This window comes from Amycolatopsis sp. NPDC059657, assembly GCF_042734395.1.
Classification (GTDB): domain Bacteria; phylum Actinomycetota; class Actinomycetes; order Mycobacteriales; family Pseudonocardiaceae; genus Amycolatopsis.
Window position 1 is genome coordinate 57672 of record NZ_JBHWEB010000026.1, and the last position, 41444, is coordinate 99115.

Annotated in this window: 47 protein-coding genes and 1 tRNA gene (1 of these 48 only partly in view); 25 read left to right on the plus strand and 23 right to left on the minus strand. The window is 64.0% G+C overall.

Annotated elements, in window-relative coordinates; translation table 11 throughout:
- Positions 1-336, plus strand: partial view of a toll/interleukin-1 receptor domain-containing protein gene (locus ACFV15_RS16860; RefSeq protein WP_378351369.1) — the 3' portion only. The gene continues 87 nt to the left of window position 1, outside the view; only the last 336 of its 423 coding nucleotides appear in the window; its start codon lies beyond the left edge, outside the window; it ends in the stop codon at positions 334-336.
- 270 nt (positions 337-606) lie between these two features.
- On the opposite strand, the gene ACFV15_RS16865 is transcribed toward ACFV15_RS16860, so the two are convergent.
- The 4 genes from ACFV15_RS16865 to ACFV15_RS16880 form a co-directional block, all read right to left on the minus strand.
- Entirely contained in the window at positions 607-1602 is a 996-nt protein-coding gene (locus ACFV15_RS16865; protein ID WP_378351370.1) for an abortive infection family protein, read from the minus strand.
- A 31-nt stretch (positions 1603-1633) separates the two neighbouring features.
- Positions 1634-2608 carry a restriction endonuclease gene (locus ACFV15_RS16870; RefSeq protein WP_378351371.1) on the minus strand — a complete coding sequence of 325 codons (975 nt, stop codon included), beginning with the start codon at positions 2606-2608 and terminating at the stop codon, positions 1634-1636.
- Positions 2609-2630: 22 nt separating this feature from the next.
- Entirely contained in the window at positions 2631-2882 is a 252-nt protein-coding gene (locus tag ACFV15_RS16875) for a helix-turn-helix domain-containing protein (protein WP_378351372.1), read from the minus strand.
- A 632-nt stretch (positions 2883-3514) separates the two neighbouring features.
- Complete coding sequence (locus ACFV15_RS16880; protein ID WP_378351373.1) at positions 3515-4699, minus strand: substrate-binding domain-containing protein; 1185 nt, start codon at positions 4697-4699, stop codon at positions 3515-3517.
- Positions 4700-4880: 181 nt separating this feature from the next.
- On the opposite strand from ACFV15_RS16880, the gene ACFV15_RS16885 reads away from it, so the two are divergent.
- The gene (locus ACFV15_RS16885; protein ID WP_378351374.1) at positions 4881-5327 is read left to right on the plus strand and encodes a hypothetical protein; all 447 of its coding nucleotides are present in this window, start codon (positions 4881-4883) and stop codon (positions 5325-5327) included.
- Between the two features lie 490 nt (positions 5328-5817).
- On the opposite strand, the gene ACFV15_RS16890 is transcribed toward ACFV15_RS16885, so the two are convergent.
- Positions 5818-6123: a hypothetical protein gene (locus tag ACFV15_RS16890; RefSeq protein WP_378351375.1), complete on the minus strand. Its 306-nt coding sequence runs from the start codon at positions 6121-6123 to the stop codon at positions 5818-5820.
- Positions 6124-6269: 146 nt separating this feature from the next.
- Between ACFV15_RS16890 and ACFV15_RS16895 the strand changes: the two genes are divergently transcribed.
- A complete protein-coding gene (locus ACFV15_RS16895) occupies positions 6270-6392 on the plus strand; it encodes a hypothetical protein (RefSeq protein WP_378351376.1) in 123 nt (40 codons plus the stop codon).
- Here ACFV15_RS16895 and ACFV15_RS16900 read toward each other — a convergent pair whose 3' ends face one another.
- Together ACFV15_RS16900 and ACFV15_RS16905 are read right to left on the minus strand one after the other, a co-directional pair.
- Complete coding sequence (locus ACFV15_RS16900) at positions 6393-7025, minus strand: hypothetical protein (protein WP_378351377.1); 633 nt, start codon at positions 7023-7025, stop codon at positions 6393-6395. It abuts the gene before it with no gap.
- A 47-nt stretch (positions 7026-7072) separates the two neighbouring features.
- Positions 7073-8083 carry a hypothetical protein gene (locus tag ACFV15_RS16905; RefSeq protein ID WP_378351378.1) on the minus strand — a complete coding sequence of 337 codons (1011 nt, stop codon included), beginning with the start codon at positions 8081-8083 and terminating at the stop codon, positions 7073-7075.
- Between the two features lie 493 nt (positions 8084-8576).
- Here ACFV15_RS16905 and ACFV15_RS16910 point away from each other — a divergent pair, with 493 nt between their 5' ends.
- The 3 genes from ACFV15_RS16910 to ACFV15_RS16920 all read left to right on the plus strand — a co-directional run bounded on the left by ACFV15_RS16910 (position 8577) and on the right by ACFV15_RS16920 (position 11157).
- Positions 8577-9422 (plus strand): hypothetical protein, encoded by an 846-nt coding sequence (locus ACFV15_RS16910; RefSeq protein WP_378351379.1) that lies wholly within the window; start codon positions 8577-8579, stop codon positions 9420-9422.
- Positions 9423-9628: 206 nt separating this feature from the next.
- The gene (locus ACFV15_RS16915) at positions 9629-10171 is read left to right on the plus strand and encodes a hypothetical protein (protein ID WP_378351380.1); all 543 of its coding nucleotides are present in this window, start codon (positions 9629-9631) and stop codon (positions 10169-10171) included.
- A gap of 665 nt (positions 10172-10836) precedes the next feature.
- On the plus strand, positions 10837-11157 hold the full coding sequence (locus tag ACFV15_RS16920) for a tyrosine-type recombinase/integrase (protein WP_378351381.1): 321 nt from the start codon (positions 10837-10839) through the stop codon (positions 11155-11157).
- A 43-nt stretch (positions 11158-11200) separates the two neighbouring features.
- On the opposite strand, the gene ACFV15_RS16925 is transcribed toward ACFV15_RS16920, so the two are convergent.
- Positions 11201-11273 (minus strand) — tRNA-Lys (locus ACFV15_RS16925).
- Positions 11274-11715: 442 nt separating this feature from the next.
- Here ACFV15_RS16925 and ACFV15_RS16930 point away from each other — a divergent pair.
- From ACFV15_RS16930 to ACFV15_RS16940, 3 genes are all read left to right on the plus strand, one after another.
- Positions 11716-12033, plus strand: coding sequence for a hypothetical protein (locus tag ACFV15_RS16930; RefSeq protein WP_378351382.1), 318 nt, complete (start codon positions 11716-11718; stop codon positions 12031-12033).
- Between the two features lie 50 nt (positions 12034-12083).
- The gene (locus ACFV15_RS16935; RefSeq protein WP_378351383.1) at positions 12084-12713 is read left to right on the plus strand and encodes a DUF3558 domain-containing protein; all 630 of its coding nucleotides are present in this window, start codon (positions 12084-12086) and stop codon (positions 12711-12713) included.
- A 164-nt stretch (positions 12714-12877) separates the two neighbouring features.
- Entirely contained in the window at positions 12878-13468 is a 591-nt protein-coding gene (locus ACFV15_RS16940; protein ID WP_378351384.1) for a DUF3558 domain-containing protein, read from the plus strand.
- 93 nt (positions 13469-13561) lie between these two features.
- Here ACFV15_RS16940 and ACFV15_RS16945 read toward each other — a convergent pair whose 3' ends face one another.
- The 7 genes from ACFV15_RS16945 to ACFV15_RS16975 form a co-directional block, all read right to left on the minus strand.
- Positions 13562-13861, minus strand: coding sequence for a hypothetical protein (locus tag ACFV15_RS16945; protein ID WP_378351385.1), 300 nt, complete (start codon positions 13859-13861; stop codon positions 13562-13564).
- A 26-nt stretch (positions 13862-13887) separates the two neighbouring features.
- Positions 13888-14523 (minus strand): hypothetical protein, encoded by a 636-nt coding sequence (locus ACFV15_RS16950; RefSeq protein ID WP_378351386.1) that lies wholly within the window; start codon positions 14521-14523, stop codon positions 13888-13890.
- A gap of 44 nt (positions 14524-14567) precedes the next feature.
- On the minus strand, positions 14568-15692 hold the full coding sequence (locus ACFV15_RS16955; protein WP_378351387.1) for a hypothetical protein: 1125 nt from the start codon (positions 15690-15692) through the stop codon (positions 14568-14570).
- On the minus strand, positions 15689-16027 hold the full coding sequence (locus ACFV15_RS16960; protein WP_378351388.1) for a hypothetical protein: 339 nt from the start codon (positions 16025-16027) through the stop codon (positions 15689-15691). The genes ACFV15_RS16955 and ACFV15_RS16960 overlap by 4 nt, the downstream gene beginning before the upstream one ends.
- Before the next feature lie 27 nt (positions 16028-16054).
- Positions 16055-16549, minus strand: coding sequence for a YbaB/EbfC family nucleoid-associated protein (locus tag ACFV15_RS16965; RefSeq protein ID WP_378351389.1), 495 nt, complete (start codon positions 16547-16549; stop codon positions 16055-16057).
- 184 nt (positions 16550-16733) lie between these two features.
- Positions 16734-17396, minus strand: a complete 663-nt coding sequence (locus tag ACFV15_RS16970; protein ID WP_378351390.1) for a hypothetical protein — start codon at positions 17394-17396, stop codon at positions 16734-16736.
- Between the two features lie 196 nt (positions 17397-17592).
- On the minus strand, positions 17593-17907 hold the full coding sequence (locus ACFV15_RS16975) for a hypothetical protein (protein ID WP_378351391.1): 315 nt from the start codon (positions 17905-17907) through the stop codon (positions 17593-17595).
- A gap of 449 nt (positions 17908-18356) precedes the next feature.
- On the opposite strand from ACFV15_RS16975, the gene ACFV15_RS16980 reads away from it, so the two are divergent.
- From ACFV15_RS16980 to ACFV15_RS16995, 4 genes are read left to right on the plus strand one after another with little or no spacing between them, the layout of a single operon-like run.
- Complete coding sequence (locus tag ACFV15_RS16980) at positions 18357-18860, plus strand: hypothetical protein (protein ID WP_378351392.1); 504 nt, start codon at positions 18357-18359, stop codon at positions 18858-18860.
- Complete coding sequence (locus tag ACFV15_RS16985; RefSeq protein ID WP_378351393.1) at positions 18860-19453, plus strand: DUF3558 domain-containing protein; 594 nt, start codon at positions 18860-18862, stop codon at positions 19451-19453. The genes ACFV15_RS16980 and ACFV15_RS16985 overlap by 1 nt, the downstream gene beginning before the upstream one ends.
- Positions 19393-20643, plus strand: a complete 1251-nt coding sequence (locus ACFV15_RS16990; protein ID WP_378351394.1) for a hypothetical protein — start codon at positions 19393-19395, stop codon at positions 20641-20643. The genes ACFV15_RS16985 and ACFV15_RS16990 overlap by 61 nt, the downstream gene beginning before the upstream one ends.
- A gap of 10 nt (positions 20644-20653) precedes the next feature.
- On the plus strand, positions 20654-21418 hold the full coding sequence (locus tag ACFV15_RS16995) for an ESX secretion-associated protein EspG (protein ID WP_378351395.1): 765 nt from the start codon (positions 20654-20656) through the stop codon (positions 21416-21418).
- A gap of 127 nt (positions 21419-21545) precedes the next feature.
- On the opposite strand, the gene ACFV15_RS17000 is transcribed toward ACFV15_RS16995, so the two are convergent.
- The 3 genes from ACFV15_RS17000 to ACFV15_RS17010 are packed head-to-tail and all read right to left on the minus strand — an operon-like array spanning position 21546 to position 23949.
- Positions 21546-22409: a helix-turn-helix domain-containing protein gene (locus tag ACFV15_RS17000; RefSeq protein WP_378351396.1), complete on the minus strand. Its 864-nt coding sequence runs from the start codon at positions 22407-22409 to the stop codon at positions 21546-21548.
- An 8-nt stretch (positions 22410-22417) separates the two neighbouring features.
- Complete coding sequence (locus ACFV15_RS17005; RefSeq protein ID WP_378351397.1) at positions 22418-23362, minus strand: hypothetical protein; 945 nt, start codon at positions 23360-23362, stop codon at positions 22418-22420.
- Entirely contained in the window at positions 23359-23949 is a 591-nt protein-coding gene (locus ACFV15_RS17010) for a hypothetical protein (protein WP_378351398.1), read from the minus strand. The genes ACFV15_RS17005 and ACFV15_RS17010 overlap by 4 nt, the downstream gene beginning before the upstream one ends.
- 408 nt (positions 23950-24357) lie before the next feature.
- Here ACFV15_RS17010 and ACFV15_RS17015 point away from each other — a divergent pair, with 408 nt between their 5' ends.
- Both ACFV15_RS17015 and ACFV15_RS17020 read left to right on the plus strand, forming a co-directional pair.
- Positions 24358-25614 (plus strand): hypothetical protein, encoded by a 1257-nt coding sequence (locus ACFV15_RS17015; protein ID WP_378351399.1) that lies wholly within the window; start codon positions 24358-24360, stop codon positions 25612-25614.
- Positions 25614-26489: a phosphotransferase family protein gene (locus ACFV15_RS17020; RefSeq protein WP_378351400.1), complete on the plus strand. Its 876-nt coding sequence runs from the start codon at positions 25614-25616 to the stop codon at positions 26487-26489. Before ACFV15_RS17015 ends, ACFV15_RS17020 begins: the two co-directional genes overlap by 1 nt.
- A gap of 40 nt (positions 26490-26529) precedes the next feature.
- On the opposite strand, the gene ACFV15_RS17025 is transcribed toward ACFV15_RS17020, so the two are convergent.
- Entirely contained in the window at positions 26530-26694 is a 165-nt protein-coding gene (locus ACFV15_RS17025; protein ID WP_378351401.1) for a hypothetical protein, read from the minus strand.
- 9 nt (positions 26695-26703) lie between these two features.
- On the opposite strand from ACFV15_RS17025, the gene ACFV15_RS17030 reads away from it, so the two are divergent.
- On the plus strand, positions 26704-27408 hold the full coding sequence (locus tag ACFV15_RS17030) for a haloacid dehalogenase-like hydrolase (RefSeq protein WP_378351402.1): 705 nt from the start codon (positions 26704-26706) through the stop codon (positions 27406-27408).
- A gap of 510 nt (positions 27409-27918) precedes the next feature.
- Positions 27919-30144, plus strand: a complete 2226-nt coding sequence (locus ACFV15_RS17035) for a tetratricopeptide repeat protein (RefSeq protein ID WP_378351403.1) — start codon at positions 27919-27921, stop codon at positions 30142-30144.
- A gap of 149 nt (positions 30145-30293) precedes the next feature.
- On the opposite strand, the gene ACFV15_RS17040 is transcribed toward ACFV15_RS17035, so the two are convergent.
- Entirely contained in the window at positions 30294-30923 is a 630-nt protein-coding gene (locus tag ACFV15_RS17040; RefSeq protein WP_378351404.1) for a prepilin peptidase, read from the minus strand.
- 222 nt (positions 30924-31145) lie between these two features.
- On the opposite strand from ACFV15_RS17040, the gene ACFV15_RS17045 reads away from it, so the two are divergent.
- The 7 genes from ACFV15_RS17045 (at position 31146) to ACFV15_RS17075 (ending at position 37747) form a co-directional block, all read left to right on the plus strand.
- A complete protein-coding gene (locus tag ACFV15_RS17045) occupies positions 31146-31727 on the plus strand; it encodes a hypothetical protein (protein WP_378351405.1) in 582 nt (193 codons plus the stop codon).
- Positions 31728-31882: 155 nt separating this feature from the next.
- The gene (locus ACFV15_RS17050) at positions 31883-32752 is read left to right on the plus strand and encodes a hypothetical protein (protein WP_378351406.1); all 870 of its coding nucleotides are present in this window, start codon (positions 31883-31885) and stop codon (positions 32750-32752) included.
- A gap of 113 nt (positions 32753-32865) precedes the next feature.
- A complete protein-coding gene (locus ACFV15_RS17055) occupies positions 32866-33576 on the plus strand; it encodes an SAF domain-containing protein (RefSeq protein ID WP_378351407.1) in 711 nt (236 codons plus the stop codon).
- A 38-nt stretch (positions 33577-33614) separates the two neighbouring features.
- The gene (locus ACFV15_RS17060; protein ID WP_378351408.1) at positions 33615-34484 is read left to right on the plus strand and encodes a chromosome partitioning protein; all 870 of its coding nucleotides are present in this window, start codon (positions 33615-33617) and stop codon (positions 34482-34484) included.
- 80 nt (positions 34485-34564) lie between these two features.
- Positions 34565-35938: a CpaF family protein gene (locus ACFV15_RS17065; protein WP_378351416.1), complete on the plus strand. Its 1374-nt coding sequence runs from the start codon at positions 34565-34567 to the stop codon at positions 35936-35938.
- On the plus strand, positions 35935-36849 hold the full coding sequence (locus ACFV15_RS17070) for a type II secretion system F family protein (RefSeq protein WP_378351409.1): 915 nt from the start codon (positions 35935-35937) through the stop codon (positions 36847-36849). The genes ACFV15_RS17065 and ACFV15_RS17070 overlap by 4 nt, the downstream gene beginning before the upstream one ends.
- A 4-nt stretch (positions 36850-36853) precedes the next feature.
- Positions 36854-37747 (plus strand): type II secretion system F family protein, encoded by an 894-nt coding sequence (locus tag ACFV15_RS17075; protein WP_378351410.1) that lies wholly within the window; start codon positions 36854-36856, stop codon positions 37745-37747.
- Positions 37748-37817: 70 nt separating this feature from the next.
- Here ACFV15_RS17075 and ACFV15_RS17080 read toward each other — a convergent pair whose 3' ends face one another.
- The 3 genes from ACFV15_RS17080 to ACFV15_RS17090 are packed head-to-tail and all read right to left on the minus strand — an operon-like array spanning position 37818 to position 40937.
- Positions 37818-39536 (minus strand): hypothetical protein, encoded by a 1719-nt coding sequence (locus ACFV15_RS17080; RefSeq protein WP_378351411.1) that lies wholly within the window; start codon positions 39534-39536, stop codon positions 37818-37820.
- The gene (locus ACFV15_RS17085) at positions 39533-39847 is read right to left on the minus strand and encodes a helix-turn-helix domain-containing protein (RefSeq protein ID WP_378351412.1); all 315 of its coding nucleotides are present in this window, start codon (positions 39845-39847) and stop codon (positions 39533-39535) included. Before ACFV15_RS17085 ends, ACFV15_RS17080 begins: the two co-directional genes overlap by 4 nt.
- Positions 39848-39851: 4 nt before the next feature.
- On the minus strand, positions 39852-40937 hold the full coding sequence (locus tag ACFV15_RS17090; protein ID WP_378351413.1) for a tyrosine-type recombinase/integrase: 1086 nt from the start codon (positions 40935-40937) through the stop codon (positions 39852-39854).
- Positions 40938-41122: 185 nt separating this feature from the next.
- Here ACFV15_RS17090 and ACFV15_RS17095 point away from each other — a divergent pair, with 185 nt between their 5' ends.
- Entirely contained in the window at positions 41123-41311 is a 189-nt protein-coding gene (locus ACFV15_RS17095) for a hypothetical protein (RefSeq protein WP_378351414.1), read from the plus strand.
- Positions 41312-41444 lie beyond the last annotated feature (133 nt).

Below are 41444 nucleotides of genomic sequence, written 5' to 3' on the forward strand. Positions count from 1 at the left end.
TCCATGGGTATTTTTGTCAGCTACACCAGACGCGACGATTCCACACTGGTTCTCCAGTTGAGGTCAGCCCTCGAGCTTGCCGGCTACCGGGTATTGGGTGATTGGCTGCTCAGCACCGGCGATGACTGGGAATCGGGACTCGATGCGATGATGCACGAGGCTGACGGCGTGGTCGTCGTGGTTGGCTCGTCGGCGCTCGACTCGAACTCCGTGATGAGGGAAACGACCACGCTACTCGGCCGCGGATTGGCCGAGAGGATTCCGATCGTCCCGCTGCTTCACGGCGGAATGTTGCTAGGCGAGATCCGCTCCAGTGGAACTCGCGGCCCTGGCTAGCATTCAGGCATCCACCGCGGCCAGCAGTGACGTCAGGATCGACGATACAGTCGCCGCACTCGGATCGCCACTTCGCCGGCGATTCCGACCAGTCGACCAGCATCGCTCCTGTCAGGGAAGCCTGCAAGAGGCGTCCCCGACTGTTGCCCGAGCCAGGTGCTGGCCTGTCGAGCCATCTCTGCTCAATCACCCAAACTCCACGGTACATAGAAACTTCACACCGAAGTGAGCGATCGGTCGTCTTTCCTCCAAAGAAGCATCTCAAGCAAGCTACTTGGTCGACACGATCACCAGCGCACCAGAATTTACGCGATCCTGCCAGGTATCCAATAGAAACTCAGTGACGGTGACCGTGCTATTGAGAGCGAGGCGCGCATGGCGGGCAAGCGCCGGGCTCGGCAGTGACCTTCCATGCCCGAGACCAAGCTCGTTGCGCAGTTCACAAATGCTCTGAACGGTTGTACTCAGTGTCCGAAGGATCTTCTGCGACGTTTGACTACCCTTCGCGCTCTCCGGCACCGACTCAGCATTGAGGCGCAGCAACTCCGCAACCCGGCGATACAGGGCTGGCAAATCTTCGCTGCGCGGATAATTTTGCCCACTTCGTTCAAGGATTATCTTGCAAAGGCTCTCAACTAGCTCTTTTGCAGATCCAATAGCCGCTGCTGGATCACGGCTAACACTACCGCTGATCCGCGCCAAATGCTCGTGCAGGACTGTCGAATCCGTCAGGAGCGGGCGATTGTCAAGGCCGAGCAAGAGACGCTCACCATGAAACGTGCCTCGCAACCGTCCTTCGTGCACCGGAAGCCCACTGATAGCGCCAGCAACAACCAGTTCGTACCCGTCTGGCCGCAACGCATCATTGAACTGGCGAAGTAAGTCTTGAACTTCACCGGTGTCCGATCGAACCATCGGGTGAAGCATCTCTGCCAAAAATCGAAGTAGAACATCGTCAGGTCCGCGCTCAAGCTCAAAGCGTTCGTCACGGAAAACCCAATCTTCTTCCCAGTCTTCGTTGTTGAAACGATGCTGGACAATGTCCCGTCTAGCGGTTTGATACCGACTATCGAAGCTGGGAAGCGCGTCGAGATCATACAAGCGACTCAGAAATTCAACCTCATCCAGCCGCCCAGCCCACGCGAAGTCCCCAAGTCGAAGCTCGTCTAGAATTCTTCGACGGGTGACTTCAGTGATACGTGAAGACGCGTGAGAATTGTCGGGCCGAGTACTCACTACCAACTTCCTCCCCGCAACCGTCGCCACGGTGCTCAGCCTACAAGTCGCGCCGCCGATGTCACACTACGTTTTCGAAGTCCGGGAGGTGCAGCGGCTTTCGGTCCACGCCTGCCGCGTACGTCTTGGCCTTGAGCCACTTCGCCAGGTCGCCTTCACGCTCCAAGATGAACACGACCTCGCGCAACTCAGCCAGGACAACAGTCCTCTGACTGAGCGCAGTCTTGCACTGTTCGATAGCCGTATCAGCAAAGCCGTTGGCCGAGATGATCAATCCATGCACGCCAGCTCGGCCATATACTCGGACGAGGTGCTGGGAAACACCGTCCACCCCGAGCGGCTTGTTCCACCACTTGGCTTCGACCATGTATGGCTGGTTGCCGAGCTCGATCAACCCGTCGATCTGCTCACCGACCTGTCCACTGTCGATGACCAGTGTGAAACTCTCGCGAACGCCGAGCCCGTCTAGTTGAAAAATCTTGTTCAGGAGCGCCTCAAACCTGGTTCCGCGTTGCTGCGGGTTGGCCATGCCAAACAGTGAAACGAGTTCGCGGTAGAGCGTCTGTCGCTCCTCGCGCCTCCGCTGCGCCGCCTCGGCCGCTTCGCGTTGCGGACGCAGCCGGTCCTCGCGCTCACGGTCGCGCTCCTGCTGCATCCGCGTGAAGGAATCCTTCACGTTCACCATCTGGCGCACCTTGGCAACCAGCCCTTCGGCCTGGCCCGACTTGTCCGGCCAGCAGGTAGAGAAGTCCTCCCACTCGACGACGCGCTTCACGATCTCCCGGCGTACACGCAGCCCGGTGTCACCTAGCTGGTTGACCCGCTCAATAACGGTTCTGGCGATTTCGTACTTGCTGATCGAGTCGCGGTCCGCATCGACCCTGTGCTGAAGATCGGCCAGCAGTGCATCTGCAATACCTCTACCACGGAAGAACCCCAGGACATCCTGCTTCGATCGGTGCAACACGGGGATGGTGTCGATCAAGAGGCTCACGAGGTCTGGTGGATAGTGGTAAGGATCGTTGACCATGATCATCTCCAACAAGGAAGCCGACCGGTCATTCTCGCACAGCCACCCAGGCGAGCTGACGACCGTCGGACCCCACGAGAGCGGGTTGAGGGGCGACTTCCAGCTGCCTGGCGATCCGCTCCAGCGACTTCAGGGTCAGCTTCCACTCGCCTCGCTCCAACCCGCCCATGTACGTGCGATGCACGCTGGCTACATCTGCGAATCGCTCCTGCCTGAGCCCGCGCTCAAGTCGATAGGCCCGCTGCTTGCGACCTACCATCCGTTGCGGATCACCCTCCATCGGTTACAGAGTGTTGCGATCCGCTGGCAATCGGCGCCGCGCGGACGTCCGCAGGTCAGGTCGCCGACTTGGACATCGACTGGCCTGCCTCTAGTGTCGACTTAGACGGGAAACCTGGCGACGCACGGTCGAAAGTTCCGTGTCTCACGCGTGGGCGTGGCAGGATTTCTCTCAAAGATCTACAGGGGACACGAGAACGGCCGAGCCCGGCCAGACCAGCAGGAAACGCCTCACTTCGTCGCACCGTCAACTTGTTCGAACAGAGCTCGCCCAATCGCGCGCCGCATGGCCATTGCAGCAACTGCAGTTGGCAGGCTCGGAGCTGTGTCGGGCGGCGTGTGAGCCAGGTGCTATGGCTATGGAATAGCTCGATTTTGCCATTTTTGGACTATTTTGAGTCCGTAATTTGCTGCATCGATCAGCGCCTGATTATGTCCGCGGGTTTCGACCGCGGCTGCACCACGGCTTTACTCGTGATCATATTTTGCTCCTACTCGACGTGCGACCGGGATATTCGCTCTCCGCATCGCTCCGGGCTTCACCTGTGTCAGATTCCCCCTGCGGGACCATCGACAGCAGTGCAAGCATGGATAGGCCTCATCGCGCAGGGGGACGGCTTTTCGAAAGAGTGGTCAATATTTCTCCGGCGCTACGATCGAGTGATCGGATAGCTTCGCAGACTCGAGTGGCGGATCGACGATCTCTGGTTCCACCAGGATTCTGCGCGGTGGATCGCCATGTATCGCATTGGCTAGCAGCTCAACGACTTTCTCGGCCCAGGCGCCCGCAGGCTGTCTGAGCGTCATCCACCTTGACTCAGCGGTACGACGTGCTGGAAGGTCGTCGCAACCGGCTAGTAGTAACTCGGTCGGATCGCGAGGATCCGAAAGACGCAAACTGATGCGGCGGCCAGCGCGCGGTGCCGCGGCGCTTACAAGCATTGCGAAGGCATCGCTGTCACATACGACCGCATCGGGTTGTCGTTTCCTCAGCCAGGCTGCAATCCGCTCTATCTCGGCGAGATCGTCTGTCGCCTGATAGGGCCTGTCGAGACGGGGTACACCCTCGGGCCGAATCCCAAGTGCCTGTGCGACTGCGCTTCTGCGGCGGCCAGGGACCATAGTTCCGTCTTCGGCGAATCCGTAGTGCGCAACCTTGTGTCGGCTGCAGCCAGCAGCACACAGTCGTCCGACCATCGCCTTGAAACCCTGCGCGTCATTGATGTCAGTGTTAAAGCGGCGCTCAGCGTGTTCCGGCGTCCCCAGAACCACGTAGGGGATACGGTCTTCATCCATCCACGATAGCCGTTCGTCGCCCACACGCGGGTCATCAACGACAAACGCGTTTACGCGTTGTCGCGAAAAGACCTCCTGATAGGCACGCGGCGCAATCGTTCGGCCGAATCGGAAGAGCCAATCCTCGTGGTTCTCGTGCTCATATCCTGGAATGGCCGGGTCGACCACGAAGGGGGCAACACGCCCGCCCTGACGCTGGATTGCCAAGGTGCACGCGTAGAAGGTTGCAATGAAGATCGGGTTCGGAGACGTCCAAGAGCGGGGCACCTCGTAGCCGATCGTCTTCCCGGCAAGAGTCCCCCGTCGATGTGTCGCCGGTCGCCACCCGTAGTCGGCCACGACGTCAGCGATCTGGCGCCGAGTCTTAGCACCTAGCTTGCTAGGCCGGCTGAAGAAATTCTTGACCATGTTCGTAGTCGTGTGGGCTTGCTCCGCGATCGCCGTGTAGTGCTCGTCGGTTTTCGGTCGTCCTCGCCCACTCCCCGGGACCTTCGGATCGTCGTTCGGCTCAAACCCAGCCACTGTACCTCCTCACAAGAAACGGTAGGTCAAGGTTTCCCATGCCGAACCGTTTGACGTGCCCGGAACCTGATCATCACACTCGCCAACGCCGGAGCAGTCAAGGAAAGGGTCAAGGAAAACCGGCCCAGAATGAATCCACGGAAAGGCTCCCTTAGGGGCCGAGGCGAGATGAGGTCATGAGATGGGCAAGAAGATGTGGGTTGCAGCGGTCACAGGGCTGGGTATGGGCGGGGTCGCACTAGTGATCGTTAGCGTCACAGGCGCGTTCGGTGGCGACGCAAACAGCGGCAGCCAGACTTGCAACGTCACCGGCAGCAACAACGTGACCTGCGGTCAGCAAGTTGGCCCGATCCAACCGTCAACTCCTTCCGTCTCCACGGAACCGTCAACCCCGCAGATGACGCCGCAAGCCGCCACGGCGCCTACCGATTTTTTGGCAACGTACTGCGCCCAATGGGGCCGCAAGCCTGTGCTCCGGACATCCACCACCGACGGCTGGCGATGCGCAAAGCCTGGAGCCGACGACCAGTCCGTCAGCATGGATGACATCTGCCACCTGATCAGAAACTCCCAATCCCGCGCCCTTGCCGCTGACGCCGACGATCCTCGCTCGTGGACTTGCAGCTGATCAACCGCTGAGCACCTAGTAGAGCCGCGGTGCGGACACCAGGTCCGCGCCGCGTTTTCATGTCCACCGCTCCCGTCGCTACAGTCCTGCCGCCGAGGCCGATTTCGTGAGGTATCCCTCGGACGCGTCGGCATCCACCGCTTGTCGTCTGCCGCGAGAATAGAACTGCGTAGTGACTTTTTGCCAGGAGGGTGAGACCACCTCGATCAGGGTGTTGCCCCTGATGGGGACCACCATCTGGTTGTGTCCGTGTGCCGTCCGGCTTCACGACTGAATATCTTTCTCAATAGAAAGTTCAATTCCAGCTGGCTTCCAAGGTGTGCGATGCGGACTTCGAGCCTGCTTGCCCATGCCGAGGCGATCGCGGTTCCCTGCTCGCTGCGGCTGGCAGCGAGGACCGGGTCGGAGGTGGCCTGCGCTGGACGTCGCATCTGGCGAATCCGCCACTGGGTACAAGCTGCGCTGACGCCGCTCCTGGTAGCGGAATGTACTACAGGGTCGGGACGCGGCGGTCATCCCACTTGATGCCGCCAGCTCGGACCTTCGCCCAACTAAGTTCGCGTATCCCGACCTTGGCCAGAATCTTGAGCGCTCCGGCTGCCTCCTGGCGGGGACGGTGAAACCGGGTCACCAGCAGCGTTCCTCTGGTGGAGTTCCGGCAGTACTGCCAAGCCGGTACCCCGCACTTTGAGCACGCCATGCCAGCGCATGCGTTCCACGCTCGGCGCAGTGCGGCGTCGACGACGGCAGGCTCGCCCGATGCCTTCTTCGTGTCGAGGCCGAAGTACTCCGTCACCGGCCGATGATGGCAGCAATTCTCGCACGGCGCGACCGGTTCCTCTGGATCAACCTGTAGCACACCGCAGAGAGTCCGTGCTGGTCGAGCGGAACGGCATCAAATCCATCGGTAGCGACGAACTCGACGTCAGATCACCATGACGTGTGAACGACACACCGGTGGGACAGCAGGATCTAACGCTGTCCCACCGGCACGCATACGAGGAGCTCAGCTCCGACGTCGGATCGTTCCTCGACGTCGCCGGGCACCTCGGCAACCGGGCGTGATCAGTAGATGATGTCGATCTGGGGCGAGCGGACCGAGCCCGGCCACGGGCACTGCACATCGACACGGCCGTTGCCGTAGATCCACGACGAGTACTGCGTGCTGCCCCATGTGCAAGACACGTGCAGGCGCCAGTGGCTGTTGCCCGTCACGCCGCTGCATGAGCCCCACGCCCAGTTCGTGGTGCCAGAGTCGATGCCGCTGTAACAGGCCCCGACCGCCGCGGACGCGGACGTGGCGTCCCCGGCAAGGGCACTACGGTGTTCGTCACGAAGGCGCGTGGTGATCCAAATCGCGGTCGAAGCTTCCAGCCCACTGGCATAGACAAGCAGCTGGCCGAGGTGCATGTGGTCGCTGGGTTCGAGCTGGTTCTCGATGATCACGACCTTGCCGTCCAGGTCGACGGCGTGGATGTCGAGCCGGAACTCACCGACAGCAACTTCCTGGTCCACGACCTCAAGCGGCAGGCCGATCGCCTCGCTGAGCACCTCGATGTTCTCGGCGAGCCACGGAGTGAAATCCGCGGCCTCGTACTTCCAGACGTCTCGAGGACTGGTCAGTCGCTCCAATCGGCCGAGGCCGCGCGAATCGACATCACCAGAAGCCAAGTTTCTTCCAAGGTCAAAGGTGGGCAAACGACTGCGCCATCGGTGATGAGTCCGACGAAGGGCGACCTGGACGCCTAGGACGCAACCAGGTCAGATAGCGCCGGGACGAGCTCGCACAGGTTCTTGAGCTCAACGCGGTCAGCCACGCTGGACATGAAGTCGCGGATCACGACGGGCTCCTTGCCGAATCGAGCTTCAAACGCTGCTCGCCGCGCCGGCGACGATCGGCCCAGCGCCCACTGCACAGTGGAACTGCTATTGCGCAGGTAGTGGATCGGCCTCTCGCCGACGACGTACAGCTGCGCCCTCCTGTCGCTGACGTCCAGCACCAAACCGACGAGATCGGCCACCAACGTGCGCTGGCGCATTGTGTCGGCGCCCTTCCAGATCGAGACCTTGAACTCAGCGATCCGGTACGTGGTTTCGAGGTCGAACTTACGTTCCGGATCGTTGCCCGACGCCAGCGACGGCCGCCGCACTACCCTCTCTCCGGGGAGCAGGATCTTGGGCAAGGCCTGCAGGATGACCGAGGCGTGGATGAAGTCGTTGACGCGGCCGGCATGGCGCCGTACGAGCAGGGCTGCGTCAAGAAGCTCGGGCGTCAGCACGCCCTCTGCCGCTAGGGCGCCCGCGCGGTTGAAGTCGGCGTCGACGAGCTCGCGTTCGAGCCCATCGATACGAGCTGTCAGGCTCTCCTCTGTCAGGAACTTCACCAACATCGCGAAGGCATGGCCGACCGTGGCCAGGTCGACAAGAGCGTCGCCGTCGTGCACTCGGTCACCTGCCCTCACGTCTGTGGGCGAGACCGCTCGTCCACGTTCGCTCGGCATGGCGCTCGTGGCGAGCCCAAGCCGCCGGAAGATCCGGATGGCCATGTGCGAGATGAACTCGGCGCGTCGAATACCCGTCGCCAGCTCAAGCAGCTGCTTCGGCGGCCACCGCCGGCCAACTACCTCCACCCAATGCTCCATGAGTGGTTCCGGCGTCGACCGTGAGGCCGCCGCAAGTACGTCATCGAGCGAAAGCTGGTAGTCCTCGCCTCCGAGACGAAACTCCGTGGCCGGTACGAGCGGAACTTCGGTCACGGCTTCCGTCCCCTCTTTCAGCCTCGCAGTCCCGGTCCTTGGAAGTCGTCATCGCCGAGCCCTTGTTACGGGACGGGCTGGCCGCCACCCGTTGCCTGATGGCCGGATCTTGTAACTACAGGGAGCAACAGGCGACTTATCACCTACAAGTGCGAGGAGGGCGACATGAGCAGCCAACGCGCATGGATCGGACTAACCGGTGCCTACCTCGTGGTCGCTTGCCTCCAGCCCTACATGGCTGTGTCAACCAGCGCGACGTGGGCTTGGTTTTTGGCCGTCGGCTTCACTGGAGTAGCCGTTGGTTGCGGCATCGTCCTGAGGCGACGACGACCTGAACTCGTCAGCTTTGTCGAGTGTTGATACTGCGGCGGCCGGGACTGGAGTTGGCAGAGCGCTACGCACAGGCACCCGCCATCGCACCGTCAACACACGAACTGATGACTGTATGCCGACAAGCCTTCACCAGCACCTCACGAGATTGGCGAATCACTCGATGACAAGCGCCGACGAACAGACGTCAACCGAAGATCGTCCCGAGCCTGGCGGCGGTCACCAGATCCGGCACTCGGCCGCCCTTGAGCTGCCCAAAGGTGGGCGCATCATCGCCTCAGTAGTGTCCCTGGCGAGCATGGCAGCGGGCGGAGTTGCCGTTTTCGTGACAGAGAACCAAGTCGGCACAGCAGTGCTTTTCGCTGGAGGGCTCTTCGGCGCCATCATCGCATTGGGAGGCCACATTCCGGCCAGCATCAAGATCGGCGATAACGAGATGAAGATGGCGCAAGCAGGCCTGATTAAGGAGGCCGCCAAGAAAGTTGCAGGCGCTTCCCCCGAAGAAGCCAGTGACATCATCGCCAGCGTTGCCGGTAGCGCCGCTTCTCTTCTAACACCGGAGCCTGACAGCGTGCGTCAGCGTGCCATGTCAAGGCATATCGGCAAGCTGCAAGCGCTTAACGAGAACTACGAGCGCCTCGTCTACACGACGGTCAGCAGCTGGGCGTGGGCGAAGGGACTCAGAGTCAACGTGGAAGACTATGGGTTCGGCCTAAGCGTCTCAGGAAATAAGAAAATTGCTATTGATACAACTAGTAAATTTATCGGGAACGCGCTCATTAGTCAGGATATCGCGCGCTTCACCGATAAAGTCCACGCAGCCCAAGGGCAGTTCGACTACTTCATTCTCGTCTCAAATGTCCCTCTGTACCAACAACCGTCCATCATAGGAGGCCAGGATTTGGCTACCGAAATCCAGGGCTCCAACATCCGCTTCATCGTTGCCGAGGACCACGCTGCCATGGTCAAGGAGCTGATCCCCACCCTCGCCGAAATAGAAGCAGGCTGAAGATCTTCATGCGCCGCGTCAAGCGTAAGCACGAACCAAATCTTGTAACTGCTGAAACTTCCGTCACGTCCAGGCAGAGGACAGATGGGCCCGCAGGCCTGCCACTTTACCGGTTCCGTGTAACACCAGCGACCGCCAGCGCGACCGCTATTTCATCAAACCCGACGCAGACTGCCCCGCCCTTCCCATAGAGAAGAGCTTCGCTCGTGACCACTGACCTACCAAATCTCGACGACAAGCCAACGACCAGGCTCTTTATGCTCGAGGAAGTCGAGCGCGACATAGCCGAAGGCAAGCTCTACCCCGGCAAGAGGCTCACGCCAGAGGGCATCGACGCCTGGTCGACTTTCCTTCGCGTGGCCGTCACTGAACAGAATGACGTCTGGTTGGAAGGCAACTTCAACCAACCACAGTACTGGCTTGTGCAGGAGCCGTACGAACGGGCTGGTGTTCAACGGTTCCGTGCCGTCAACCGAAGCGCAGCTGTGCATACGCTGGTTACTGGTGAGTTTCTCCGCTTCTACCTGCGCGGCGTTTGTCGGCGAGCCCTCGAAGAAGGACGTCGACTACGCGTGGTCCGGCTGCGCCCGGTTAGTCAACCGAGGCCAGGGTCTGAAGCCAAGATCGGAAACGAAGTTGACGCCCAGGCTCTTCTCGATGACCTACGACGCAACCCGGGCATCGAAACCTTCCTTCAAATACCCGGTGGGCCGAACTCAGGGCTCGGCGTTGTCATCGTTGACGACTAACCCGCGATGAAGCCGGGCAGTAACCGCCAAGCAACAAGAAGAAACCGCCAAGCAACAAGAAGAAGGCCCTCCGGCGATGAGGCCGAGATCGCTGATCGAGCCGGGTCTCACGAGCTAAATGCAGCCTCACCTGCGCCGCCGCACAAGCAGCACCAGGACATGCCAGGCTCGCTCGCACCGATCTGGCCTGTTCGACCAAACAGCATTCAGAGCGACAGCGCCAACGAGCAGCAACCAGCCGGCGGTGGCCAAGCCTGCGACAGTCCACATCGCGATCAGCTGTCGCGCCGCGGCCGGACGGCCCACCGCAAGTAGAACTTGACGTTTCGGTCAACGTTCCCAGTCAGGGCGACTTGGTAGCGCGGCACGTCCACGAAGTTGGGTTCGTCGTCCGGCTCATCCAGGGGCAGCGAGAGCCCGAACTTGCTGCCAGTCAGGACGTCGATGACTGCCTTGTGGTCGGCGCCTTTGTACCACTCGATATTACCGAGCTGATGCTGTTCGAACCTGGCGGCTCGTCGAACATCAGATGGCCACAACATGGGCAGGGGAAGCGGTCAGTCACGCCGTCAGCGTCCCGCGCACAGGCCCCGGAGCGCCGCAGTCGCTCCGAATCCGTCGTCGCTGGTGAAGTTCGGCCAGGTCATCGGCAGACGGCGCGACCCGTGACCGGTCCGATTTTCGCCAGCTCGACGGGCGGTCTGCGCGACCCGAGCTACGTCCTGCGGGTGATCCGGGAGGTGTGCGGCGGGGACGAGTTGCTCTGGGCGACCGAGCACACCATGCGCAAGACGACGGCGACGGCGCTCGATGACAAGGGCGTGAACACTCGCCTGGTCGCTGATCAACTCGGCCACTCGCGGGTGTCCATGACCCGGGACGTCTACATGGCTCGCAAGTCGGTCAGCCGGGAGGCGGCGGACGCTCTGGAAGACCTGCGGATAACCAGTCCGACCCCAAAGACGGGGATAAACCCAGGGAGATGATCTTGAGGCAGTCGTAGGTCAGGGCGCTGACCAGGCGAAAGAGTGGGGCGCGTGGGACTCGAACCCACAACCTACAGATTAAAAGTCTGCAGCTCTGCCAATTGAGCTAGCGCCCCGATACGTCGAGGATACTGGTTCGGTTCATCTCCGCTCGTGCGGGTCGGATGTCCACTCCTTGGGGGGCGAGATAGGGCACCCCGGGGCATAGCCCCGGGCGGGTTGGCTGCGGCCTGAGCCAGTTCGGCGTCGCCGGTTTTCAAGCCCTCACGTGCGGATCGATCGGCAACGAGAGTCTCGCTTGGGTGGGCCATGGTGTCGGATCCGGTACTGAGTTCGGAGCGGGTTGTGTCGCTGGCAGCAGCCACGCGGGTGCGCTGACCGAGGGCAGTCGTCGCCACCCCAGCGTCGGGTGTCGCTATGACTCATCGCGACCGTGTCCGCATCCCCATGGCGCGGGCGGGGCGTTGAGTAGTTTCACCCGACTTTGTGGATGGTGGATCGCCGCGAGCCGTGTCTGCGTCATAGTGTCATCGGCTGATCACGCTCGGGGAGGGTGCGATGGACGGGTACAGGGTCGTCTTCGACGCGATGGAGGCCGCGTCGAAGACGGCAAGCCGGGCAGCCGTCGGTGTCCGGCCGGTTGATCTGGGCGGCACGCTGGCTGGCGTTTCCGCAGGTCTTGCTGGTGGAACCGCGATCGAGGCAGCACGGTTGCTTGGCGAGATGTGGACTCGCGAGCTCCCCGTATGGGTGAAGAACATGCAGGAGCGCTCCGGGCAGTTGGCCTCAGCTGTGAGCCGGTACCGGGCGAACGAGCAAGAAGCCGCCGCTGACCCGCGCGTGGCCGCCGTGCACAGCGGGCCGAGGCCGATCTGATGGTGACCGGGGCAGATGTACGGAGATGGAACCCAGCGGCGATCGGTGGCGTGGTCGACGCGCTCAACCAGCAGGCGGGACTGTTGATGCGCAAGTTGACAGTTGGTGTCGTCGCGGTTGCTGGGCTGCTGCTAACGGCCGGTTGTTCACGCACAACCCCAGGTAACGCGCAGACCACATCGCCCACGGCGGGGTCATCCTCGAGCGGTCCGGCTGTACCGCAGGTAGCCGACCCGCTCGACACGACCAAGTTCGAGAAGGACCCATGCGGTCTGCTCAGTCCTGACCAAGCACGTGCGCTCGCCAACTTGCTGACTACGCGGTTGGACAGCAAAGCCGCCGGTGGCCCGATCTGCTCATGGCTGGACGAACACCACAACGGCATCAGCTACAGCCTTATCCGCGGTGGCGGTCTGAGTGACGTCTACCGAAACCATCTGCCCAACGATCCCGGATACTTCGAGCCCGGCGAGAGCGCCGCCGGCTATCCCGCGGTTTATGCCTCGATTACGGATGGCCGGCCAAAAGGTGATTGTGTGTTGATGGTGGGTGTCCGGAACGACGTCGTGATGGTTACTGGGTCAATACTTGGTGGCACGTCTCCGGATCAGGAGAATCCGTGTCCGTTGGTGAAGAAGGCGGCAGAAGCGGCGATCGCGACGTTGAAGGCTGGTTTGTAGTGGCCTACAACGCGCAGCAGATCGTGTCGTTGATCAATGGCGGCAAAGCCTCGGGCGGATATATTTTCCGGTAGCCGCAACTCGAGCAAGATGGCCACACTGCATACCGAGCAGCAGAACCAAGCCGCTGCTGACGCCCTGAACAAGCACCGACGGGATCACTGATGCGCACCTTCCTGATCACTGCCGTCGCGGCCGCGGGCCTTACGCTTGCTGGCTGCTCCCACACGACGCCGGGAAATGCGACGACCGCTCCGTCGACGTCCGGTTCGTCCAGCAACGGTCCGGTCGTGCCGCAGGTGACCAACCCGCTCGACACGACCAAGTTCGAGCAGAACCCCTGCGACGTCCTCACCAAGGACCAAGCTCGCGAACTCGCCAACCTGACAACAACCCGGCTGGACGCCAAAGCCCCCGGTGGCGCGATCTGTGGCTGGCAGGACGAAAACCACAACGACGTCAACTTCAGCCTCAACCGGACCGGTGGGCTGGAGACCTTGTATCGAAACCACAGGTCTGACGACCCTGGCTATTTCGAGCCAGTCCCGAGCGTCGCCGGATACCCCGCAGTGTTCGCATCGATTTCAGACGGCCGAGCTGGGGGGACTTGCACATTGAGCGTGGGGGTCAGCAAAGACGTGGCGATGGTTGTCAGCTCGACGTTCTTTGCTTCTTCGCCGAACCGAAGCGATCCGTGTCCGTTGGTGCAGAAGGCGGCTGAAATGGCGATCGCGACGTTGAAGGCTGGCTCGTAGTGGCCAACGCCGCGCAGGAGATCGTGTCGGTGGTCAATGGCAGTGAGATGTATTTGCCGGTAGCCGCGACTCGAGCAAGATGGTCACACTGCGTCACGACATCGCCGATTGTTTGAAGCCGTCGATGTCACGGATGAGCACGGCGATGCTGGTGCCGGTGAGTTCGGCTCGTCGCAGCGCTGCGGTGACCTCCCACCCCCGCCCAATGCGTGGAGGGATCGCCATCACCGCCACCAGAAGTGCGCGAAGCACGTCGGCGACGATGACTGTGCGGCGCGGCCACCGATCGGCCAGCCCGGACAGCAGAGGTCCCGCAAACACGTCGGGCAGGTAGGTCAAGGTGTAGGTCAGCGCGGCCAGACCAGCTGAACAGGTGCGGTGCGGTCGCCACATCTACCGCCACGGCCGTTGTCCTCTGGCTATTGTGTCGGTCCACTCCAGCGGATGGTGTCGGGGAACTCGAGGTGTTTCCGCAGGTGCTGGTCTTCGGTGCGGCTGTGCAGCGGGAAGCTGAATGCTGACCCGTCCGGCCAGGTCAGCGTGCGCTGACGGAAATTGACCTGCGGTGCGTGTGGTCCGTGTCCCTGCCAAACGACCAGTGGCGGCGGCGCGTCGGCCGGGTCGTGGAAGGTTGGTCCGGTGTCCACGAGTGCGATGCGCGTCGGGGAGAACACCAACCAGGGACCCTTCGCGGGCAGAAGTTTGTCGGCCAGGTCGAGCGCCATGGCGTTCGCTGGGCCAGTGAAGCGGACCGCCCGCCGAAACGGGTTGCCGAGTTCGCCACCGCCGTGCGCCAGAGACAGGACGTAGAGCGCTGCGGCGCCGATGCCACGCAGAGTGTTCCAGAAGAACCGCCGAACAAGCCGTTTTTCTTTGACAGTGCCGTCCTGGCGCCTGCCGGGCACGTCAAAGCCCAGATCGTCGTCTCCCAGGCGCAAGACGATGACCGGCTCGTGCCACTGGGCCCGCATCAGCTGCTCGACCCGTTCCCGGAAACCGGGCCGCACCAAGGCCTTGTCTCTGGTGGCCTCGGCGCGCCCCTGCAGCGCGGACATCTTCCGCGCTGTTTGCCAGCCGCGTCCCTCGGGCACCGAGTCGGCTAACTTTCCAGCTTCTTCCTGGTCTTCTCCGGAGTTTGGTCCCCGCCGATCTCGCTCTTGTTGAACCATGGCTCGTCTCCCTCGGGGGTCACGGCGTCCTTGCCTTCTTTGTAGACGGTCTTCCCCACCGCGATACCGGCCTTCACACCCGCCCCGGCGACCAGCGGACCGGCCCCGACGGACGTGCCGAACATCGTGCTGAGCACCCGGTTACTCGGCTGGAAACCCCGCGCGGCCTCGCCGAACCCGAACTTCTTCTCGCCGGGCATCACGCCGACCCGCAGTTTCCTGGTGAACGTTTCCAGCTTCCCGGAGTACTTGACCAGGAACTCCATGAAGCCGTCGAGCAGCTTCCCGAACTTGCCGAGGTAGCGGGTGACCTTCTGCAGGACACTGGCCGCCTTGGCGATGGACGCGGTCATCGCGGCGGCGACCGAGCCGCCGAAGCTGATCACCGACGAGGCCAGCGCCGGCAGCCAGATGGTGATCAACCAGGAGACCAGCTCGGTGATGATCGCCTTGATCACCTCCTCGATGACCACCATGACCATCGACCACATCTGCAGCACCTCGGCCACCGAACCGGCCGCCGAACCGATACCGCGGATACCCGAGGAGAAGTCGCCGAGCGCTTCCTTCGCCGCGTTGCCTGCCTCGTCCACCCACTCGGCCAGCGCGGTGTCGCCGGTCTTCTCGAAGTCCTCGGCGAGCGCGACGAACCCCTGCGCGATCGTCACGAAATTCTCGGAAGCGTGCCCGATGGCCGGGCCGTCCCCGGTGACCTGGTGCAGCGCGTCCTGCAGCGGCTGGACCAGCTCGAGCAGCATGTTCAGCCCGTGGCTGACCAGCCAGCCAATCGGGTCCATGGCGAAGGTGACCATGTCACCGGCCGCGGCACCGACGAACGCCGCTCCGTCGCCGACCAGCGCCGCGCCCGCTGACGCCAGCTCGGCGGGACTGTCCGCCTGGGCCGCCTGCTGGGCGTGCTCGGCGACCTTCTTGCCTGCTTTGTAGATCGTGCCTGCCACCGGCACGTGGCCCATCGCGCGGTCGAGGTTCGCGCTCGTGCTCTCGTCGTAGGCCTGCACGTTCAACGCGTCGGCGATGCTCTTCTTCTCCGTCATGATCCCGGCTTCCCCATCGCGTCGATTTCCGCCTCGTGCTTGCCGAACGCGATCACTCCGGCGTCTTCGATGCCCTGGTACATCTCCGCGGCCTTGGTGAACTTGGTCGAGAACCCGTCAACGCCGTCCTTCAGCGCGGTCAACAGCGAGCGCAGCTCGGCAAGGCGGTCGGTATAGCCCTGCTTGGCGAAGATGCCGACGACTCCCCACGCGTCGTCGCTGACGTCGGCGGCGTCGATCTTGGCGCCGAACTTGTCCGCTTCCTGCTCGTAGAAGGGGAGCTGCCTGGCGTAATCGGAGATCGCGCCGATATTCGCCTGTATTCCGTCTGGCATGGTGTTTGTCCCTCGGAGTCGGAGTGGTCAGCGGCGGAGGACGGAGCCCTGATCGAAGTAGTCATCGTCGGCATCACCGGGCCGACGCCCCGGCCGCGCCGTTTCGTGCGGCGCCTGTGGCTGCGACGCAACGTCCTCCTCAGGGGTTCCGAACGCTTCAGCCTGGGCCTGACGGACCTGCGCGGACATGTCCACGCCGAACGCGTCACCGAACGCGTCATCCACGATGCCGGCCTGCTGCCGAACTGCCGCGGCCACAGCCTGACGCAGCGTGCTCATGATCACCGCGGACAGCTGCCCCGGCTCGAGACGCGTGGCACCCGCGACAAGCCGGATATCGGTGACAGTCCCACCCGCGCCCGCGATCACAGTGACAGTGCCATCCGGTGACGTCACCGACGCCTCGACCTGGGCTATGCGCTCCTGCATGTCACCCACCCCGGCGAACCGGGCCTCAGCCTGGCGCACTTTGGCCTGGAAACCCTCGAACTGGGCGATCAACTGATCCATGTGAGCGGACAACGAGACTCCCCTAACGCGGTATGTTCATGTGTGTTCACATTGCTACAGCTCTGAGCCGTACCGACCGAATTTGGGCGGACCTGATGTCGGACCCGGTACCGAGTTCGGAGCGGTTGTCGCTGGCGGCGACCCCGGCGCGCGACGCTTGCCAAGCAGCGGACGCCAACTCTGACGCCCTGCGTGATTAGTAGATCTGGTCGTCGGTGCAGTCGGTCTGGTCGAAGTCTTCGGCGTCGTCGACCGGTTTACGGCGGGGGCGGCGGGAATGGGCAGCCTTCGTCGATGCCGAAGGCGGAGGTAGTGCCTGCGGCGTGGGTTTGACCTGCGCTGGTGAGTCGACTCCATGCTGGCTGCCTTGAGCGGTGGGGTCGGGTTTGCCGCCGCGCCAGACGCACGGTGACCCGGCGAGAAGGAACACTCCGGCGCCGGGGTGTGCTTTGAGGGTCATTTGGAAGCCGTCGGCGTTGTTCTCCACCCACAGGAACTCGTTGGGCGGGGTGTCGCTGAGGATCCGGAAGTTGTTGGCCAGCCACCATGTTCGCAGGCTGGCGAAATGCGACGATTTCGCCGTTTCTGGTAAGTCGATGAGTTTGTAACTTCGTTCTGCTGTCACGCGGCCCTTCGGCCCGTGGTCGGTCGGGTCACTGCAGTCCCCGGCGAGTTCCTGTGAGTTCAGTTCGAGCTTGGTCGCGGGCAGGACTTTGAGCGCGCGGGTGATGTAGTCGTCGACGCGTTGGTTGGCTTCGTCGATGGTGATGGTCGGCTGCATTCCAGCGTCCTCGCTTCCACAGGAGACGACCATGGCCAGAAGCCCTGTCAGCAGGGCGATTCTCGTCATGTTCGGCACGGTGTTGTCTCCGGCATCAGTGCGTTGGTTTCCCGGCGATGATCAGGCCCAAGTTGTCCAGCGACTGCGACTTCGCGTTCCAGTACTCGCTGTGCGCCTTCTCGCTCATGCCCCCGACTGAGCCGGGCGCTCAACGCGTCGGCTACCGCGCCTATCACAGCCGGGTTCCAGCGGCGTACGTCCGCCCAGGTCACCATCAGACCGGCCTCGGCCCATGCGTCGCGACCACCCGCAGGTCGTAGGCGGCCGCGTCCTCGTTGGACCGGTAGTGCTGGGCCGCCGAGGACAGCTGCGCAGAGTAATCATCCATGTTCTTCGCCCAGGCAGGGATCTCACGGGTCCACATGCTGCTGAGCAGCCGGGCGGCCTCGACCGCCGTTCCGCCGGGAATTCCCTGTGCGACGCCGGTCAGCGTGCCGCCCAGCTCCACCGGCTGGACACCCTCTGCGGCCCTGGCCGCAGCCTTTGCCGCGGGGTCGATCATCTCGATGACGACCTCGTACCCACTCATCGCACCCCTCCCCGAGTGTGATCACTTGATGACACTATGACGCACTCAGAGTGGGCGGCGCTCCCTCTGTCCGGTAAGTCGAGTGAAAGTACTCAGATCCAGGGCAGGCCTCGGCCGCTTCTCCTCTCGACGGACTCGACGCCAATAAGTCTGCAACCTGGCGACGGCCCCACCCAGCGGTCGACGACGAGGACTTCGACCAGGTCGACTAGACCGACAACAATCGCTGCTGGGCGCGGACCGCGGCGGAGGTAAGAACGGCAGCGTTCGTGACCACCAGGGCCCCCATCCGAACACGCTCGGCAACCATCTGCCCGGACGTAGAACAGGTGTTCTCCTGTAATCCGCATGATCCGGGAACCTGTCACATGGCACTGTTCGTCGTAGTACGGTGAAAGCGCTCCGTGAGCGAGGGACCACGGGTGGGATACGGGGAGGGTCACGCAGTCATGCCTGAAACACCATCGGCTCAACCGGGACAACCAGCAGCGCCTGGTCGAGCGGGGTATCTGTCACCGGAAGAGCAAGCCAAGCGCAAAGCTCTGGATGAGCGGGCTGACCAGGGCATGAACATGGGCATGGCCAACGCCTACCGCCGCCAGCAGGAACAGGATGCCGCCGCCAACGCCGCTGCGGCCGGTGGCGGCTACCGGATGGACGCCGACGCCATGCGCGCTATCCTGCCCCGATGGCAGTCCATCGCCGACAAACTCCTCGAACTGTCGAGAAAGGGCGAGCGGCTCCTTACCTTACGTCCTCCCGCTGAGGACGAGGGGAGCACTATGCAGATCAAGGCAGCCAGGGCGCACGCTGAGGCGTATTTGATCAGTGTAAGAGCGCAGCGTAAGTACGCCCAGAATTACGCCGATGCGCTGCAGGCGGCGATCGAGAAGACCGAGCAGCAAAACCAAGCTGCCGCGGATACCCTGAACAAGCACAAGCGGGACCACTGATGCGCATAGCCACACTCGCCGCCATCGCAGGCGTAGGACTACTTCTGGCAGGGTGTTCGAAATCAACGTCGGGCAATGCGACGCCCACGTCGGCTACGTCTGGCCCGTCCAGTAGCAGCGGTCCGCCGGTACCGCAGGTGACCAACCCACTCGATACGACCAAGTTCGAGCAGAACCCCTGCAACCTGCTCAGCCCCGACCAAGCCCGTGCGCTCGCCAACCTGGTGACCACTCGACTGGACAGCAAGGCTCCGGGTGGCCCCATCTGCGGGTGGCAGGACGAGCATCACAACGACGTCAACTTCAGCTTCACTCGTGGTGGCGGGCTCAGCGATGTCTACCGGAATCACAGGCCCGATGATCCTGGGTATTTCGAGCCTGTACCGAGTATTGCCGGGTATCCGGCGGTTTACGGCTCGATTGCGGATAGCCGGGCGGACGGCACCTGCACGTTGATCGTGGGAGTCAGTAACGACGTGGTGATGGTGACGAGCTCAGAGCTTGGTGGCACGTCACCAGACGAGAAGAATCCATGTCCGTTGGTGCAGAAGGCGGCGGAAGCGGCGATCGCGACGTTGAAGGCTGGTGCGTGATGGCTTACAACGCGCAGCAGATCGTGTCGTTGGTCAACGGCGGCAAGGGCCCCGAGGACATGTTCGCCGGTAGCCACGAGTCGACTGAGATGGCCACCCTGCACCGCGACATCGCCGACGAGATGCTCCGGCTGCAAGGTGTTATGGAACAGCACTGGTCCGGCGATGCCGCAGGCAAGGCATACTCCGGCGCCGGTCCGCTCGTTCAGGCGTCACAAGTCAGCGGCGAGCATTTGCAGAATGCCCAGAATCTGTACACCGGGCAGGGAAGTTCGTTCGGTGACCTCAAGCAGAAGGTGGCGGCGGTCGGGAATCTTGGTGACCGGCCGAGCAACGACCTTGTGAGCGACACCCCATTGTCGTTCCTGTCGAACCGCTCGAACGAAATCCAGCAATGGGACCAAAAAGCGCAACAAGTCGTCGACGGCTACGGCCTCTACCACGGCCAGTCCACCGATAATTCCGGCCGATGGCCGCAGCAGTACGGCGAGCTCGGGATGCCGCCCAGCGGCGCGGACATCCAACCCACGACGGACCCCGCAGGGCCTGGACAACCGGGCGGACCAGGCGATACGGGCAAGCACGGCCGCGGCTCGACGGGCACTCCCGTGCCCGGCGGCGGCATCCCTCCCCAGGGCGGCGGCCACTCACCCAACGACGGCGCACCGGGACAGCCCGGGCCTGCTCCGCTGCCGTCTCCACCAGGCCAGCAGACCCCGCCGTCGCAGTCAACCGATACCGCGCCGACGGGCTACCACCCGCCGCACAACCTGGGCGGCTTGCCGCCGGGTATGCCCCCGGTGGGCAGTGAGTACGGCGATACAAGCAGGACGCCAAGCGGTTTCGGGCCGGGTGGCGGAGTGGGATTCGGTCCAGGTAGCGGTTTTGGTCCCGGTTCCGGTTCGGGTACCGGTGGTCCAGGTTCGGGTGCTGGGAATCTCGGCGCGGGGAAAGGATCAGGCGCCGGCGCGTTCGGCGAACCGCATGCGGGAAGCCGCGTGAGCGGCGGTGCCGGTATGCCTGGGCGTGGGGGCGCACCGGGCATGGGCGGCGCCGGAGCGTCGGGCCGCAAGGGCGAAGGTGACGAGGACATCGAACATCAGCGTCCCGCGTACCTGCTGGAAAATGACCCGGACGAGGCACTGGTCGGCGAACTGCCTCGGACCTCGCCGCCGGTCATTGGTCTGTAGGGGTTTGCTGGTGAGAGTCATCAACCGTAAGGTCATCCTGCCTGTTGAATGCCTGGCTTTCGGCGCAGGACTGGCCGGCGTGGCGCTGCCGCCTCTGATCAAACCCGAGCCGGTGTGGCACAACCCTGCCGAGCAGGGCCCGTATCAGCAACGCCAACGAGAAGTGCTTGCCGCGGAAGGGTTTCTTTCGGATAGCTTACTCAGTGACGAGTTCTCGGCGACGGTGTCCGTGCTCGGCCGCGGCAGTCAAGAATTCTCGGCGGTCGTGAACTCCCCGGACCTGGATTACGTGCTCCATGTCTCGGCCAGCGGCATGGACGCGGTCCTTGCCTGCTACGTGCCCTCCAGCGGGCAAGTGCTGCTCCGGCCGGCCAAGGCCGACGCGCTTGCTGAAGAACTCGTCGCCGAGTTCCCCGACGTCGCACCAGGTGCCGGAGTGGCGCTGTCGGTACCGGAAACCGATCTCCGCCAAGCCGTCAACGGCACACCACCACGGCGCGACGTCCGCCGCGTGCTCGACGTAGCCGCACTACCCCGGAACGGCGGCGGCCAGATCTACGCTGGATACCGCGACGGCATACACGGCTACCGCACAAGCGGGAACAACTACTGCACCTTCTACGACACAGACCAAGGCCGCTACCTGTTCTCCTTCACCGAAGAACCAGGCTACGACCGCTACGTCAACGTCGCCCAAGGCCGACGCGAAACAATGATCACCAAGACCAATGAGCTGCTGAACCAGCTACAGCGACGACCAGACCGCGACCTGTAGCCTCACATCCGGGACCTCGGTGCTTCCCCTCCCCCCTCGAAGCGCCGAGGTCCTCTCACAACGGCACGAGCATGCGGTAGCGACGCATAGTCGAGCACCTCTGCCGCTCCTGGAACCAGCATAGATCTCATGCGCCGATCCGCCTCAGACGTTCAAAGACCAGCGCACGCGAGCGCTCCCGGCCCGGGGCATCACCGCAAGCCTTGTCGAACGCGTCGAGGAACTTCCGCGTCTCAGCTGTGTCGTTGGTCCGTATCCCGCCACCGATGACGGTCGACTGGAAGACCTCGTCCGGCACGCCTCCTGCGAAACGCAGCCCTGTGACCGAGCCGTCGAGCATCGGATGGACAGCGGCCCTCACAGGTAGTACCTGAATGCTGATCCAGGGCCGCGTGTCGATCACGTTCACCATGTGCTTGAGCTGTTCACGCAGGACCTCGCGGTCGCCAACGGTGCGCAATAAGGCGCCTTCGCCCACGAGGAACCGAAGACGCCGAGTGGTGTCGTCGAGAACTCGCTGGCGGTCACTCAGGAAGTCCACCCGAACAGCAAGCTCATTCTCGTTCAGCGGATGCGGGTCGATAGAGTGGCAGGCCACCACACGCTCATAGGCCGGAGTCCGGAGCAGTGCGGGGACAAGCTCTCCGCTGGAGCAGAAGATTTCGGCAGAATCCTGTTCCATGTACCCCAGGCGAAGCAGCGTGCCGGGTAAACTCTTGTCCGCGTAACTCCTCCGTGGACGGCGTTGCGCAGCAACCCGAGCGAGGCTCATCAACTTGTCCCGTTTCGCCGGTGTTGCGCCGAGAAATTCCAGTAGTGCCTGGACTTCCAGAGTTTTGAGCATGCGTTCGCCGCGCTCGACCTTGCTGATCTGGCTGGGATCGCACTCGATCACCACGGCCATCTCGCGCTGCTGTTTGCCGGACGCACACCGCAGCAACCGCATCTCCGCGCCAAGCTGCCGCCTGGCCGCTGTTTTCCCGAGCGTCATCGGCCCCATCACCTCCGGCTCATCGCACCTAGCGAATCGGGCATACGACCAGGCCAGCATCGGGCGAGCAGGTTGCGGTATACCGGCTCCAGTGCGCCAAGTACGTTGGCATCGATCGGCGCTTCCGGGTTGTGCATGACCTGGCGCTGAACCTCGAACAGCAGCACGACCTGCCGCCAGTACGGGGCGAGATCGGAGTCGGCGAGATCACCGGGCGTGCAAGAGAACGCGTTGCGACGCAATGCGTCTTCATAGTCTCCCACCAGATGCAGCGTGTTCCAGGTGGTCGTGGACGGCATGGTCGGCATCGCCGGTTGATTAAGATCCGCATGCCGCAAGGGACGCCGAACTCCACCGGCACCGAGGAATGCGGAGGTAACGTGATGGGTGTACGTACCGAGCTCGAAACCGACAGCCCTCGCGGCGAATTCGTGCGCCAGCGTGCACACGAACACATCCATCGGCAACTCGTCGGCGATATCAGCTACGCGGACGACGCAAGCACAGTCCACCTTCTCGGCGCGGCGCAGCAATTGCAGTGCGATCAGTCGAGGTTGCCTGCCACCCGTGGCATCGTCGGAGACACTGGTCGCGGGGATCACCGCGACCGTCGTCGACGCATCGCGCCTGAGACGTTCCAGCGCGTCGTCGAACATCCGGCACATCTCGTAGTTGTCCCACCAAGCAGGCATCGGGCTCAGCTGCCCCACGCGGTAGTAGGCAAGCACGCGAGGATCGTTTTGTGCCCAGAGAAACCCTAACGCCTCAGCGAAGCACGCCGCGGGGTTGACCGGGTGACGCAGGGAGAACCCAAACCGGTCCCAAGGACGGGAAAGCCGGAAACTGACCGCACATCCTTCACCCCGCTGTTTCCAGTCCTGGGCAGCCGCCAAGACGTGCACCTGATGAAACGACTCGAACACCGGCAGTTGAGGCAATGGTAACGTTTTCACGCGTGCTCCTCAGGAGGACAGGAAAATGTGACCTCGTCCAGGGCCAGCATGTCGACGCCGTAGTGACGGTAGGCCTCCATGACCGACAATGGACTGTGCTGTTCTGCCCCAAACCCGAGAACTGACACGGTCTCGAAGACGGATCCGGCCTCAGGCCCTTCAACGCTTAGCCAGGTGTGTCCGCCGGGCATCTCATCGACGCTCAACAGTGCCCGGCCCAGCTGGTAAACGGTACCGAACCAGTCCAAGCGAGTCCTTGGCTCGTGTCCTAAATGAGCAAGGATCCGCAGCACGTCGTCGCCCGAAGATACCGCGACCTTGACTTCAGACTGGCCTCCGACCTTCCATGTCTCGACAGCTGTCACCGACAGAACACACTCTTCGGATGCGCCACTAGTCAGCGACACCCATTGCCGCATTTCGCGCGAACCATCGTCTTGACCCAATGCCTTGTCTGAAGGAATGAAAAACCACTCCGTGCACATCCGCCTTCGATGAACAAGTCGACCTCCGGCAAGCTGGATCGACCGAGAAACCTCCTCCGCGCGCACATCGAGTACTTTTGTGTGAAATTTCTTGGGAGACATCGCACTGCTCCAATCCTTACTCGACCGACGTGGCCGCATTTGCCGATTGTCAGCGGTCCAAGGCGGTGGCACGGGACACCTAGAGCAATGGTGGCCGACAGGCCCGGTTACGGCGTGCGTTGATCCGCATATGCACAAATGCGTTCGACGCATACAGAACGACGCCAACCGGGTGCACAATGACGGGTTCGCTTGAAAGGTATGCAATTCCACGGTAGGACGGGTGACATGAACCGGTCGGCAGACGGGCGCCGATGCCGTTGTGGCACCCGCTTGGCCCGCGATAACGCGGGGACACTGTGCAGCGCCTGCACCAAGGCGGCCCGCCAGCGACTCGCAAGCCCACCTGCCGTGCCAGCCGAGTTCTGGCAGGACCGAGCAGTGCGCGACGCACTCGAAAATTGGCACATGGGCGAGATCATCCGGGCCTTCCGCTTGCACCCGTGGCACGGCGAACCGATCCACCAAGCCACTGCTGCGGCCTGGCTCGGTGTTACACAGACGCAGCTCAGCCGGATTGAGAACGGGCAGGCTGTCAGCGATCTGACCAAGCTCACTCAATGGGCTTTGATACTCGAAGTGCCTGCTGAACTTCTATGGTTCAAGCTGCCCGGCACGACAGTCCTCGCCCACGAGACGAGGGTTGAATCGATGCCCGACGTGTTGCACCGGCTAGCAGGCTCCGCCGCGGACGAGTCGTTGAGCTTTGCCGAACAGGCGACCGAGCTCATGACCGGAGACGAACAGGTCGATCACCTACGCTGGGAACTGAGCCGCATCGCCGTGGACTATGTGCACGCGCCACTCTCCAGCATCTTCCGGGATCTGGTTGAGACTCGCGACGAGCTATTCGGCTTATTGGCGCATCGTCAGCGACCGCAGCGCTCAAGGAATCTGTACTTTCTCGGCGGCTTGTCCTGCCTACTATTGGCCCACGCCTCTCAGAACGTCGGCAACCAGCGAGCAGCTTTAGTGCAGCTTCGGACCGCTTGGACATGCGCCGAGGTCGCCAACGACGACGCGCTGCGCGCCTGGTCGCGCGGCACCGCGGCGTTGGTCAACGAGTGGACCTCGCACCAGGGCACTGCGGTCGAGCTCGCAACCGAGGGTGCGCGGTTCCGCTCGTCCCGCCAGTCACGTATCCGACTGGCAGCCATCGAAGCACGTGCTGCCGCCCGGATGGGGGATCGCAAAGTCTCACTTGATGCGATCGCTCAGATCCAGGCCGCTCGGGGCGGCCCAAGCGACCAAGACGACGTCACGGCGTTCGGCGGCTTGCTGAGCTTTCCCGAGGCGAAGGGGCAGTACTACCTCGGCAGTACGTTCGGTTTACTGGGTGAGCACGAGAAGGCGGAGCAGTATGCCCAGTCGGCAATCGCGGCGTACGAGACCGGACCGCCGGCCGAGCGTTCCTATGGCGACGAAGCGCTCGCCCGGCTGGACATAGTGAACTCACGTATTGCTCGTGGCGACTTCGACGGAGCAACCGCGGCCATCACACCGGTGCTCGAACTCCCCGCTGAACGGCGCATTCGCCAGCTCCACACCGCCGTCAATCGAACGTCCGGGCTGCTCGAGCAGTCGCGTGCACCAGGCGCTACGGCGTTGCTCGGTCAGCTTGCCGAATACCAGAGGACAGGAGTCTCGGCGTTACCATCGTCGTGATGACGACGACGATCGAGGACGCTGTCCTCCAGGAGGCGGCACGAAAAGCTGGCCTCAACGCGGTTGATGTGGAGCGGCTCAGACAGCACGCCAATACGATCTTTCTGCTTCGGAGCGAAGGCGTTGTCGCCAGGCTGGTGCAAGATCCGACCAAGGAACCTGCCGCTCAGCGAGCGGTCGCGATCACCAGGTGGCTCGTTGGACAGGGGTTTCCCGCAACAGAGCCTGCCTCGGTTGAGCAGCCGGTGCGCTATGCAGACTGGGTGGTGACCTTCTGGAAGTACTACCCGCAGGAACGCTGGCCAGAGCCACCGGTCTGGCAACTCGGCGCGTTGCTACGCCGGTTGCACGCGTTGCCGGCGCCGCCGATCCAAGCGCCGGCCGCGCGTCCGCTCAGCAGCTTTCTGGTGAGTGTCGAGAACAGCACCTTCTTGGACGATGCGAACCGGGAGTGGCTTCTTTGGCGGCGAAGCGAGCTGCTCAGCGCATACGACGAGCTTGACTTCCCTCTTGGCCACGGCTTCCTTCACGGTGATGCCTACCCTGGCAATCTCTTGTGGGACGGCGATCAAGTCCTGCTCGGGGATTGGGACGAGGTCGCTTTTGGACCGCGGGAACTGGATCTGGCGAACACCTACCAAGGCGTTCGGTTCGGCCGAACATCGGAAGAACTGGCCGCATTCGCGGACGCCTACGGCTACGACATCGGATCCTGGACGGGATTGCCAGTGCTGCGATCGCTCAGGGACCTACACACACTTGGCGCATACATCCGACTTGCCGACACAGGAAACAAGCAGGTCGTCGAGCAGCTCCAGCATCGAATAGCGACGCTGCGGGCTGGAGACGACGGAGCGTCGTGGCTGGCTCGATAGATAGAAGAGGCTTTTGGCCTAAACCTCTAGCCGAATCGGACTACCAGTCCTTGCCGGGCCGAGACCCACTGTCCTTGGCCTTCGTGCTGGCGTTGTCGCGGTGCTTGTCGGTACAGAGACGGTCGTCGGTGACGAGCAAGAGCTGGTCATGGGTAGCGCCGTCGGCGGCGAAGGTCGCGCCGCCGATCGAAGCGGTGACCGGCACACTCAGCCTATGACCGCGCCTGAGCGCCTGCCTCACACTCTCGTCCTCTGGGACATCGACCATACGCTGATCGAGACGCGTGGACTCGGGCGAGCGATCTACGACCGGGCGTTTCCCGCGGCCACTGGCCGACGGCTGGCCAAACTCGCTCAGATCGCCGGCAGGACCGAACCCGCCATCATGGCCGACTCGTTGCGAGCCAATGGTTTGGAGGCGACCAACCAAGCCATTCAAGAGCTGGCCGCCGCTCTGATTCGAGGCTACGAGGACGCGCGCGAGGAGTTGGCCTCCGTCGGGCGAGCATTGCCTGGCGCACAAACAGCGCTCGAGCGATTGGCCGCCAGCCCAGGAGTTCATCAAGCCGTCCTGACCGGCAATCTCCGCGCCGTGGCGCAGATTAAACTCGAGGTGTTCGCGCTTGACCACTTTATTGACTTTGCCAGCAGCGCCTTCGGTGATGACCATGCCGATCGGTCGGAGCTCGTGACCATTGCCCGGGAACGAGCCGCAGCCCAGACCGGCACTCGGTTCGCGCCTGGCGACGTAGTTCTGATCGGCGACACGCCCAACGACGTCAAAGCCGCTCTGGACTCGGGCGCCCAGATCATCGGGGTGGCTACCGGCAAGAGCAACGAAGACGAGTTGCGTGCGGCGGGGGCGGAGCGAGTGATTTCGAAGTTGGCCGATCTTCGGTTGCCTCGAGCCGTCCGCTGACGGCAGCGGCCCGGCCACTGCGTTCGGCAGGAACGTCAGCGCGTAGGTGAGCGCGGTCCACGTTGGCGAGCCGATGCGGTCGAACGCGATCACCGACAAGCCGATACGGGCGAACTGGTCCCTCGCCGTCGACACGGGGGTGGCCGCGAACAGCGCCTGGAATTCGCGGTGCCGACGCACGGACCGCGCTCCAGCACCTTGGTCATGCCGACCAGGGCGTTGGCAGCAGCACGTACCCATATCAGCGTAGAAACACGCATCACTCTAAGTAGTTTTACTTACGGAATATTCATTCGTTAGAGTGAACTAATGCATTGGCCGTTGTACAATAACGGCGTCACAGGTAGGCAGTGAGGTCACGAATGCACTGCTCAGGCTGTGTCTCATGGGGACTCGTAGAGGATTGACTGAACATATCGAGAGGAATGCATGTGATGACGGTGCGTGGAAACTGAGAGTCACGCTTCACTCAGCCGCTGCTCCCGCGGCGCTTCAGTACAAGGGGGAGTCATGGACTACGACCCGAAGGAGTTCGAGGCCGCCGTCAAGCGTTTGCTAGAACAGCGAGGCTTGTCGTTGATCGAACTGGCCCACCGGCTCAGTCTCAGCCCAAGTCACACGAGGAAGCTGGTCGACGGGCGCCGCAAGATCAATATGGTGCATGTCCGCAAGATGGACGTGGTTCTGGAGACCGGCGGCTACCTGGAGCGGCTGGCCACCGGCCAAGATCCCGAGTTCGTCTTCCCCCGTCCGATGCAGCTCCCGCCAGCGGTGGCCGGTTTCGTGGGGCGCGACAGCGAAATCGCGCTGCTCAATCAGGCGTTCGCTGCTCCGACCACGACTGGCGAGGCTCGCATGATCGTACTCGAAGGCCGTCCGGGCGTCGGGAAGACCAGTCTCGCGGTGTACTGGGCCGCGACGATCATCGACCGTTTTCCGGGTGGCTGCCTGTTCGCGGATCTGCGTGGCTTCGACTCGGATGAGCCTGCGGAGCCCAGCGATGTCCTGAACGAGTTTCTCCGATCAGTCGGTAAGTCCGACAGCCGCAGCACGCTCAATCTTGACGCCCAAACAGCGTTGCTCCGATCTCAGCTGGCCAAGAAGCCCGCATTGATTGTGCTGGACAACGCCGCCAACGCCGAACAAGTTCTTCCCCTGCTGCCAGGTGCCGGCAGCGTCACGATCATCACCAGCCGAGTCCACCTCGGATCGCTCGATGTCCGCTACGGCAGCGACCCAATCCATGTGAAACCACTGCTGGCCGACGAGGCGATGAAGCTGCTCGAACAGGCCGCCGGTCCGGACCGGCTCACCGCCGAACCCGATCAGGCCGAAACACTGCTGCAGGCCTGCGACCGGTTACCCTTGGCGATCCGGATCGCTGCCGAACACCTCAAGTCCCATCCTCACCTCAAGCTGGTGAGCATGGTCCGGGACCTCGAGCACCATGGCCTGGACATGCTGGACTCCGACGACAGGAAAGTGGACATCCGCGCGGTGTTCGACCTGTCCTATCACGCGCTCCAGCCCGCCGAGGCGCGCATGTTCCGCTTGCTCGGCGTCTTCCCTCGCACGGCCATCGACGTTCCGGCCGCGGCCGCGCTTGCGAACGTCGATCTCATGGCAGCACGCCGAAGCCTGGGCATCCTGGTCGCCGGCAACCTCGCCGAAACCACCACCGGTGACCGGGTCCGGCTCCACCAGCTCATCCACCTGCACGCCGCTGATCACGCCGCCGACCTGCCCGTCAAGGCTCGTGAGCAGGCTCTCGATCGCGTCGTGCGCTGGTATGGCGCGACCGCACTCAACGCAGGCAACACGCTCGCGCCAGGCTGGATCGGCCCGGCGATCACCGTCGACACCAGTGACATCATGCCCCAGGAATTCGACGACTACGACGAGGCCGTGTCGTGGTACGAGCGCGAAGGTGAAACCGTCCTCACGCTCGCACGCGGCGAGCAGGGGCCGCTGGCGTGGATCCTGCCGTGCGCGATGATGCCGTACTGGTACCTCACCAAGAACGTGAACGCATGGCTCACCGGCGCATCCACAGGCCTGGCCGCGGCGAAAGAAACCCGAGACGACCTCGGCGTCGCCCGATCACTGCACAGCCTCGGCGCGGCGAAACACCACCTCGAACTCGACGGCGAAGCACTCACCTACTTCCAGGAAGCGATGCGCCTGCAGGAACGTCTGCAGGACACGCACGGCTACGGCTACGCCGCGTTCGGCCTCGGCACCGCCTACACAGGACTCAACCGGCACGCCGAAGCGGACAGGATGTATCGGCTCGCCGCCGAAGCATTTGCCAAAGTCGACTGCGAACTCGGCATCGCGATCCTGCACCATCAACTCTCCACCGTGCACAGCGATCTCGAACAATTCGAGGATGCCGCCCACACCGGGCACAAAGCCTTGGAAATCGCGCTCAGTCTCCACTGTCTCCCGCTGGAAGGCTGGGCACACCACCAACTCGGCGTGCTTTACCAGCATCAGAACCACGACAAAGCCGCGCTACTCGAACTCGACATCGCCCTCCCGATACGACGCGCCAGCCACGAACCATGGGGCGTCGCGGAGACCCAGATATCCCGCACGGAAACACTTCTCCGGCTCGGCCAGCGCCACGATGCCCAAGTCGCACTCGACGAGGCCACGAGCATCCTCGAAACCCTCGCCGACACCCGCGTGCCTGGTGCCCGCGTTAAGCTCGCCGAGCTCGCCACACGTATGTGACCTGCGCAGATCGGACGCTCCGCGGCATCTTGAGCCACTTTTGAGCCACCTCAGGCCATTGCCATAGGACGCTTTACGAACAAGAGTCGATCTATGAAAATCACACACCTCGACGTGGCGACAATTGGACGCCAGCCATGAACACGACCCTAGATACCCACCAAGGCAACCGCGGAGAACAAGCCGGCCAGCAAGAACGGCCCAAACGCGACGGCCGCATGGCGACGGCGCCAAACACGCTGGCCTACTTGAAAAGCGAGTGCCAGGGACACCGCCACAAAGGCAGTCGTCCATACCGCGCTCCAGCTGGCCCAACCGGCCGCGATCCCAAGCACGCCCCCGAGTTTGACGTCACCAGCACCGAGCTGCCCCGCGAACGCCACCGCGAGCAACAAGAGAAACCCGCCCAACGCAACACATCCGCCCAGCCCACGCAGGAAATTCACAGCGTCTTCGCGAACGAGCGCGAGCACGCCGAACATCGCGAACAATATCGGGTAGAGCGGAAGCACCAGCGAATTAGGCAGTCTCTGCTCGGCCACGTCGATCAACGCGAGCGCCACTCCGACAACCGCCAGCGCCGCATACGGCACGAATTCGAATCGCGCCCCGATACGCCAGCCAAGCAAGACCAAGAGCGACGCGGTCGCCAGTACGGCCACGGCTCGCGTCCACCGACCAACCGGCTCGGCCGCGTACACCCGATCAACGATCGTGTTTACGGTCAGCCCCATCGCGCACCCGAGAACCGCGAGTCCGGCGAGCCACCACGCGGTCATGCACGTCGGCGTTCAGCGGATCGAGTCCTCATCTCGCCATCGTGGGCAACCGATCCTCTACCCGCATCTGTGTTCATCCAAATGAGTGACTCTTTCTTTGCTGTTCGGAGAACAGCCAGGTCGCTCCGCTTCGGTCGCGAAATCAGCCCTCGTGGCCGGTGTATGACAGTGATGCCGACATTTCTTGCCCGTCAGACGCCGCCGTCGAACCGAGGAGACACAATGGGTGCACGGACCACCAAGGCATACTCCGCCGTCGGAATGCTCTGCGCGGCGACGGCAGCCCTGGGAACCGTGACCGCATGCACTTCAGGCGACAACCAGCCTTCCCAATCTGCCATCGCTACCCCTGCCGTATCGTCGACGACGCCTTCGTCGGTCTCACCCACGGACCAAGCGAAGAAGAAGGCGCTCGAGGCGTACACCGCCATGTGGCATGACTTTGTCGCGGCTGGCGCCACCTCGGACTGGCAGTCGCCTGAACTCGGCCGGCACGCGACCGGCATCGCACTCACGAACATGTCCCGAGCGTTGTATGCCGACCGCTACAACGGCTTGGTGACCAAGGGCGAACCGACTTTGAGTCCTACCGTGGCATCCGCAGAACCTGCACTCGATCCGATCAAAATCATCGTCAGCGACTGCGGAGACTCGACGCGGTGGCTGAAGTACCGCGCAGACAACGGCCAACTATCCGATGACAAGCCTGGCGGACGCCGCTCGATCAACGCCATCGTCGAAAAGCAAGCCGACGGATCTTGGAAGGTTTCAGACTACGGCGTACACGATCTCGGGACGTGTTGACCATGCGCCGATTCGCTATCACCAGTGGCATTACGGCAGCTTGGTTGCTGTGTCTTACGGTTCCAGCTTTAGCCGACGATGGCTGGGGTAGCGGCGCCTGCAGCCAGACTCCGTCTCCCGTCTGCGACCTCAGGGCAGGAAAAGGCGGAAGCCCCGTGAAGCCCGGCGAGAAACCCGGTAACGGCAACAAGAATCCAGGTAAGCCTGGCTCTGGCAGCGGTGGAAAGGACAGCGGAGACACTCTCATTGGCGGTAAGTCGAATCTGGCGAGTTGCTCGTATGTGAAGAGCAACTACCAGCCTCCGGCCGGCGGGGTCGCGATGGCGGCCTACACCAAACCAGCGAACTCGGGCGGCGACGTGGTGCGCCCTGTCGCATACGCGCGCCCTTCAACGTCGGGCGTTGTTCAGCTGGCTGCTCAGCCAGCAGCGGGTAAGCCGGGGGCTTGGTACGTGTGGCAATGCTCGACCTCGGGTGTCCGGGACGGGTTGTACCGGCCGCCGGTGTGGATCGCGGATGGGCAGGCGCCGGGAGCGGCTGCTTTGCCGTCTCCGGCCGAGCTCGCGCAGATGGCGCGCAAGCAGTTGCGGCTCCCGACGCCGACGATCGCGGCGAATCCGGCTGGTGATCAGCTGGTGAACCTGCCCACCTGGATGTGGTTGTCCGGCGGATGGGGACCGGTGTCGGCGACGGCATCGGTGCCGGGCGTGTCGGTGACGGCGGTGGCGACCCCGACCTCGGTCTCCTGGTCGATGGGCGACGGCACGACGGTGACCTGCCGGGGCGCGGGAACACCGTTCCGTGCCGGCAGCGATCCGAAGGCTTCCTCGCCGGACTGTGGCCATACCTATCGTATTTCGTCGGCTCGTCAAGCCGGGCAAGCGTTTCCGGTGGCGGCAACGGTGCATTGGACGATCTCGTGGTCCGGCGCGGGCCAGGGCGGCACGTTCCCTGACATGACCACGACTGGCGACGCGGCGTTCCGCGTCGCTGAATCGCAGGCCCTCAACAACGGCGGCAGCTGACTTCCTCAGCAAGTCCCCGCTCCTCACAACGTAACTAGCACGACGTCATCCATCCGATCGCCGGTTTCCACGTGGCGACGCGGCGTACTACCCCCATGCCTGGAGGTCTCGGCGTGAGCACAACCATCGACACTCAAACCGACAAGGACCGCACAACCGATGCTCCGTGGTTGAGCGCGAAGAAGAAGCCCGCGACGTTCTCACGACTGCGTGGGGTCGGCCGTCGCCGGAGCATCCCGCATCTGGCGCTCGGCGGGCTGCTGGTCGTGGCGTGCGCGGCGGGTTTTGTGCTGATCTCGGTGAGCTCCGGCGAGCGGCGCCCAGTGCTGGCGCTGGCGCGCGCCGTCGTGGTTGGCCAGACGGTGTCCGCTCAAGACCTGCGCCAGGTCAGCATTGCCGTCGATCCCACGGTGGCCACTATGGACGCGTCTCAGGCCACGAGTGTGGTCGGCAAGACGATGGCCACGAGCCTCGCCGCGGGCGCGCTCCTCACTCCCGGTTCGCTGGGTGCCGCCGTGGTTCCCGTTGCGGGGCAGGCGATTGCCGCGCTGTCGTTGAAGTCGGGCCAGTTTCCTCCGGAGGTGTCGGCGGGCACACGGGTCACCGTGGTGTTCATGCCGAACCCGGCAGGAGGCGCCACAGGAACTCCGCCGGCGCCGGATTCATCGCCCGCGTGGCCGGCGACGGTCGTGAGCGTGACCTCGCCGCCGAACGAGCAGGTGACGGTCGTGTCGGTGCAGTTGGCTGAAGCGGCCGCTCGGCAGGTCGCTGGCGTACCGGCAGGGCAGTTGTCGCTGGTGATGCTGGCGGGAGGTGGGCGCTGATGCTGGTCTCGATGGTCAGTCTGAAAGGTTCACCGGGGGTGACGACGCTGTCGGTCGCGTTGGCGGCTCGCTGGCCGGAACCGGTTCGCGCTCTGCTGGTCGAGGCCGATCCGTCCGGTGGTGACATCGCGACGAGGTTCTCCTTGGAGTCGGCACCGGGGCTGTTGAGTCTGGCCGTGGCGGGGCGCCGCAGCGTCGACCCGGCGCTGGCGTGGCTGCACACGCAGTCCCTGCCCGGCGGTCTGGCGGTGGTGTCGGCGCCGCCGGACGCCGATCGAGCGCGAGCGGCGTTGCTGGCCCTAACCTCGGACCGCCCAGCACATGCGAGTGGTCTGCGCCAGGTCGCTGATCAGCCGGGGACGGCGGTGATCGTCGATTGCGGCCGGGTCGACGCCGGGTCCGCGGCAATGCCGTTCGTGCGCGCCGCCGACGTGATGGTGCTGCTGGTTCGCTCCCGTGCCGACGACTTGGCGCACCTGGCGCGGCGACTGCCGGAGGTCGGCGGCTGGGCTCGGCGCTCGGTGCTGCTGCTCGTCGGCGACGGCTACTCCACGACGGAGGTCACTCGTGAGCTGGGCGTGCCCGCGCTGGGCAGGGTTCCCGACGACGTCTACGGCGCCGCGGTCCTGTGCGGGCGGCCGAGCGGGTTCCGGTGGCGCCGGGGCGGGCCATCGCACTCACCGCTGGGCCGGTTCGCGCACAAAGTCGCCCGCACGCTGACAGCACAGACCGAACCCGCGCTGGCGCCGCAGCAGTTCGCCCCGGTTCATCAGCCGCCTGTTCTACGTGCGGTTCCCGGCGTGCCCGACAACCTTGTGGCGGCACAAGGCCTCCGTCCACCGCCGGCACCGTGGCCCGCCCAGCCGGGCTTCGACGACGGCGCGCCTCGAGGAGGTGCGGCGTCGTGAACTTCCCCATCAACGGCAACCCGTCCGGCAACAGGTATCCGCCTCCGGTCCCGCTGCGTCCGCCGACGCCGGCCGCGGTGATTCCCGGTCAGGCTCGCCCTCACGATCGTCTGGCCGCCGAGACCTTGGCCGCCCAAGAGCGGCTACGGCAGCACCTACGCGACGCCTTGGCGACCGAGCTGCCCAAACGAGTCGAAGCCCAGCAGCGCCGCACCGGCGCCACCGTGACCCGCGAGTCCCGGCACACGCTGGCGCGGATGATCCTGGACGACGCGGTCGCGGTGCACAGCGAACGCGAGCTGATGGACAACCGGGCTCTGGTGGGCCGCGATCTTGAGCAGCGGGTGATCGGCGAGGTCGTCAACGAGCTGTTCGGGATGGCCGGCCTCCAACCGCTGCTGGACGACCCGACTGTGGAGACGATCAACGTCAACCGGTTCGACCGGGTCTTCGTGCAGTACACCGACGGCCGCCGCGCCCTGGTCGGGCCGATCGCCGGGTCGAACGAGGAGCTCACCGACCTGGTGCGGCTGCTCGCCGCGCGGGCGTCGAGCCAGGAACGCCGGTTCGACCAGGGCTCCCCCATCCTCAACCTGCAACTTCCCGGTGGGGAGCGGCTGTTCGCGGTGATGGGCGTGACCGACGGCGGGGTGACCGCGCTGTCGATCCGCCGCCACGGCTACCTCACCGCCACCTTGGCCGAGCTGCGTGCCCGCGGCACCCTCGACCCCGGTCTCGAACAGTTCCTGCGCGCGCTGGTCAAGGCGCGCAAGAACATCCTGATCACCGGCGGCACCGGAGCGGGCAAAACCACGCTGCTGCGCGCGTTGGCCGCGGAGATGGACCCGATGGAGCGGATCGTCACCATCGAGGACGCCTTCGAACTCGGCCTGCAGTTCGACCCCGACATCCACGCCGACGTGACCGCCTTCCAAGCCCGCGAGGCCAACATCGAAGGCGCAGGCGTGATCTCCCAAGCCGAACTCGTCCGCTGCGGACTCCGCCTGAGCCCGGACCGGGTGATCGTCGGCGAGATCCGCGGCCCCGAGGTGATCCCGATGTGCAACGCGATGAGCCAAGGCAACGACGGGTCGATGGCGACCCTGCACGCCTCCAGCTCAAAGATCGCGTTCACCCGCCTTGCCTCCTACGCCGCGCAAGGCATCGAACGGCTCCCGCTCGAAGCGACAAATCTGCTGGTGGCCAGCGCGGTCCATTTCGTCGTGCATCTCGCCCGCGGCACCGACCGCACGACCCGCGTGGTGTCCTCGATCCGCGAGGTCGTCGACGCCGACGGCGCGCAAGTCGTGTCCAACGAGGTCTACCGGCCCGGCACCGACCGGCGCGCCCGACCAGTCGCCGGAACGTTGCGCGGCGACACCCTCGACGACCTCGTCAACGTCGGCTTCGACCCCGGCATACTCGAGCAGCCCGACGGGTGGTGGCCCCGATGACCACGTCCCTGACCCTGTCGGTCACTGTCGCCGCGCTGCTCGGCGGCGGCGCCGGAACCGGTCTGCTGCTCCTGGTCGTCGGCTGGCGCGGCATGGACCCGGACCGACCACGCCACACACGGTCCCGGCCGCGTTCTGGTCAGCGGGATCCGCATCGGGTGCTCCGGCTGGCGATCGCGGTCGCGGTGGCTGTGCTGACCGGGGTGGCCACCGGCTGGGTGGTCGGCGCGATCCTGGCAGGGCTGGCGTGCTGGGCGATCCCGCGCGTTCTCGGCCGCGATCCCGAGCACGCTCGCCGGGTCGCGCGCATCGAAGCGGTCGCCACCTGGACCGAGATGCTGCGCGACACCCTCTCCACCGCAGCCGGACTGGAACAGGCGATCCTCGCGACCGCGCCACTGGCACCGACCACGATCCGCAGCGACCTCACCGACCTCGCGGCCCGGCTGGAAAACGGGGAGCGGCTCGCACCGTCGCTGCGCCGGCTGGCCGAGCAACTCGCCGACCCCACCGGAGACCTCGTGATCGCCGCACTCGTACTCGCCGCCGAGCAGCAAGCCCGCCAGCTCGGCGACCTGCTCGGCTCCCTGGCCCACGCCGCCCGCGAGCAGGCCTCGATGCGGATGCGAGTCGAAGCGGGCAGGGCCCGCACCCGCACCTCCGTGCGGGTGATCGTGGGCACCACGCTCACGTTCGCCGTCGCGGTCGTGCTGCTCAACCGCTCCTACCTGTCCGCCTACGACTCCACCAGCGGGCAGATCGTGCTACTCGGCATCGGCGCCCTCTTCTCTGTTGGTTTCGCGTGGCTGGTGCACATCGCGAAGGTCGCCGAGCCAGTGAGGTTCCTCTCCCGCCCCGGCACAACATCCGGCTCAGACACTGCGGTGCTGTCCGTGGAAAGGCAGGTGTGACGCCATGATCACCGTATTGGCCTTGGGTGCGGGAGCAGGTGTTGGGTTGTGGGCGCTGGCTGTGTGGCTGTTCCCGCCGCGCCCCGCGCTCGGCGCGGTCCTCGCGCGCAGCAGCGCGCCGCCGGCTCCGCGGCCGATCGTGACCGCCGAGGACACCGGCTTCGCTGCCCGGCTGGGCCGCCCCTTTGCCAGCCCCTTGCGGGCGCTCGGACTTCCGAGTGACCGGCTCGCGCGTGACTTGGCGGTCATCGGGCGGCCGGTGTCCATGCATCTGGCGGAGAAGGCGATCCTCGCCCTCGCCGGGATCCTCGCCCCAGCGCTGCTGCAGATCCTGCTCTCGCTGGCCGGGTTGTCACTGGGGTTCGAGTTCCCGATCATCGCGGGGCTGGTCCTGGCGTGCGCGGGGTTCCTGTTCCCGGACCTGCGCGCCAAGTCCGAGGCGGCGAAGCTGCGGGCCGGGTTCCGGCATGCGCTGTCGGCGTACCTGGATCTGGTGTGGATCACGCTGGCCGGTGGCGCCGGCGTGGACAGCGCGCTCAACGACTCGGTCGCCATCGGGCATGGCTGGGCGTTCACCCAGATCCAGCGCGCGCTCGACACCGCGCGACTGACCCGCACCACCCCCTGGGCCACCTTGCGCCAGCTCGGCGAAGAACTCGGCATCACCGAGCTGTCCGAACTCGCCGCGTCGGTCAGCCTCGCCGGCACCGAGGGCGCGAAGGTCCGCGCGAGCCTGGCGGCGAAAGCGGCCGCGCTGCGCACACACCAGCTCACCGACGCCGAAGGCAACGCCCAAGCCGCGACCGAACGCATGTCCCTGCCGGTCATGGCGCTATTCCTAGGGTTTCTCGCGTTCATCGCCTACCCCGCACTGACGCAAGTCCTCAACGGCCTTTGAGTTCCCCGTGGGTTCGCGATTTCTGAAGTGCTGTTTGGAAGGAACTGAAGGGAGGGGACGTCGAATGATGTTAGGAGTGTACGTCGGTTTCGGAACTGGCGGATGCGCTTGGTCGGTCTGTGGTGTGGGCGTAGCGTTCGGCGCTCCCAATGCTCAGTCCGAACAGATCGGAGAGGCGGCGCAGGTCGCCGGCCGTGGCTATGGCCTCGTGCAGGATGCGATCCTGGCGGATGGCTTGGGCGGAAACTCCGATTGTGTTGGTGATCCAGCTGTAACTGGTCGGGCAGGTTCTTCCGGCGCTGTGCAGGTTGACGAACAGGTGCGGGTTGATGGTGTGGGGCCATCGGCGGGCGCGCTCGTCCAGCCAGTCGGCCAGTTTCGCGCGGACCGGCTCGGCAAGCAGGACGGTTCGTCCGCCCACGTGTATTCGGCCGTCGTAGCGGTCGGTCAACTTCAATTCGCGGATTTCGCGGACGCTCAGTGCGTGGAAGGCGATCAGTGTCGCGAGTGCGGCGCGTACAGGTTTGGTGCTGTTGACGGCTTCGCGCAGTGGTTCCAGCTCGATCGGCAGTGGTTGATTGGGCGGTTCCTGGATGCTACGCAGACGCGTGGTCGGGTTGAGGAACACCATTCGCCGAGCTTTGAGGACACGGAACAGCGACCGCAACGCGTTCAGCATTCGTCGGTTCCGGCCAGCCTCGTGTGGCAGCACGTCTCGGACATCCTGGCTTTCGATCTCTCGCAACGACTGGATGCCGGCGGCCGACCAGACGCGCAAGGCGGGGAGGGCGTTGACGAGGTTGCTGCGGATGGTACTGGGGTTACGGGGAAGGCATCGGGGACGTTGGGAGCTGCCATCGCGGAGGACCTCGAACCAGCAGCGGAACTCCTCGGCCATCGGCGCAGCGAGGTCGGCGGCTTGGCGGGCGACGTAGGCATCGAGGGCAGGTTCGCGGTCGTCCTCAAGCATTTCCGCCGTGGCAAGGATTTCCAGGACGGATCGCATGTTGCGCCACGACCTGCCGGTCGTCACAGCGGCGACGTCGGTGGCCTTGATGGGTGCTCCTGGAGTGTCCTGGATGGCAAGCAACAGATGGATGGCGCAGCGGACCATGACTTCCGTGTTCTGGCTCCAGCCATGCAGTGCGGCATGTTCGGCGGTCACGTGGTCGAGCGCGTCGGCCAGATCCGGGAGAGGTGGTACCAAGCCACGGCCGCGGGGCGCGGTGTGGTCGCGTCCGGTATCGAACAAGGCGAGTTGCCGATGAGCAACCGGATATCGGTGCGGCCACGCTGTCGGCCGTGGCAGTGCTGGCAGTGCTGGCGGTGGTTCGGGGCGTTTCTGCCGGAACAAATCGGCGATGAACAGTTGCTGGCCGTATTTGTTGGCCTCGCGCACGTCCACGCTGTGGTGTTCCGGGCGGACAAGATGTGCTTGCCTGCAGCACAGGCGGCAATAGCCGCGGGCGTTGACCAGGATGGTGCGCTGGCAGGACGGGCACTCGCGTGGCGTCTCGAAACGGTCGTGCCAGCTTTTGCAGGCATTGCACAGCCAGCTGAAGTGGCGGGTGGCGCCCCAAGCCAGACAGTCGAGGCAGCTGTCGACATAGGGGGCGGATCTGTGGCAACGTCGGCACAATCCGGCTGTGAAGTAGTTCTCGTTGGAGCCGCAGCGTTTGCATGTTGCCGGGCGTTTCCATACTCGTGGCACGCAGTCGTAGCAGTGGGTGCGTCCGTAGTAGGCGATGGGGTTGACGCCGCACTGGACGCACAGGCGGGGTTTGGTCATACCGGAGGCGCCGATCGGTGTCGGCCAAGCCTCGGTGTCACGACGGTCCCGCTGGTGGCTTCCACTTCCCGCGCGGGTTTGAGTGCGGCGACCTTGTCTGGTTCAGGTATAAGTAGTTCGGTCGGTGTGCATTCGAGCACCGAGCAGATCACGTCCAGGTCGTCCAGGCGGATCGTGGTGGGAGTGCCCGCCCACAGAGCCGACATCTTGCCGGCGCTGATCTCCAATCCGGCATCGGCGAGTTGCCGTCGCATCTCGGTGGATTTCCAAATACCGCGCTCGGCGGCCGTCATTCGCAGGTTCCAGCGCACCGGCTTATCCTTTCTCCATCTGCAGCCTCGCGGCTACCCGGTCGTTGGCCATCGCCCAGGCTCTTTCGACGTGGTCGTCGTGAACGTGGATGTAGCGGGTCGTGGTGGACAGCCACACGTGTCCCAGCAACTCCTGAATCGCCTTGAGGTCCATGCCTCGGGCGTACAACGAGGACGCGCAGTAGTGCCGCAGGCCGTGCGGGGTCAGCCGTCCCGACCACGCCGGCAACCAGCATCCGACCGCATCGGCCAACCCGGAGCGCAGCGCGTCATCGCCCACGCGTGTGCAGCGACCGGTATCGGGATCCCGGCGCTCGCTGGGCAACAAGGGGGCATCCGGGTCCGACCAATCCTCGCCGAACTGGTGGCGTACGTCGGTGAGCCACCAAGTGATCAAGGTGTCGACAGAGTTGATCGCAGGAACCAGGCGGGGTTTTGGGCCGCGCCCCCGGCTGCCCTTGCCGAAGCGGACATGCAGTTTGCCATGCTCACCCAAGTCGGGACGCCAGTCCCGGATATCCAGCATCACGGTCTCGCTGATGCGCAGACCAGCCCGCCGCCACAGCGACGCCGCCAGGTAGTCGCGGGCAGCGGGCAGGAACTTGCGCGCCTCGATCACCGCTGGCCCCCACGCGGCGAACAGCGACTCGACCTCGTCCTCGCTGGGCGGTACTCGAGTCCCGACACAATCAGTGCGGGACGGACGATTGTGCTCGTCAATGACCTGATCCACGACGTGGCCGGTCAAAGCATGGATGTCACCTTGGTAGCGGTCGACAAGGAAGTCGAAGAACCGTCCCAAAGCGACTGCCTTGCCAGCAACGGTCGACTTCGAGTTCCTGCGCTCACGCCGCAAGTAGTTCAGGAAACGATCCGCGTCCTCGGGCTGAGCCGTCCACACTGGACTCGCGAGGAACCTTGCGAACTCGAATACCACCGATCTCTCAGACCCAACGTAATCATCGCCGAGGCCAGCACCCAGCATCGCGATCGCGTACTGGTCGATCAATTCCTGCTCGAAGTCCTCCAGATCCTGCGGCGAGCACGGCCTACCTGCCGTGCCTATCGACCGCACCACAGCCAGCGACACCAGCACTCCAGATCGAATGAGATGACAGAACGCTCAGATCATCGGCAAGTTCTCGGGAATCTCGATGCTCTGTCGAGATCTCCACGCGATCGAGTGAACCCGTCCCGGCCTGCTGATAGGGCGTCACCAGCACAACTGACGCACCAACGAACTCAAGAGAATGCAGACAGTTTAAGGAGAACGCAATGGAGAACAACTGGATCGCACTGTGGACGGCGGTGAAGGCACGCTGGGAAGCACTACGCCGCGAACCTGAAGCCGGGTATTCGACCGAAACCGTGCTCGTGACCGCGTTGCTCGTGGTCGCCGCTCTGACGATCATCGCAGTCCTGGTCGCGAAGGTCACCGCCAAAGCCAACGGCATCAACCTGTAGCCCGCCATGCCCCCGCCGATACGAGTACTACTGGCCCGTGTAGGGATCCGCTGAAGTTGTCGGTGTGACCGGTGTTGTTGTCGGCGAGATGTCGGTTGGCCGTGAAAGTTGTCGGTTGTCCGGCATGGCACAT

Coding starts and splice junctions, on each gene's coding strand:
- ACFV15_RS16985 (WP_378351393.1), top strand. CDS start 18,860: ATGCGCATAGCCACACTCGCCGCCATCGCAGGCGTAGGACTACTTCTG.
- ACFV15_RS16990 (WP_378351394.1), top strand. CDS start 19,393: ATGTCCGTTGGTGCAGAAGGCGGCGGAAGCGGCGATCGCGACGTTGAA.
- ACFV15_RS16960 (WP_378351388.1), bottom strand. CDS start 16,027: ATGCCAGACGGAATACAGGCGAATATCGGCGCGATCTCCGATTACGCC.
- ACFV15_RS16875 (WP_378351372.1), bottom strand. CDS start 2,882: ATGGAGGGTGATCCGCAACGGATGGTAGGTCGCAAGCAGCGGGCCTAT.
- ACFV15_RS17070 (WP_378351409.1), top strand. CDS start 35,935: ATGACCACGTCCCTGACCCTGTCGGTCACTGTCGCCGCGCTGCTCGGC.
- ACFV15_RS16955 (WP_378351387.1), bottom strand. CDS start 15,692: ATGACGGAGAAGAAGAGCATCGCCGACGCGTTGAACGTGCAGGCCTAC.
- ACFV15_RS17000 (WP_378351396.1), bottom strand. CDS start 22,409: ATGACGCTCGGGAAAACAGCGGCCAGGCGGCAGCTTGGCGCGGAGATG.
- ACFV15_RS16945 (WP_378351385.1), bottom strand. CDS start 13,861: ATGTGGCGACCGCACCGCACCTGTTCAGCTGGTCTGGCCGCGCTGACC.
- ACFV15_RS17080 (WP_378351411.1), bottom strand. CDS start 39,536: ATGACCAAACCCCGCCTGTGCGTCCAGTGCGGCGTCAACCCCATCGCC.
- ACFV15_RS17095 (WP_378351414.1), top strand. CDS start 41,123: ATGGAGAACAACTGGATCGCACTGTGGACGGCGGTGAAGGCACGCTGG.
- ACFV15_RS17015 (WP_378351399.1), top strand. CDS start 24,358: ATGGGCGAGATCATCCGGGCCTTCCGCTTGCACCCGTGGCACGGCGAA.
- ACFV15_RS16910 (WP_378351379.1), top strand. CDS start 8,577: ATGACAAGCGCCGACGAACAGACGTCAACCGAAGATCGTCCCGAGCCT.
- ACFV15_RS17075 (WP_378351410.1), top strand. CDS start 36,854: ATGATCACCGTATTGGCCTTGGGTGCGGGAGCAGGTGTTGGGTTGTGG.
- ACFV15_RS16870 (WP_378351371.1), bottom strand. CDS start 2,608: ATGATCATGGTCAACGATCCTTACCACTATCCACCAGACCTCGTGAGC.
- ACFV15_RS17045 (WP_378351405.1), top strand. CDS start 31,146: ATGGGTGCACGGACCACCAAGGCATACTCCGCCGTCGGAATGCTCTGC.
- ACFV15_RS16980 (WP_378351392.1), top strand. CDS start 18,357: ATGCCTGAAACACCATCGGCTCAACCGGGACAACCAGCAGCGCCTGGT.
- ACFV15_RS16975 (WP_378351391.1), bottom strand. CDS start 17,907: ATGAGTGGGTACGAGGTCGTCATCGAGATGATCGACCCCGCGGCAAAG.
- ACFV15_RS16885 (WP_378351374.1), top strand. CDS start 4,881: ATGGGCAAGAAGATGTGGGTTGCAGCGGTCACAGGGCTGGGTATGGGC.
- ACFV15_RS16940 (WP_378351384.1), top strand. CDS start 12,878: ATGCGCACCTTCCTGATCACTGCCGTCGCGGCCGCGGGCCTTACGCTT.
- ACFV15_RS17020 (WP_378351400.1), top strand. CDS start 25,614: ATGACGACGACGATCGAGGACGCTGTCCTCCAGGAGGCGGCACGAAAA.
- ACFV15_RS17030 (WP_378351402.1), top strand. CDS start 26,704: ATGACCGCGCCTGAGCGCCTGCCTCACACTCTCGTCCTCTGGGACATC.
- ACFV15_RS17035 (WP_378351403.1), top strand. CDS start 27,919: ATGGACTACGACCCGAAGGAGTTCGAGGCCGCCGTCAAGCGTTTGCTA.
- ACFV15_RS17040 (WP_378351404.1), bottom strand. CDS start 30,923: ATGACCGCGTGGTGGCTCGCCGGACTCGCGGTTCTCGGGTGCGCGATG.
- ACFV15_RS16950 (WP_378351386.1), bottom strand. CDS start 14,523: ATGTCCGCGCTGCAGGGGCGCGCCGAGGCCACCAGAGACAAGGCCTTG.
- ACFV15_RS17010 (WP_378351398.1), bottom strand. CDS start 23,949: ATGTCTCCCAAGAAATTTCACACAAAAGTACTCGATGTGCGCGCGGAG.
- ACFV15_RS16930 (WP_378351382.1), top strand. CDS start 11,716: ATGGACGGGTACAGGGTCGTCTTCGACGCGATGGAGGCCGCGTCGAAG.